Below are 57,671 nucleotides of genomic sequence, written 5' to 3' on the forward strand. Positions count from 1 at the left end.
TTAGAAAAGACCGATCTTAACGCATCTAGTGATAAAAAGGTATGAAAACTATTAAATATTTCATGTAAGAAACCCATCCGCTTGTCCTTCTCCTTTATGTCTAGTTATTTTCAAAAAAATTTGGACTTATAATCTAAATGTATGTCCACCCATTGATTATATGAACCAAAAAAATCCCCGGATCCATAAAATGGATCCGGGGATTTTTTTGAAAAAACCTCCTATTTACTTGATACAGCTTTTCTTTTCAGGGTACTATTCAACTCATTGCTATTCCAATAAGCCATTACCATTGCAACTAATAATAAAAGGCCCGTTAACATAAATACACTTTGTACAGGGAAAATGCCTCCTATTAATCCACCGATCAACGGTCCCGTCACCCCGCCAATTTGGGTAGCTGTTTGGTTTAAACCGAAGGCTCTTCCGCGGAAATCCTCTGTTGTCGACTTCACAACCAAGCCATTTAAAGCTGGGAAAACAGCACAGAAGAAGATTCCAGACACAAAGCGGATCAGCGAAAATCCCCATAAATGAGTGAATAGAACCTGGCCGATGGTGAAAATTCCGCCACCTAGCAGGCCTATGAAGAGAACTTTCTGAAATCCAACTTTATCTGCCCATTTTCCCCATAAGGGAGCAAACAGCGCACTTGCAATCCCAGGCAGGGAGAAGACAATTCCTGCCAGTATTGAAGTGTTATCGGCAGAACCGCTCAGTTTGACGATATACAAGGGCAATACCGGTTCAATCGTCAGCACTGAACATGCAGTAATGACGGTTATAATTAAAACAAGCATGAAAGGACGGTTCTCCAAGGCTGTTTTAAAATCATTTTTGACAGAGCCGCGCTTCTTGCTTGGTTTAAAATTTTCCTCAGTTACTAAAAAAATGATCAAGATTGTCGCGAAAAATACAATAATCCCTGCGCTCGCAAATGCCCAGCGGTTTCCTACTAATTCAGCCATTCCCCCGCCGAGCAATGGTCCGACAATTCCACCGGATGCCGAGGCGGAAGAAATCATCGAAAGTGCATATCCCACTTTTTCATTAGGCGTGTTGGTTCCAATCAAAGCAATCGCACCAGGAATGAACCCACTTAATAATCCCTGTAGGATGCGCAGCACCAAGATTTCATATGGATTTGTGACAAAAGCCATTAACGTATATATCACAAACAAGGCAAATCCGGCTCGAATGATCATCGGTTTTCTGCCATATTTATCTGCCACACTCCCCCAGAACGGAGAGGCAAGGGCACCGGCAAAAAAGGCCGAACCGAATAACAGACCTGACCACATTTCAGTGTGATCGTGTACTCCAATTTGAAGTAAAAAAATCGGCAAAAAAGGTATGACCATGGAAAAACTTGCTGATGTGAAAAAAACTCCGATCCAGAGCACCCACAAATTTCGTTTCCACCTTAGCATGCTGTTCCATCTCCCAAAAAGATATATTTTTCCAATGTGCAAATTTAATATTGTAATAATATCACAAAGTTCATTTATTTTCATTCTCGAAATATTTGATTTTAGAAATAAAAAACACCCCGAGTGCATGATAACACTTGGGGCTACATGGATTATTCATTATTTCTAATCATTTCATTCACTGTTGTTTTCATAGAATGGATGACTGTTTTTTTGTACTTCACTGCCAAAATGAGGACCCTTATTTGTTGAGATCGGGATAATTCATGGAAACGGGGCTCTTGCTTCAAAAAGGATCGCACAATAGACCAGCTTTTTGGCATTAAGGGAAAATCATCCAGAGGTTGTTTCTTTCGGATACGATAATACCAGGAGGCGATTCCAGGGGATGTGCTTTTATCAACTATACATGGTGCATAGATACTTTTTGTATGTTTCCGAAGATTTTCGAATCGATCATGCCCGCTCACAATGATATAACTGTCGTCTTTCCGATTTTTCCTAACAACCAAAACAAACATGCAGTCCCACATAAATCTTTGAAGCTTCTTAATGTGCTCCGTTATTTTCATTGATAAATCGGGTTTGATCTTGTTCAAGGGTATATACTGTACCGTGAACTTCATTAGCATCCCCTCCTTACAAATGGAAGCAACTTCGGTAACCTCAAATCATTATATGTAGGAACTGGGCTCATGTTTCATTAAGGGAGAATCTTTTCGGTAAATGAATGTCCCTTTAAGCTTTTTAGCCTTCATCCGGCAGTATATCCCCTGCCCGGCAAATCATACAAAAACCAATTCCGTCTGCAAGCTTTCTTGCTCTTCTGTCTCTATTGGTGTCTGGATTTCGAACCTGCACGGTCTCGATGATTTGGTCCCAAAAAGGGATTCGCCTTTGCAGTCTGTTAATGGTTTGCCTTAGGAGGTCAAGGTCAATCTCTTGCCCTAATCCCTCAAAAAATCGATCCTCGATATCCCCGCCTGTCAGGGGCCTTCCTCCAGCCTTCAAAATAAAGTATAAGATCCGAAATGCAGTCGGCTCGAGCGAGATCGGTTGATGCTTACCAAAATAAAGATGAACTCCATCATCCATGCTGCATAAAACAACCTGTTTAGCATCCCAATTATTTTCAAGAATCAATTGGACTTTTTCGTCCGAAATGTATTCTTCCTTTTCGGCAGCAATTTTTCGATAGAATCTGTTATCGAACATTTCTCCAATTGCCTCCAGCATTTCGCCGCGATATCGGCCAACCAGCTTTTCATCAAAATCTATGTACGGATTTTCGTTGCTGGCCTCTAATTCAGTTAATGCCTGCCTGGCAATAAAAATCCCGCAATTCGCCATAAACATATTCGCGATCATCTCTTGGGATTCATTTAATCCTTCCAAATCAGAACCTGCTAACGCCCGCTCAAAATGGAATAGAGCATCCGTATACATTTTCTTTCGATATAATAAGTGCGCCAGCCGGTAATTTGCTACCGGATGATCTTTCTGAAGAATGACAGCTGCCTTTAGATACCGCTCTGCCACTATAGGGTCAGGCTTGGCATTCATTTTAAAATGTTCTCCAAACCTTACATACAAAGTAACTAAAGCCTTTTGAGCGAATTCAACCGCCTCTCGATCACGCATGTCCTTCGCTTCTTTTAATTTTGCTTTCATTTTCTTTTCTTCCTCGTAAATCCATAAAAGCTTGTGCGGCATCTCTACTATCTCTCCCTATTTAACTGTGACAGGGTGTCACAATGGAATTTATATAATCAAGTTGTTCCACTAGAGTAAATAGGAATTCTCGAAAACACAACAAAATTCCTTCTTTCTAGCGTGACGGGGTGTCACACCGGAAAATATACAATCCATTTATCATAACAAAAGGAGATGGTTTTGAATGAAAAATCAAGAAATTTTATTAGCGAGACATGGACTTATGAAAAAGGATTTAGCAGAAAAAAAGGAAACTTTTGGGACCAAGCTTTTATCTGAAACTTTGAATCTAATGGTTAAATACGGTCAATCCCTAGATACCCTTCCGGAAAAAGAATTTATCACTCTTTTAAAGGAAGCGTCAAGGATTGTTGATGGCCCTGGAAGAGAAATGTTAATCAACCCTCTTTATTCAGATCTTCCGCTCACCATGATGGACCCCTATATACGTGGAATGGTCTGCTGGATGAATGAACTGGGTATCTATTCGATTTGCAGCTGTGATGGACATGGAAATGGCCGCGCAAGAATTGACCTTTTAAAGCACCTTTCGTTTTCACAGATGAAGCTGATCAAAACGGCTGCACCTGTAGGGATCCGGTTAAAAATAGAAAGAAAATCTGTTTTTCTCTACTACAAACGGATTGGAAGTTTATTAGATTTTGCTGAAAACCTATATAGAGTATTTAAATCGCCGGAGTACCTTAAAGACCTTGAAGCGTTTCACTTCAAACACCGGGTCATCGAACTGTTAAATATTCCTGGAGTCAGCCAGGATGAAAGGAAAATCAGGCTGTATCTTAAAAACAGATTATCGCAGGTCACGGATTACATGTACCTCGATCGAAAAGGAAATCTGCTAGCTTACAAATACTGTGGAGACGGACCAACCATCCTTTTATCGGCGCATATGGATACAGTGGAGGAAATCGCATTGGACCGGGAAATCATTGAGGAAGGAACGATTTTAAAAAGTTCTAAAGGCATTTTAGGAGCTGATGACCGCGCCGGAATAGCTGTTATCTTGGAACTTCTGGCTAACATTCAGCAAACGCATTTCAACGGTACCATTAAAATTGCTTTTACCGTGGAAGAGGAAATTGGCTGTATTGGGTCCCAAAATATAGACCGGGATTTCCTTGAAGATGTGGATGGAGCGATTGTCATTGACCGGAGGGGGGAACGGGATATTGTCACTTCCTTCGCCAATATTGTTCCCTTCTGCCCGGATGAATACGGACAGCTTTTTGAAAAAGCAGGACAGCTGGCAGGCATGGAGGATTGGAAAATGACACCGGGCGGATTAAGCGATGCCAAAGTATTTGCGGAATTCGGCATCCCTTCTGTTAACCTTTCAGCAGGTTATTACCATGAACACACCGATAGGGAATCCTTGAATTATAAAGCGGCATTTGAAACCTACCAATTGGTGAAGTCCGTTCTCCACAATCAATTAATCAAAAGGGTTGAAATGCCTCTTTTAAAAAATTAATGAAAAATCAACATTCTCGATTTTTCCTTTCTGATACGATATAGTTATCTAACAAGTTATTGGATTTGAAAGGAGAAATATGGGATGTCTATCGCAGTAATTTATGGGGGAACCCGCCCAAAGGGCAATTCTGAACTCTTGACGGATCATGCGGTGCAAGGAATAGCAGCCGAGAAAGTTTATCTTAAAGATTATATTATCAAGCCAATCGAAGATATGCGGCACTCCCCAGAAGGATTTCAGGACAGAAATGATGATTATAACTCCATCATCGATCGGCTTCTGCCGCATGATATCATTATTTTCTCTACACCCATTTATTGGTATAGCATGTCAGGAACGATGAAAAATTTTATTGATCGCTGGTCCCAGACACTTAGGGACGCCAACTATCCTGATTTTAAAAAGACCCTGTCATCCAAAAAAGCTTATGTGATTGCTGTTGGCGGCGATAATCCTTACATTAAGGGTCTGCCGATGATTCAACAATTTAAGTATATATTTGATTTTATGGGGATTGAGTTTGGCGGATACATTCTTGGGAAGGGATCCCAGCCTGGTGATGTATTACAAGACAAAGAGGCATTCTTCGCTGCTTCCCAATTAAATAATGGTTTGAAAAATCTATAAATTTAAAGGGCTGATTTCCAAAGGAATTCAGCCCTTTTTCCTTACATTTCAAAAAAGCTATGTCTTTCCACTTTACAAACTCGGAGAGAAAAATTTTTATACCATTCGCTTTTCCCTCTTGCCTGTGCAGCTCTGTGTTCAACATCGTCCTTCCAGCTCTTGATGGCTTCCAGCGAGTCCCAATATGAAACAGTGATGCCCAGTTCCAAATCACGTGCGCTTTCCACACCTAAAAATCCTTCATGTTGGGAGGCTAATTCGAGCATTCTGTCGGCCATTTTTCCGTAACCATTATCGCCTTCTGTCCGCTGTGAAGCAAAGATCACAGCATAGTATGGCGGCTCTGGAGTTTTTGCAATTCGGCTCATTTTCAGTCCACCACTCCTGTTAATAAATTTACTTTTTCAATATGCTTAAGTACTCTTTCCACGGCCCAACGTCAGTTCTGTATCTTTTAGCCATAACCCGTACAATTTGGGCAATGTGAGTTAAATCATGAACAACCCATGTAGAGAGCAATTCTCTTACTTTCACAAGACCAAGATCAGGGTGTGACCCTGTCAATTCAAGATGGATATCAGGATTAATTAGCCCCAGGAGTTTTTGTATATTTTGTGTTCTCAATGTTTTAAATTCAAGCAACCTTTGTTCAATGGTCCTTTCGAAGTTTTCATTTATGTGTGAAAAACGATCAAAAGGCGGGAAGGATTTATTAGATCCTTCCTGAAGAATAAATTCCAATCTTGGTACCCAATTTATCTTTTCTGCCTCAATAAGATGCTCAATTACTTCAGAAACATTCCAGGTTCCTTCGCCTTCATTGCATTGCAGCCAATCATCAGATAAACCAGATAAAAAATTCTCCAAAGTTGGAGGAGTCCGCTCCAGAACTTCAATAGCTTCTTTCATACTAAAATTCATATCACCGCTCCCTTCATAGATTTATCCAGTGAGACACTTAACAATTAATCTCTTTCGAAAACATTACCTCTAATGATCCCTGTTCACAATATAGTTCAACAAATGTTTCAAAAAAGAAGTTTTTCGCGGCACTTCCTGCAGCACTTCCATCGCCAGACAATAATGTTCCCACATCGCTTTTTTCGCACCTTCGATCCCTAGGATCGATACAAAAGTGGAATGGTTATTTTCCACGTCTTTACCAATGGGTTTTCCGAGTAAATCCAAATCCCCTTCAACATCCAGCAGGTCATCCTTAATCTGAAAGGCTATGCCGGCATGACGGGTGAATTTTTTCAATGCTTCCCTTTCATGCTCCTTAGCTTTCGCGAGTATGGCAGGCATGATAAGGGAAGCTTCGAAGGCAATCCCGGTTTTGTAAAAGCTCATCAAATCCAATTGTTCGAGCGTTAGTGGCTTCCCTCTTGAATCCAAGTCCATCGCCTGGCCCTTACACATATCGGCTGTCATTTGCGCTGAATATCGAATCAAATTAAGTACCGTTTCAGAATCAAACTGGTTAAGAGATGTTTGTTCCTCGATCGCCTTTTGCGTCAGAAAAAGACCGGTTAATTCGGCAATCGCATTGTTATATACCATGTGAAGCGTTTGACGGCCCCTGCGAATGGCGGCATTATCCTGTGCAGGAAGATCATCAAAAATAAGAGACGCCGTATGCATATATTCCAAGGATTTCAAAAGGGGCACGATGGCCGAAGGATTTAACCCATATTCGTTGACACCCATGACCCAAGTCATAATGGGTCTTAAACGCTTGCCATCACCTTCAAGACTATAATTGGCAGCATCAGTGATGGGATCTTTAGGTAAAGAAGCATTTTCGGGTTTAGTGATATATAAAATACTGTTGATCTGATTGCGAACAGTTTCGATCGTATCTAAAAAATCTTCCTGCTCTTTTCGTTCATTTTTCAACATGGTCATCATATGGTCCCGAAGCAGTTTATCAAAGAAATCGACGTCATCGGCTTTACGGACCATTTTTTGAATAACACGATTGAAATTCGGAAATCCAGATGCGAATAGCTCCATCACTTTATGGTATTCTTCGCTCCCCTTCCGTTCTTTAAATCGTTTTAGCCCATTTATCGCCCGATCTAAAATCACTTCACAGGTCTTGGGGTCTGAATGATACACGTTATGTAGTAAATGGGAAATGACCGCCCAGTATAATTCAAACGGATTGATTAGATCGGGACGCTTATCATGATATTTCATGAAGTAAGTATAAGGTGTTACCGCCCCCTCCTCCATGTCCTCAAACATATCGGCAAAATCATCAGCAAGCTGGTTGTAAATGCCGTAAAAGAATGTCCGGCTTTCAAAGCCCGCATCCTCAGGAGCACTGATCACGGAACGGACAATCAATCGGGAAGAAGACGATTTTAAGATGATCGGGACATAAAGCTCTTCATTGGTGTATCTGTCATAAGATAATTTCTTTTCACGATCTACTTCCTGGGAATGAAAAAAAACAAAGGCCTGCTCGAAAAAATGTATTCTATTATCTGGCCGCTGGTGTGCCTTTATCGCCTCAAAGGCATCGCGGAGTTCTGAATGAATAAAACGGATCAATTCTGCGTTATCTCCCGTCCATTTCCCCAATTCCGGCACATTGCCTGTGATAAGAGTGCTCCGAATCAAATTAGAATATTGCTTTTTTTCATCCGCAGACAACACTTTGGCATCGAGAAGGTCGTCAATGAAGGGATAGGTCAGGCCATAGGCATATCCAAGTCTAATCGCATGATCGAGTCTTATCGAACGTTCTTCTGGCGAAAGTTTATCGTCCATCTCTTCAAACTCGTGCATCAGCACCCCAGCAATAATTTTAATAAGCTTTCGCTGGGCATTTTCAGCATCCAACCCATCTGGAATATTGGAGGATACAATCTTAAGTTTATTGATCAGCCAGATAATGGCAGATTCAATGCCTTCTTTCTGAGCCCAGCGGTACAACCCGGCCATACTGAACATGTCGGTATTGTCTTTCTTTTTGGTCAGATGACTTTTTAAATTGTCAACGACACTACGAACTCTTTTCTTTGTTTCGGTTGAGTCCAGGGCTTTGCCGAGATCGCGCATGTAAAGATAGGAAATGCTCCGGTCCAGATAACGGTCTAGTTTGCCTGTGTAATGGAGCCATTGGATATAATTGTAGTACCCACTGGGACCCGTTTTTTTTCGTGAAAATAAGGAAAGGAAGGAATGGTGATGGATATGGTTTTGTTTCCATGATTGGATGTCATTTATTAGGATAGGGACAAAGGTCTTTTCTGAGACCAGAACATATAGCGTTTTAAAATAACGAGCAGCCTTCTCCTCTGCGCGCTGATAACATTCCTCTTCATTAATCATTAGCTCCACTTTCATACTATATGATCCCTCAACTTAATTCTAAATTCTAAATCTACAATTATATTTATTTATTCAAAATCAATTATAATTATTATACTATACGAACCCATTGTGATTCTTTAATATTTAGTAAGGAAGGAAAATTATGTTTGGAGGACGTCTAAATGATTGCTATTCAAAAAGAATTTACTATTAATAATTTAAGATATATTGTACGTTCTGCAACTGAATCCGATGCGCAAAGTTTATCTGAGGTTCGATTGCAGATTGATGGCGAAACAGAAAATTTAGACCGCGAACCAGGTGAGGCCTACATCGATGAAGCAGGTTTTAAACAGATTATTAGAAATGATACCGAGAGTTTGAATAACCTGTTTTTAGTGGCTGAGGCAAATGAAAGAATCGTAGGTTTTTCAAGGCTTGTAGGGAATAATCTAAAAAGAACCTCTCACAAGGTGGAATTTGGTATTTGTGTACTGAAAGATTTTTGGGGATACGGGCTCGGTAAAAACCTTTTAAGCGAATCGATTTATTGGGCAGACTCCAATAATATTAAGAAAATAACGCTGAATGTCCTTGAAACCAATGAAAAAGCGATCGAGCTTTATAAAAGATATGGGTTTGAAGTGGAAGGTGTATTGAAAAAGGATAAAATTCTATTTGACGGGAACTACTATAATACCATTGTGATGGGAAGGTTTAATGAATAGGAAACGAAACGCTCGGCAGCCTAATCCGAGCGTTTCGTTTCCTATTGTTCTTCTATACCAGTTCTATAAAGATCATAGTCTGTTTTGACGAAATGAAAGGCAGCCGCGTTTCCGCCTTGATCTGGATGAGTAATTTTCAATAGTTTTTTAAATCCTGCTAAAACTTCTTTCTGACCTGCCGTTTTTGAAAGTCCTAACTTTTGACGATAATCAAGTGTTTTAGGCGGTACAAGGGTTTGAGTTTTTTCAACTTCTTTTTTCCCCACTTTAGAAAGCTCTTCTCTTAATTTTAATAATTCATTCCGTAATTCCATGTTTTCTTTCAGTACTTTTCTGGTTTCTGTTTGTAGTTCATTTATTTCATTTTTTAGGCTGCTATTTTCTCTGTTTAATTTGTCCCGTTGCTGAATCAACGTTTTTATGGAAGTTTGATGAAGTTCTTCAATTCCTTTAAGTTGGTCATCCTGAACTTTTATTTTTACTTGCAAATCACGGATGGCCTTATCCTGATCTGAGGATCGAGTTACATGCGGTGAAAGGGTTTCCTTTGATATGTAATCTGTTATCTGGTCTCTATTTCCAACCCTCTGTATCTTGCCTTCATTTAGCCAGCGTTGAACAACGTGGAGACCAGCACTAGCGGAAACACCTGCATCCTTTAACAGGTTAATAGCTTGATCGGTATCATCTAGGATGTATTCGGTTTTCCGAGGTCCTATTTTTCCCTCGTATTTAATTTTTCGCTCCCGCAGCCAGCGCTTCACCGTTTGAATGCTAATATCGTCTGGAACTCCTGCGTTTTTTAACAACTCAAAAGCTTGATCAGTATTCACATTGAACCTCCTATCCCTCTTTTTCTAAAAAGACAGGCTAACATAATAGTAATAGAGTCCCTTCACAATGTGAATGGCTCATTAAGACTATTCGATGTTTGGTTCATTTGGATTAATTGTATCGAATTTAACTTGGCTCTACATGGACATGAACATCATATACACCATGGTCTTCCATCATGATTTTTTCAACATAGGTAGCTATATCATGAGCTTCTTTAATACCGAGAGTAGAATTAACAAGAATCACAACATCTATTACTTCATTATTCCCATAGTTTCTTCCTTTAATTTCTTTTACTCCTTTTACGCCATCCAATTCTTTGATGACATTGTTATATAGATGGATTTTATCTTCATCGAAACCGTCCGATAGTTCAAGTGAAGCTTCTCTAAAGATGTCCCACGCGGTTTTACATATTAATAGTCCTACAACAATAGCAGTTATGCTATCTAGCCAAGGCATATTTAATTGTGAACCCAAAATACCTATAGCCGTTCCTATACTTACCCAAGCATCGGAAATGTTATCTTTTGAAGCTGCCATTACGGCTTTGCTATTAATCTTAAGAGCTAATTTCTTGTTGTAAAGATAAACAAAATACATGACTAGCGCCGAAAAAATACCTACATACGCTGCCAAAATATCCGGTGATTCTTTTGTCCCTAGAAAAATTGAGGTACCTGCCTCAATTAACACTTCAAGACCCACCGCAGCCATAATAAAGGAAGCAACCATTGACGCAATCGTTTCACTCTTCCGATGTCCGTATCGATGGTTTTTATCAGGGGGTCTTTGAGAAATCTTGAGTCCAATGAGTACAGCAATAGATGCGATGATATCGGTTGTATTGTTCAGACCATCTGCTTCTAACGCATCGGAATTGCTTATGTATCCAATTACTAGTTTTAAGATTGATAGACATATATAGGCTATAATACTAATGATGGCTCCACGTTCACCTAATTTAAGGTCATTATACTTTTCCTGTTCCATCCTAGATCCTCCCCTTGTAGCACTAGATTAGGATAACAGCTAAAATAGAGGTGGGTCTAGAGCAATCTTTTTGCATCGTTTTATATTAATAAGGGAGATGCAAATATGTTGCACAAGAGAAAATTTCACCTGCGGAATACACTGCTATTAGGGATGCTATTTTGTGAATTTTTCCCAATCCAGATGGAATGTATGAAGGGTACTGAAGTAACTATTGGTAGGAATTTCATATATGCAAACGGACAAAAAATAAGTCTAGCCAAAAGCGCTAGACTTATCTTAAATGTTAGAAATCGTGTTAACTTATTAATTGATTTTTGCCTATTCGTTTCAAAAATTTATGGAATGTCTCCCGTTTTTTGCCCAATTCCGAATATAAAGCGATTATCTTTTCTACAACATCGTATAGTTCCTCTGGTGTTAGATTCTCCATTAACAGGAAACCCACTTCAGCATCTTGCCCTTTTGCTTTTCCTCCGACATATAAGTTATAGTGTTCTCTAATTTTCATAATACCGATGTCGCTTAACATTGGTTCTCCACAACCAATAGGGCATCCTGTATAAGCAACCTTAAAAGTAAGAGGGACAGGTTTACCAGCTATAAGACGATTTAATTCTTTCGCCACTGGCATCCCTTCTTCTAATTCCCCTTTGCAAAAATTACAGGTCATCAAACTCTTTACGAAGTTTCCGACAGGATAACATTTTAATCCAACATTTTTGAATTCTTCCATGACTTCAGATTGTTTTTCTTCAGGAATTTCAATATAAAGTTGTTGAAACGTTGTTAACTCTAGCTCCTCATTTTCATCGATATATTTTGAGATGGTTACAAGTTGTTTCGCATTAAGTTTTGCCCCAAACCCTATTCCTCCATTTATGGCGATCTTAACCTTTTTACCGTCATTCACCATATAAACTTCTCCCCTGTTCTAAATTATTTATTTAGATAGCTTAACTCTTTGAAGACGCAAAGCATTTAATACAACTGATACTGAACTAAAAGCCATAGCAGCTCCTGCAAGCCATGGAGCTAAAAGACCCACCGCTGCAATTGGGATTCCGATCACATTGTAAGCAAAAGCCCAAAATAGATTTTGCTTAATATTTCTAATGGTTTTCTTGCTTATAATAATAGCATCTGTAATTGTATTTAAATCCCCACTTATTAAGGTAATATCAGCAGCTTCCATAGCCACATCCGTACCTGTTCCTAAAGCCATTCCAATATCAGCGACAGCTAAAGCTGGGGCATCATTAATTCCATCTCCGACCATTGCCACTCGTCTTCCTTCTTTTTGAAGTTTGTTGACTTCCTCAGCTTTCCCTTCCGGAAGCACCTCTGCAATTACATGGTCAATGCCAACTTCTTTACCAATCGCCTCAGCAGTCCTTTTATTGTCACCGGTAATTATAACAACGTTAATATCTAGTTCTTTTAACCTGCGAATTGCCTCTTTTGATGTTTCTTTTATGGTATCTGCTACGGCTACAATACCGATATAAATTCCATCAATGGAAACTAACATTGCTGTTTTTCCGTTATCTTCAAGGCTTTCCATTGTTGATATTGCTTTTGAAATATCAATATTTTCCCTTGTCATAAGCCTTCTGGTTCCTATTAATATCTTTTTGCTGCCTACAACAGCAGTTACTCCATAACCAGGAATAGCTTCAAATTCCTGAACATCTTTGAGAGTAATGCCTTTCTCTTTTATCCCTTGAACAATGGCTTGAGCTAATGGATGTTCAGATTGATTTTCAGCAGAACCTATAAGGGATAAAAACTCTTTTTCCTCCATATTTTCATGTAAAATAACATCTGTTAATTGTGGAGTTCCTTTTGTAACCGTTCCTGTTTTATCTAAGATTACTGTATCAATGTGATGGGTTGTTTCAAGATGTTCTCCACCTTTAAAGAGAATACCGAATTCGGCAGCCCTCCCTGAACCAGCCATAATGGATGTAGGTGTCGCAAGACCTAGTGCACAAGGGCAGGCGATTACTAACACAGCTATTAATTTTTCTAAAGCTGCTGCAAAGTCCCCTGGACTAATCCAGATATACCAAATCAGGAATGTTATAATAGCAATCCCCACAACAATTGGGACAAAAATTCCTGAAATTTGATCCGCTAGGCGTTGTATCGGTGCTTTTGAACCTTGTGCCTCTTCAACAACTTTGATGATTTGTGCTAAAGCTGTTTCTCTACCGACTTTTGTTGCTTTAATTTTTAAGAATCCATTTCTGTTGATGGTTGCACCAATGACTGAATCGCCAACTGTTTTATCAACAGGGACACTTTCGCCTGTTAACATGGATTCGTCAAGTGCTGAACGTCCTTCAACAATTTCACCATCCACAGGTACTTTTTCACCTGGTTTAACGTAAACAATGTCACCTACTACGACTTCTTCGAGGGGTACTTCTTTCTCTATTCCATCACGGACAACAACCGCTGTTTTAGCCTGTAAACCCATTAGCTTTTTAATGGCTTCTGATGAACGACCTTTTGCTTTTGCTTCAAATAGTTTCCCTAATATGATTAAGGTAATCAAAATTGAACTTGTTTCATAATACAGTTCAACCAAATGACCATGAGAACCTATTGATTTAATGGTCTCATACAAACTATAAAAATAAGCCGCTGACGTTCCTAATGCGACAAGAACATCCATGTTCGCACTCTTATTTCCTAAAGCTTTATAGGCTCCAACATAAAACTGCTTACCGACAACAAATTGAACTGGTGTCGCAAGTGCTAATTGAACCCATGGATTCATTAAGAAATCTGGAAGGTAAATAAAAGACATAAAGGAAAAGTGACTAACCATTGCCCATAATAACGGCAAGGAAAGGATTAACGAAAAGATAAATTTACCCTGCTGATTCTTTATGGCTTTAAGGCGGTGATCCACATTTTCTTCTTTCTCTTCCTTTGGTAAAGCCCCATATCCTAATTTTTCTACTCGTTTAATAATATCTTGTGGACCAATTAAGGAAGGGTTATATTCAACTGTTGCACTTTCTAATGCTAAGTTTACGGAGGCATTATCGACACCTTCCAGTTTATTTAATCCCTTTTCAATTCTTGTCGAACAAGCTGCACAGGTCATTCCTGTAATATCAAATTCCTTTTTTTCCTTTACGACATCATATCCTAAATCCTGAATTTTCTTTTGGAAATCCTGGTCTGATACCACTTCAGGATCATATTTAATGGTTGACTTTTCAAGGGCTAAATTAACATTCGCTTCTTTTACGCCCTCCATTTTATTGAGACCTTTTTCAATTCTTGTTGCACATGCAGCACAGGTCATTCCTGTAATTTGAAAATTTGCTTCTTTTACTTCATTACTCATATAAAATCACCTCTCCTATACTGGTGGGGGGTATATTTTTTTGTTAAAGATAACGTGCTTTTCAAAGCACGTTATCTGTTTATTCTATTCAACGTCATAGCCTTGGTCATCAATTGTTTCTTTGATTGTACTCAAGGAAACTTCTGATGGATTAAATTCTACATCAACATTTCCTTCTTTTAAATGAACTTTTACGGATTTCACACCTTCTAATTCACCTACACTGCCTTCAACAGAATTGACACAGTGACCACAAGACATTCCATTTACCTTTAATGTTACTTTTTCCATTTATAAACACTCCTTTTATTTTTTCATTAATTTTTCTATGGTTAAAAGCACTTCATCTAAAACTTCTGTATCTCCCTCGTTAATTCGTTCCAATACACAAGTTTTTAAATGCCCTTCCAGAAGAATCTTAGCCACACTGTTCAATGCGGACTGTGTAGCTGCAATTTGAGTAATAACATCATCACAGTAAGTGTCTTTTTCGATTAACCCTTTTATTCCACGAATTTGACCTTCAATTCGATTTAAACGAGTAACCAAATTTTTCTTCACATTATCGGAATGATGGCTTTTTCTTTCTTCAGGAAGGTGGCAATCATGATTCATGTTTTGATCCATTATTATCGCCTCCACATTTACATTATACTATACCCCCCTATCCTATGTGAAGGAATTTAGAAAAATTTTTTTTTTGGGCTGAGTCAATGTAATATCGTAAAATTCCCACTTCTAAACGAAAGGTTTAGGAAGGAAAGGAAAAAATCATTAGGAATTTTCCTCCTCACCCTAGATAAATCCCAGTGTATTTTACCTAGCTAACCTTATCACCTCAGCATGATGCAGTTCGTGGCAGTGGAATAGCCATGTCCCTAATTCAATAGTAACGAATTGGATTTCATATGTTTCGTTTGGTTTTACATTTAAGGTATCCTTTATCACTTCAGAACCCGTGAATGATTTCTCATGTCTTGATAACACTTTTTTACCTTTAATTTATTACAATTCATTAAGAATTTTGATTTGGGAGACTTTCTTGTCGCGGGAAATGAAAATATTCAGTCCTTTATCTTTTCTTATCCAATATAAAAATCTTACATTATGGGTATACTTTCTTGTCGCAAAAAAACGACAAGAAAACTCCCAAATAGCTTTAAAATGTTGATTCAAAGGCTTTTTTTTGGGAGACTTTCATGTCACTGTACAACAGTTATATTGCTAATACTTTTTAACCGGCTCCCCCACTTATGGAATTCAACAAAGTCATTCGAATAGAAATCAAAATTTTACTGTATTATGAACAAAAAAATAGAACCTACGCAAGGTTCTAGATGAATAATAATATCAGTTTCGTTGAAAGTGGTTTTTTTATTCTTTGATAAATTCCTTTGTACTTCTCACTGTATCAATTGGGCGAACTAATTTTTCTATTGCTGCACGTTTAGGCTCTAAGAATGGAGGTAAAGATAATTTTTCCCCCAGTGTTTCATAAGGTTCGTCTCCCATAAACCCAGGACCATCTGTAGCGAATTCAAATAAAATTTGCGGTGCCACTCTTGCGTATAATGATTCAAAAAAGTGACGATTTACATAACCGGATGTATGGAAACCAAAACTACTCATTCGTTCAATCCATTCTTCTAAAACAGAGCGATCTTCTACACGGAATGCCGCATGATGAACCGTCCCAAAACCTTGTTGGGAGTCAGGAAGAACGGCATTATATTCTACAATGACCGAGGCACCATTCCCGCCTTCCCCCACTTCAAATAAATGGAATGATCCTTCTTTATTTGTCTCTTTAAATAATAGGACTTTTTCCATCATTTCTTTAAAGTAATCAAAGTTCGCAATACGGATAAAAACAGGTCCTAAACCAGTAATTGCATATTCCAGTGGAATTGGACCTTTTTGCCATGGTGTGCCAGATTCCACCCCTTGATTGAATTCATCTGAAATCAATTGATATTGTTGATCGTCAAAATCAATGAAAGAGAGGGTTTTCTTGCCGAATTGCTCTTTGATTCCAGTATGTTTTACTTCTAAACGATCAAAACGTTTTACCCAATAGTTTAATGCTTCATCACTCGGAACACGGAAAGATGTCTTTGAAATCTCGTTAGTACCATGTACTCCTTTCGGAATGCCGGGGAAATCAAAGAAAGTCATGTCTGTGCCTGCGCTGCCTTTATCATCTGAAAAGAATAGATGATAGGTTTGAATATCATCTTGATTGACCGTTTTTTTAACTAAACGCATACCTAAAACATAGGTGAAAAATTCATAGTTCTTTTCTGCACTGCTAGTAATAGCTGTTACATGGTGTATTCCTTTTAGATGGTTCATTATATATCCCTCCTGGATTTATATTAAAATTAATTTTGTTTGTAGTTAAAGTTCCCCTTTAAGGGGAACAGGTCTCGTAAAAGACCATATTTATTAGAATAAAAATGCATCTAAAGCATATTGACCGGGACCGATCAAAGCTATACCTATCGCAACTGAAAGCAAAGTTAAGTTGTATTCATATCCATTAGCTGTTGACCATAATCCATTCGGGGCATGAACCTTAATAATCGCCATTAACATAGTCCCCGCTATCAAAATTCCTGCAAGTGGAGTTAAAAGCCCTAATGCAAACAAAATTCCACCAATAAATTCTGCTAACCCTGCGAAAAGAGCCATTGTTACTCCTGGTTTCATGCCAATAGATTCAAACCATCCACCGGTTCCTTTCAATCCATAGCCACCGAACCAACCAAACAATTTTTGAGATCCGTGTCCAATGAACAAAACTCCAATTACCAAACGAATGATTAATAAACCAATATTTATCATCTTAAAATCCTCCTAATTTTTATCTCGAATTCGAGATATAACTTTAAAAAAAATGCACTTTTAAAATTTATTCTTTACTTTTTTCAATAGATTCACCAATGTCTCTGCCTCATCAGAATTTAATGATTTTTTGTCATTTCTTCTTTTATTCGATCATGTATAGCTTTAGATGTTTGCATTAATATCAGAAAGGGCAAATTTGAGCATTTCCCCTCCATTTAGTACACCCCCTTTTAAAACCTCGAATTAAAATATCTTGAATATGAGATAATAATAATACTTATAAATTTTTTTGTCAATACCCCAAGGATAAAGTTTCAAATCGCTAACAAGGCCAGAACAATTTTTTCGGACTTTTATGTTGCTTATTAACGACAAGAAAGTCCTAAATAAAACCCCAAAATGTTGATTTAAAGGGATTTTGAATTTAGGACTTTTATGTCGTTATACAGTGGCACCTAATGAGCTAAAACATTTGTGTTCTCTCGCACCATTTCAATAAAATACTTCATAATTCTAAGATCCTCTGTTAATTCCGGATGAAAGGAACATCCTAAAAATTGGCCATCTCGCGCTAAAACAATGCGCTCTTCATGTTTTGCGAGAACTTCAACATTTTCGCCTGCAGCAACGATATGTGGCGCCCGGATAAAAACAGCAGGAATATCCTTCCCCACTCCTCTTATGGACATCTCGACTTCAAAACTATCCACTTGGCGACCAAATGAATTCCGTTCGACCACGACGTCCATCACCCCCAGATGAGGCGTATCAAAGCCAACGATTTCTTTTGCCAATAATATCAGGCCTGCACATGTTCCAAACATCGGAACTCCCGCGGCGGCTAAAGCACGAATGGGTTCAAGCAACTCGTATCGGTCCAACAGTTTCCGCATTGTTGTACTTTCTCCGCCAGGCAGTACAAGACCATTCAATTCTTTTAGATCTTCAGCCGATTTAACTGAAATGGCCCTACAGCCAAGCTCTTCAATTTGTCTTATATGCTCTCTGACTGCTCCTTGTAATGCAAGTATCCCAATTTTCAGCATATTACCAACCACGTTCCTGCATACGTTCACTTGCATTTAGCGTTGCAATATCAATACCTTTCATCGGTGTCCCCAGCTCTTTTGAAATTGCAGCAATTAGTTTATAGTCCTGATAGTGTGTCGTTGCTTCTACAATGGCACGTGCGAACTTTTCTGGGTTTTCAGATTTGAAAATACCTGATCCAACAAATACACCATCTGCTCCAAGTTCCATCATTAAAGCGGCATCGGCAGGTGTTGCCACCCCGCCAGCAGCAAAATTTACAACTGGTAATCGCCCTAATTTTTTGATTTCTAATAATAATTCAAATGGTGCACCTAAAATTTTTGCTTCAGTCATTAATTCATCTGTGCTCATACCAACAACGCGTCTTACCTGTGAATTAACTTTACGAATATGACGAACTGCTTCGACAATATTTCCTGTTCCCGGTTCACCTTTTGTACGTAACATAGAAGCTCCTTCTCCAATACGACGAGCAGCTTCCCCTAAATCGCGGCATCCACATACAAAAGGTACGGTGTAGTCGCTTTTTAATAAATGGAATTCCTCATCAGCAGGTGTTAAAACTTCACTTTCATCTATGTAATCAACGCCCATTGATTCTAATACACGTGCTTCGACAATATGACCAATACGTGCTTTTGCCATGACTGGAATGGTGACAGCGTTCAATACTTCCTCTACAATTCGAGGATCTGCCATACGAGCTACGCCACCAGCTTTTCGAATATCGGATGGTACCCGCTCTAAAGCCATAACAGCAACTGCACCTGCAGCCTCTGCAATTTTTGCTTGCTCGGCATTAATGACGTCCATAATCACGCCGCCTTTTTGCATTTCTGCCATACCACGTTTTACTCTTTCAGTTCCAACTTGTTTCATAAAAAAAAACCTCCATACATTTGATGATTACTAGTATAATAGAAATTGACTTTAAGAAAAGGTTCAATTTTTTTAAAATTAATATGGTCAGTTGGGGAGATTGCAGATGGATATGCTCATGTTTAAATTGGATAAAAGTACAGCAAAACCTTTATATGAACAGCTTTATATCGGTATCAAAGACGCCATTATCCAAAAACAAATTGAAGTTGGAACCAAATTACCATCCAAAAAAAAATTAGCTGAATTTTTAAATATCAGTCAAACAACCATTGAAATTGCCTATGCCCAACTTATCGCAGAAGGCTATGTGGGATCGAAACCCCGCATTGGTTTTTTTGTAGAAGAGATTGATGAATTACCCTATATTGAAAAAGAGCTATTAAACATGCCTGTAGAAAAGGTCGAGAAAAAAATATATCAATTCGACTTTCATCCAGGAAAAATTGATTCAGACTCATTCCCATTTTCACTTTGGCGAAAATATGCAAAAAATTTATATGATCATAGTTCAAAAGAGTTGTTACAAATTGGAGACCCTCAAGGAGAATACGCATTAAGAGCTGAAATTTCTAAATATCTTTATCAATCGAGGGGGATTGTTTGTAAGCCTGAACAAATTGTCATTGGTTCGGGAACTGAACAGCTGCTTCCAATGATTCTAAGGTTACTTGGAAATGATTCAAAATTCGCTCTTGAAAATCCCGGCTATTCAGCCATCCCAAAAATACACTTGCAAAATAAGGCCATCCCCATTCCGGTAGATGAAGATGGTTTAATAGTGGATGAACTTGAAAAAACAAATGCCAATGTTGTTTACATTACACCTTCACACCAATTCCCTACGGGTGCGGTTCTATCAGCAACAAGAAGAACACAGCTATTAAACTGGGCAGCAAAAGATGAAAATCGCTACATCATTGAAGACGATTACGATAGTGAGTTTCGTTATATTGGAAAACCTATTCCCGCCTTACAAGGATTAGACCAAAACGAAAAAGTTATTTATTTGAGCACGTTTACCAAATCATTAATGCCTTCCTTACGTGTTGCTTATTGTGTCTTACCTTCAACCTTACTGCAAAAATATAAGGAGACATTCAGTTTTTACTCATCAACAGTACCGAGATTCGATCAGCATATTTTAGCTGAATTTATGAGAGATGGCTATTTTTCCAAACACTTAAACAGGATGCGGAAAATTTATCGCAAAAAACATGAAAAATTAACCCAGATATTAGAAACACATTATCCGGATGTTATGATCACAGGAGACCTAGCAGGAATGCACATTTTAATTTCCGTCCCCCTGTCAAAAGGGGAAAATCAGTTAAAACAAATGGCGGCAAAGGACCATATTGCCATCTATCCAGTAAGCGATTATCTGTTAAATCCGATTGAATATCAATATCCAACTTTTCTATTAGGCTTCGGCGGCATTCCATTGGACCAAATTGAAAAAGGCATACACCAATTAATGCAATGTTGGATACCGGGGGGACGGTTCTAATGGCTTTTTGTGCCACTAGAACCATCCCCCTCCTATTTAAAATTATGTTACCTCTGCATTAATTTTCAATTCCACGTTGGTATTTTTATCCATAAAAAAACTAATCGGAAGTGCTCCCGATTAGTTTTTCTTTTTATTGATTCGCATTTTTAACCCACTCTGCAACTTTAACCGAACGCTTGGCTTGATGTTTTACAGCTGACATCTTCAATCATTTTACCATCAATCGTTATTGGATTATCACCTTGCGATACCAGTCAGCCGCAGCCTCGACTTCTTGCATTGTTAATTGATGACCTCTATTTTCCCAATGTAGTTCTACCTTCGCATTAGCATTTTCTAATAACGATTGTAATTCAGCTGATTCCATTGGCGAACAAATCGGATCATTTGATCCGGCAGCAATAAACACATGTTTCCCCGATAAATCGGGAAGTTCAATTCCTTTTCTCGGTACCATAGGGTGATGAAGAATTGCACCCTTTAAGGCATTTTGATAGTGGAATAATAAACTTGCAGCTATATTGGCTCCATTTGAGTATCCAATTGCAATAATATTATCTCGGTCGAAACCATATTTCTCAGCTGCCCCATCAAGAAACTCATTTAATTCTTTTGTTCGGAAAATAAGGTCTTCTATATCAAATACTCCCTCAGCCAATCTTCTGAAGAATCTAGGCATTCCATTTTCTAATACATTTCCTCGAACGCTTAAGACAGAAGCCTCTTCATCAATTCTTCCCGCAAGAGGAAGCAGATCTAATTCATTACCACCAGTACCATGAAGCAATAATAATGTTGGTTTTGTTGGATCTTGGCCCTTATTGAATATATGTTTCATTATTTATCTCCCTCCAAAACACGAACCTCCACTGAAGGTAAGGTTTCTTCTAATTCTTTTCTTTATCGACTCTAACCAAGATGGCAGCATGAGTTTATTTCCTAATTCGGCGACAGGTTCATCTACTGCAAAGCCTGGAGGGTCAGTGGCTATTTCGAAGAGGATGCCCCCTCCTTCATGAAAATACACTGCATTAAAGTAGTTTCGGTCACGAATTTCTGTTGGATAAAAACCTTTATCTTGGAGTAGTGAACGCCATTTAAGAAGAACTTCTTTATCATTTGCCCGCCATGCTATATGGTGAACCGTTCCTGCACCCATCAGCCCTCGAACTGAAGGATTTAAGTAAATATCAATAGTGTTGCCAATATTTCCTTTCGATTTAAATCTTAGAAATTCATCTTCTTGACCGATGCAATCTAAACCTAAAATATTTTCTAGAACATCCGTTGTCTTATGTGGTTGCGCTGAAAACAGAACAGCACCACCAAACCCTTTAATGGCATGCTCTTGTTGGACTCCCCCGAAGCTCCAAGTATTTTCTGATCCTTCATCTCGTTCTGTTAGTTCAAGCTGAAGTCCGTCAGGATCGTTGAATTTTAAATATTTTTCTCCAAATCGAATGGATGAAGTAAACTCCACTCCAAATTTTTGCAATCGACTCTCCCAAAATTGGACTGAACCTTTTGGAATTACATAACTGGTCACACCAACCTGTCCTTTTCCAATTCGACCTTTCAGCTGTTTAGCCCATGGAAAAAACGTAATCACAGTTCCTGGTTGGCCCGTTTCATTCCCAAAATATAAATGGTAGACTTCTGGACGATCAAAATTGATGGTTTTTTTAACAAGCCTTAAACCTAATACACCTGCATAAAAGTCTATATTTCGCCCGGCATCGTTTACCATTGCAGTGATATGATGAATACCTGCTGTTTTTTGCATTCAATCCTCTCCACTTCATCATTGAGCTTTTGAAACCTCTTGAAACCAATTATTTAGGCCTTTCGATTTCAAAAATCTCACCAATTTTGGCGTAGTTATTTCCAGCCAATCGACTTACAGCACCTAATCCTCTTGGATCGATTCTTCCGTTTTCATAAATATCGTTTTCGATATGAAATTGAACAACCTTTCCTATAATAAAATCACATCCAGGAGTATCTGAGCCACCAAGTTCGAAGGAATGCTCCATCAAACATTCCATTCGAATTTTTGCTTCCTTTACTCCAGGAACTGAAATCCTCTCACTTTTGACTGGAGTTAAGTTAGCTAACTCAATCTCACTCTCGTAATGAGGAAGGTTTGCAGCTGTTTTATTAATTTTTTCAACATTATGATCATCCACGATATGAACCACAAACTCTTTTGACTCAATGATGTTCCTCGCTGTATCTTTTTGTCTCCCCGATGACCGTTGGATTGATAAAGAAATCATCGGGGGATTGGATGACACGATATTAAAATAACTGAATGGTGCCCCATTTAAAACGCCGTCTTTTGAAATGGTGGTGACGAAAGCAATCGGTCTAGGTATGATGCTACCTATTAGAAATTTATAATTTTCTCTTTCGGACAATGAAGCCGGATCAATTGAAAGCAAAGAAATCATCCCTTTTCATAAAATCAGTCTAGTTCTCTTACTTCAAACGGTAATAATACTCTTTCAATTTTTTCTCTTTGAGGCTCATATTGCGATGGCAGCATCAATTTTTCTCCCATTGTCTTTTGCAATTCATCATGAGCAAATCCTGGAGGATCAGTCGCAATTTCAAATAGAATCTCTCCATGCTCTCTGAAGTAAATTGCATTAAAGTAGTTTCTATCCTTTACAGCAGTGACGCCATATCCATTCGCAGCAACATACTTTTGCCAATCTAATTGATCTTCGTCATCAATAGCCCGCCATGCAATGTGGTGGACCGTTCCAACACCCATTTGTCCACGTCCGATTGGAGTTAATTTAACGTCGATAATATTTCCAATATCAGCAGTGGAACGATAACGTGCGAAATCTCCTTCTTTACCGACTAATTCAAGTCCCATTACTTTTTCTAATAATTCAGCCGTTTTGTTAGGCTGGGTCGATAAAAGAGTTGCTCCGCCAAAACCTTTGATAGCAACTTCAGGGGCAACCTCACCGAAAGTCCAAGTATTTATTTCTCCATCTTCTCTTTCCACAATTTCCAAGTGAAGACCGTGTGGATCATCAAATTCCAAATATTGCTCTCCAAAGCGCTCCATTCTTGTGAAAGGAACATTAAATTTTTCTAACCTTTTTTCCCAGAATTCCATGGCACCTTTCGGAACTACATAAGAAGTAACCCCTACTTGACCATCTCCAATGACTCCCTGACGTGCTCCTGCCCATGGAAAGAATGTAATAATGGTTCCTGGTTTTCCACCTTCATTACCGAAATAAAGGTGATAGGTGCCTGGATCATCAAAATTGACCGTTTGCTTAACCAAACGTAATCCCAAAACTCCTGCGTAAAAATCCACATTTTCTTGCGGATGCCCTACGATTGCTGTGATATGGTGAATACCCATTGTTTTCTTACTCATTTTTTCAACACTCCTTTATAAATTAAAATTATAAATTAAAATCCAGTATTTAACTAAACGAGATACTTTATTTTGTTCCTTATAAGGATTTAAAACTCAATTATTTGTCTTAATTTAAGAATCTTTAAATTGAGATATTTTAGAATAAAAAAGCATCTAAAGCATATTTACCAGGACCGGTTAAGGCAACACCAATTGCCACTCCCAGTAATGTTAAGTTATATTCATATCCATTTGATGTAATCCATAATCCGTTTGGCGCATGAACTTTTATGATTGCCATGGCCATAGTTCCAGCGATCAAAATTCCTGCTACTGGGGTTAAAAGCCCTAATGCAAACAATATTCCGCCAACAAATTCTGTTAACCCTGCAATAAGAGCCATGGTTACTCCTGGCTTCATGCCAATGGATTCAAACCAACCTCCAGTTCCTTTCAATCCATAGCCGCCAAACCAACCAAACAATTTTTGAGCTCCATGTCCCACGAATAATAAACCAATTACCAAACGAATTATTAATAAACCGATATTCATCATCTTAAATTCCTCCTAAATGTTTTTATCTCGAATTCGAGATATGTTTATAAAAAAAATGATATTTAAACTATATTCCTTACTTTTTTCAAAAGCTGCACCAATGTCTCGGCCTCATCATCATCTAAAGATTCAAACATCTGATTAACAAAATCATGATATTTTGGCATAATTACATTCATTAACTCATTTCCATCATCCGTTAATGTCACATGTATCACTCGGCGGTCATCTGAACAGGCATTTCGGCTTAATAAACCTCTTTGCTCCAGCTTATCTATAACATAGGTCATTGAACCACTTGAGATCAATATGCAAGTTCCAATTTGTTGAATCGTTTGTTTCCCTTTTTGATAAAGTACCTCTAAAACAGAAAATTCCGTAATACCTAACTTATTTTTTGCCATTTCTTCTTTTATTCGTTCATGAATTGCTTTAGATGTTTGCATTAATATCAGAAAGGGAAGATTATTGCATTTCCTCTCCATTAATTTCACCCCCTTAGAAAATCTTGAATTAAATTATCTTGAATATGAGATAATAATAATACTTAAATTTTTATTTGTCAATAACCAATTGATAAACTTATCGAAGAACACATATTAAGTCAAACGGTTTAACAGGAAACGAAGCTCATGTTTTGCAGAACAAGCCTCGACTCTCAATTTGCGCCTTTTTAACATATCGTTCCCCCTTAAAAAATGTACTTTAAAATTTATACGTCTACTATTCATGTTATTTTTGCCATCCGTTCTTTAATCTCACAATTGGTGAGCTTCCAATTAGATCTACAATATTATCGTAGGCCAATCGAATAGAAACACCTATCATTAACAATCCAATGATGACGGTGAAAACTCCATCTAAAAGATGTAAATTTGTAATCGAGGTTATTACTACTGCAATTAAGGCCAATAACGCACTTGTGACAGACACAAGATCTTCATAGAAGACAAATCTTGTTGGAGGAGTGGCTCTGCCTACATTTTTAAATGATTCAAGGACAATTCTGAGCCCTTTTACTGTTATCCCAGAATCATGATTTATTTCTTTCATCGCTTTAATTAAAACAGCTCCATCAATAACCAGGTTTAGAATTAAAATAAATATGTTCATCAATAGACCTGTACCTGGTTCAACAGGATGATAAATTAAATGACATCCCTCACGAATGGTTTCAACTGCCATGGTGAAGACAACCAATGCGGCAATCATGCTAAAAATATGGTTCAAACGTTCGAAACCATTCGGAAAACGTTTTGACGGTTCTTTTTGAGATAAAACACTTCCTATAAAAATGAAACATTGGTTAACTGCATCTCCTAAAGAGTGCATAGCTGCGGCAAACATGGCTCCGCTCCCACTAATGCCTCCAGCTATAAATTCAGTAACAGCAATAAGCGTATTACCCGTCATGGCAAATGCTGAAGATTTGTTCCCTTTTTTTAATGACTCAAAAAACTGCCTAATTTTCATATGCTTACCTCCCCCCACTCTTTGTTTTTTATATTGTCCCAATGAATATGGAAAATATTGATAAGATCAATTATTTTTTGTTAACTTTTTAAGAGAATTGAAAAAGTTAAAATACATGTATAAAAAAAAATCCCACTTGTATAAATGATCAAAGCTTTAATACAAGTGGGATGTTTATTTTTATATCAGTAACGTTAATATTTAACTATTGATCATTTCATATACTTTTTTCATGATTTATTTATTGTGTTGTAACATTCTTTTTGTAAACTAAGAGAGGGTTCAAATTCGACTTACTGTTTTAGATTGTAACCTACTTAAACCCATTATTTGGCGGAACAGTACAAATTTACTAGTTTAATACACTCTTGAAAAGGGAATTACCAGAGGTATATTATAAGGGGATTTTGGATTACGATAAGAACTCAGGGGGTGTTCATTAAAATGGCTTCCTCTACTAGGAGAAGTCTATACTTCGACAACGCAAAATTTATCTTAATTTTTTTAGTGGTATTCGGTCATGTGATTAGCCCATTAAAAGGTAATGATGATTTTTTATTTTCTTTATACTCGGTCATATTTCTTTTTCATATGCCAGCGTTCATCCTTATTTCTGGATACTTTTCTAAAGGATTCAATAAGAAAGGTTATTTATTAAAAACAGTAAAGAAGATCTTATTACCATATTTAATTTTCCAAGTGATTTATTCTATTTTTTATTATTTGAATGGGCATGAATCCACGCTTAATTTCGATCTCCTCAAGCCGCATTGGACATTGTGGTTTTTACTAAGTTTATTCAGTTGGAATCTACTCCTATATATTTTTGCAAGATTGAATTGGATTGGGTTTATTATAGCAGTAGCAATCGGTATAGGCATTGGTTATATTGATAATGTCGGAAGTTATCTATCGTTATCAAGAACTTTTGTGTTTTTCCCTTATTTTCTTTTAGGTTTTTTATTGGAACCGAAGCATTTAAAAATAGTTAAAAAAGTTAAATATTCAACTGTCATTGGATTTGTGATTCTTTTATGTACGATGCTATTAGTGGGAATTCTCTTTCCAAAGGATGGTATACCATGGCTGCTAGGCGATACTTCATACGCTAATATGGGCTTGAAGGAACTAAGCAGTGGTTTGTTACGTTCTTCACAATACTTAGTAACTTTAATCGTTATTTTTGGCTTTTTGGCCATTGTTCCGACTAATGGATTTAAAATGACGGTGATTGGCCAAAGGACCTTGTATGTATATCTCCTACACGGATTTATCATAAAAACTATTCAAACCATCGTCTCAGATGACGTATTAGATGATGTTTCAGATCATTACTTGATGCTCATAATTTTTTCTCTTGGGCTATGCATATTATTAGGAAATTATTTGATTCAAAAATACACACGCCCATTGATTGAATTAAGATTATAACGAAAGAGATTGTTCCTTTCATTCACAAATAACCTTTTCATGATAATCGGGCATTTAGAGGAAAATGAAATCTAAAAAGTCGGCTTCCAATTGAAGTGACCCCGAAAAGTTAGACACACTCTAACAATTCGGGTGCAGTTCAAATCTCAGAAGCCGACTTTTTATTTTATAATCTTAATATTTCCTCTATCGATCCATTTTCGAAATGAATTTTTCATAAAGAATTTAAACAGCTTTCTTGTTGGCTGAAAAAGCATTAGAAATCCGAATACATCCGTGATAAACCCTGGAGTCAAAAGTAGTGTACCGCCAATTAGAATACAAATGCCATCTAAAACAGCTTCACTGGGAATTTGTCCGTAACGCAGTTGCTCCTGTGCCCTCCGAATGGTTTGCAGCCCTTCTCTTTTCGCTAAATAGGCTCCAATTATTCCTGTTAATATAATAAAAATCAATGTCGGCCAAACACCAATCGTTTTACCAGAAAACAGCAATACGCCTATATCCATTGCAGGAACAATAATGATTAATAATAATAAATAACGCATATTTGTCCACCTTTCAAATGAATATATTCCTAATATTTTCAATATAGTCGTCCTAACTTCAAATAAACTCAGGTTCTTCACCATTATTCAAAGTACAAAGACGTTTTTGTTTAAGTTCTTTATCCTCCATAGTGCTCAATTTAATTTACTTAAAAAATGCAAGATGCTTTCATTCCATCTTGCATTTCTGAATACGTCCTTATTTATTTAAATCAATTTTGTCTACCTTCACTTCTTTTACTTCTTCCTTTATATCTTGTGTTATACCTTCTGTAGCTTCTTTAAACTCCCGAATTGTTTTTCAAAAGGCTCGACCGATTTCAGGAAGCTTGTTAGGACCAAAAATAACAAGTGCTACGATAAGGATAATATTAATCCTGGAAAACCAATATTTGATAAAATGTTTTCATCTCCTATCCTTGTCTTATTTTCGGCTTTATTACGATGATAAAAATTCATTTAGTGCAGACTTGTTTTGTTCAAGATTGATACTTAACACTGCACCAGCATTCTTGAATTGCTCATTAGTATAAGACCCATCCACGGGAATACGCATTGTTTTTAAGTCATTGGATTGATTAGTAAGCAAATCTTTCCCCAAGGAAAAAAGAGTAGGAGTATCCAAATTGGTATCAACATAAGGGCCTATAACACCCAATATTTTAGGAAGCTTTATGATACTTCCAATACTCAAAGTTTGGTCCTTCAACTTGCTAATGACTTCCTGTTGTCTTTGAACTCGGCCAAAGTCACTTAATTTGTCATGCCTAAAACGTACATATCCTAATAACTTATCCCCATGTAAGGTTTGTTTTCCAGGATTAATTGTCGTTCCTATTCCATATGTCATTTCATGAGGAACATCCACTTCTATTCCATCTGGTGCAATAATATCTGCAATCTTTGAGAAACCTTCAAAATCAACAATAGCGTAATAATTTACATCAATATCAAAGTTTTCTTTAATTGTTTGTCTAAGAAGCTCTGGACCGCCATATGCAAATGCTGCATTTATTTTTTGCTTTCCATGACCAGGAATATTAACATAGGTATCTCTCATTATAGAAATCAACTTAGATTGATGAGTATCCTGATCATAATGGGCGATCATGATGGAATCCGTTCTTGAATGTTCTTCACCACGTGAATCACTTCCCAATAGGAGCACATTAATTCTACCAAACTTCACATCTTCTCCCTGGAATGCTTTCGCTACTTTCTCATCATCATTAAATTTTCCATCCTTACCAAGCGAAACTCCTTGTTTATATTGATAAGTTGCATAAGCACTTACACTACCAATCATTAAAATAAAAATAAGCAACATTACCCTTTTCCATCTAACACGCTTTTTTCTACGATGCATTCTTTCCATAGTACACCTTCCCAATTGTCCATAGTTTTGTTGAATTATTGCCTGTAGCTCTAATGTAGCTCTTAAACGGCTATTTCGAAGAATTAAGGCAATTGCTACTCGGCTTTTAGTAAATTTGCTACAATTTGAATTGCCATAGCATCGTCGATAAAACCAACTGGAAAAATGTAATCTGGAATAACATCCACTGAGACAATAAAATAGATTAGTGCACTTCCAACTATGGCAAGCTCCCGAGGTGTTCCCTTATTTAAGCGGAATTTCTCATACATTTCCTTAAGCTGACTGATAAACGGACCAATACTTCCTAATTTCTTAACCTTTTCCCCAAATCTTTTGAGAATAGTTTCTTTTCCCTCTTCTGTTTGTACATATTGTTCATAATTAGATAATTCATGTTCTAAACTAGCAATACTAAACTTTCTATCTATTAGATTGGAGAATTCAAGTAAATTTTGAATACTTTCAACAGACATAATAATGTCAGATTGCTGTCTTGTATTTTTCTCTTCAATTGAAAAGCCTGCAGCTATAAATAACTCTGAAATGGGGACTTGTAAATAATGAGCAAATTTTTGTAAATGAGCAGGGTTTGCTTTACGTTTATCATTAATAATCCTAGAGATCGTGGCTGTGTCAATATCAGTAAGCTCACTAAGCTTCCTCATGGATAAAGAACGTTCCTTTAATAATTTTTTCAATAATAACCCCAGATTATTATCTATCTTTTCACCAGACATCTTAGCTTCCCTTTCCGTTTTTCATTACTTATCAATTTCATCACTATTAAAAATCAGTAGAAATAAACACACTTTATCCTAATTGAAAAAAAGAATTTCTATTAAAATATACAAATTCGTTGACTTTTTGTCAACAATCGACTTTCCGTTGTCAATATAATGTCAACACAATTATTATTAATACAGATTAAAAATGAAAAAAACCCCACTAATTTAGAGGGATTCATCTATTAAGCAAAAGATTCTTGTATTTTTACTATTTCTAAAGACTTGATATGATACCCATCAACTTCAAGGACTTTAATGTCAAATTCACCATGATTAATAATATCGCCTTCGACTACATCCATCTTTTTGGATAAAATCCATCCACCAATGGTATCAATATCCTCGTCATCTAAATCTAATCCAAATAAATCATTTATTTCTTCAATAAGCACTTTTCCGTCTACAATTGTTTTATTGTCATTAATTTTATTTATCTCAGGAACTTCATCAGCATCAAATTCATCTCGAATTTCACCAACAATTTCCTCTAGAATATCCTCGACCGTTACTAAACCTGCCGTACCACCATATTCATCCACTAAGATTGCCATATGAATGCGATCTTTTTGCATTTTTAATAACAAATCATGGATCGGAATCGATTCAATAACCTGGATCACAGGCCGTACATATTGGTCGATTGGAGTATCTAAATTATTGTTAATGATATAGTCCGTTAAAACTTCCTTCATATTTAGCATACCTACGATGTTATCTTTTTCCCCATCGATGACTGGGTACCTTGTATAGTTTTCGCTTTTAACGATTTCTAGGCATTCTGCTAAAGTTTGTGATTTATCCAGGGCCACAATTTCTGTACGTGGTACCATAATTTCTTTTGCAATTCGATCATCAAATTCAAAAATGTTGTTCACATATTTATACTCAGACTGATTAATTTCTCCGCTTTTATAGCTTTCGGAAATAATCAATTGAAGTTCTTCCTCAGAGTGAGCAGCTTCGAGTTCTGAAGCTGGTTTCATTCCAAAGATGCCTAAAATCAAACGAGCAGATCCATTTAATGCTTTAATAAATGGATACATGATTTTATAAAACAGAATCATTGGTCGTGCAAAAATTAATGTAACTGCTTCCGCTTTTTGAATTGCTGCCGTTTTGGGAGCAAGTTCCCCTACTACGACGTGAATAAATGTTACAGATGCAAAGGCGATAACAAATGATGCAATGGTTGAAACGGATTCAGGCAAGTTAAGGCTGACCAACAATGGGTGAAGGATATGCTCTACCGTTGGTTCACCTAACCACCCTAAACCTAATGCTGTAACCGTAATACCTAATTGACATGCAGATAAATATTCGTCTAGGTTAGTAATAATTTTTTTAGCTGCAATGGCGTTTTTATTTCCTTCTGCAACCAGTTGATCAATTCGTGTACCTCGTATTTTAACAATGGCAAATTCATATGATACGAAAAATGCCGTAAAAGCAATTAAAATTGCTATGGTAATCAAATTAATTATTATCAATAATCTCCTCACTTAATAGTAAGTAAGGAATACACCTCCTATTTTAGTAAAACAAAGTTAGTCTAAGATATTGCAAAGATATTAATCTTCCTGTTCTTCATTGTTTCCTTGAAAGAAAATTATGACAAATTTTAATAATTCAAGAACAGAAATCAATGCTGCAGCCACATACGTTAATGCTGCCGCACCAAGAACCTTATTAACTCCCTTTTCTTCATGATTTCGAATAATACCTTCTGCAAGCATAAAGTTCTTTGCACGAGCACTTGCATTAAACTCTACTGGCAGAGTAATCACTTGGAATGCAACTGCTGCCGAGAAAAGAATAATTCCTAGTCCAATAAGTGATGATTGATGAAGGAATATACCTCCCATTAACAAGAATGGAGCTATACCAGAAGTAAGATTCACCATTGGAAACATTCGATGTCTTAATACGAGTGCCCTATAAGACTCTTTATCTTGTACTGCATGGCCTACCTCATGGGCAGCAACCGAAATTGACGCAATGGAACGGCCATAGTATACGTCCTCTGATAAACGAATTGCTTTTGCTATAGGATCGTAATGATCCGATAACCTTCCTGGAACCTCTTGAACAGGGATATGATATAATCCATTTGAATCTAAAATTCTCCTAGCTACCTCTGCACCTGATAGCCCAGAAGAAGCCCCGACCTCAGCCCATTTATTAAAATTACCCTTTACTTTAAACTGTGCCCAGATTGATAGTCCAAAAGCAATGAAGATTAATATATCCATTGGATGGAACAACATCTAAACATTCACCTCTTTAACCAAATATTAATAACAATGTTTGAGCCAATGTAACTCCCTGTAAGGAAAGTTTATTAACGAGCATTTCTTTTTCATCATTGTTTAATTTTTGAAGAATAGGCTCCATTACCTTTATTTCCTCTTTAAGATGCTCCATGAGAACAGCAATCTGCTTACAATGTTTTTCCATTTTTTCTTTATCTATGACATTATCTGAATTAATCATTTTAATAGAAGATTTAATTTCCTCAAGCGGCATATTAAGAGTTTTATAATGTTCAACCAATTCCAATATCTGAATAGACTCTTCTCCATACATTCGATAATTAGAATCCGACCTTACAGGGTTCAGTAAGCCTATTTGGGTGTAATAATCAATCGTTCTTTTTGAAATGCTCATTAAACTGGCTATTTCACCAATCCGATACAACTTCCCAACTTACTCACCCCTTTCTCTAGATATGTTAACTATATCACAATCCAAACCGTACAGTCAACGTTATGGTTTTTGTAGTAAAAGATGCTCGATTATTCCTCTTTTTCTAATCGATTAAGGATAAGCCAAAATTATGATCTCCCATATAGTAGTCATTAAATGATAGCCAACAATTCTAAATGGTGGTAAAATATATGAAATTCATCTAGAAGGAGCAACATGTATGCATCAAAAAATATCATTCTCAACATACGCAGTCATCGGTACGATGCTGTTTGGTATGTTCTTTGGGGCTGGAAATTTGATTTTCCCTATTCAGATGGGACAAGTCGCCGGTACTAACTTTTGGCCAGCTTTAATTGGTTTTCTAGTAACAGCAATTGGTTTACCATTTATGGGAATCTTAGCATTCGGACTATCTTCAAGTAATGGACTTCGTGAATTAGCAGGACGGGTCCATCCGAAATTTGGAGTCGTCTTCGCTATGGCCCTTTACTTAACCATTGGCCCGTTTTTCGCGATTCCACGTACAGCAACAGTACCTTTCGTAGTCGGTTTTGAACCATTTATTAATCCAGAGCACGTCAGTTTATATCTTGGGCTCTTTAGCTTCGTATTTTTCGCCATCGTCTATTATTTCTCATTAAATCCTGCGAAAATTATTGACTATATCGGAAAATATCTAACACCTGCATTTTTAGTATTTTTATTCTTTTTAATTATTATCGCGATTGTCAAACCTATGGGACCGTTCGGAACACCAACGGGTGATTACAGCCAATTGGCATTTATAACTGGTTTTAAAGAGGGTTATAACACGATGGATGCCCTCGCTTCATTAGCATTTGGGATTGTTGTCATCAATGCTATTAAGGGACAAGGGATTACCGATAAGAAGACCATTGCAAAAGCAACATGGAGATCAGGCATTTTCGCGATGGCACTAATGATGTTGATCTATGGCCTCATTACTTATATGGGGGCATCAAGCGTATCTATCATCGGTACATTCGATAATGGCGGATTAATCTTTGCTAAGGTAGCTCAACATTACTTTGGAGAATTTGGTGCGATCCTTCTTGCAATTATAATTGTACTGGCATGTTTAAAAACGAGCATTGGACTCATTACCTCCTGTAGTGAATTTTTCAATAGTATTTTTCCAAAAGTAAGCTATAAAATGTTCGTGCTTATCCTAAGCCTTATGTCATTTATCATCGCTAATTTTGGCTTAAACAATATTATTCAATACGCTGTTCCAGTACTAATGTTATTATATCCTTTGGCGATTGTTTTGATTTTGTTGACGCTCTGTTCATCATTTTTTAATCATAAGCAAAGTGTATATGCAGCGTCTATGCTCCTTACTTTTTGTGTAAGTTTCTTTGATGGTTACAGCACGTTAATTGGAAGCTTGCCGGGGGCGACCATTCCTTTATTCGAATCCATTAAAGCTGCGTATATTGAATATTTACCGCTTTACAGTATTGGTCTTGGATGGATATTACCAGCAGTGGTTGGTGCAATTATCGGCAACTTCTGGCCAACAGGGTCCAAAAAGCCTGCTATTCAATAATAAATTAGAACCATCCAATTAAATATCATTTTTTTGTATTTATAAAAGGAAGAGAAGTGTCCTGATAGGCACTTCTCTTCTTTGGCTTCCTTTTGTTTTACAAATCTTTTTTTTATCTAACTTTAAAGAGGCATTTCAAATTCCTTATCTCCACTTTACTTCAAGGAGTACCTCCCACTTTTCCCAATTGCTTTTTTCTTCTCCAAATAAGGTATACCATTAAAGAAAGGACAAGGAAAAACAAAATAAGATATATACTGTATTTTGACACATAGAAATCAACTATACCTCAATTTTCCCCTAGTTTTCTTCCTAAAGTGATAAAAGACAAACTCCATAAGAAGGCTCCAATATAAGCATAAGCAGCGAATTTTCTAAACGGAAAACTATTTAATGCAGCAACAAAGGCAGAGAGATGGCGAATTCCAGGAATAAAATAGCCAACCAATATAAGAACAGGTCCAATTTTGAGGAATAATTTTTGAGTACGATTGATTTTTTTTTCCGTTATATGAAATTTTGGACCAAACTTTTTTATTAAAGGTAATCCGAATTTATATCCAATAAAGTAGCTGAGAGAAATTCCTACCATTGCCCCCACAAATGCACTTAGTAAAGAGGGTATGTACGATAATGTGCCTTGAAACACTTTATAACCAACATAGGTTAGAAGAACCTCGTCAGGTACTGGAAGGCCAACTATTCCCCCAATTAGAACAATGATGATTCCGAAATAACCAAAATGTGAAATAAGATAATCTATATGCTGTTCCATCTCTTTATCCCACCTATGAAGGAAATATTTATGAATGTGAGTTATATTTATAACTTGAACTATTAGTGGATCACAGCTGCCGATTTAATTTGAATTGAGGTCTGTTTATGAATTTAAAAAAGGAACTTTTCATTGCATTTCTAATAAGTTTTGTTTCTTTTTTGGGCTTTACCATTTTGGGCTTCTTGTAAGTAAACATACAATTATTACTTTCGACAAAATAATCATTTAATATGTGCAAGGTTTTGAAGCTCCATGGTTAACAAATATCATGTACGGCATATTTCTACCCGATTAGGGCGGACAATATTAATTAAGTCCCAATTTGAGGATTATTCTTTTTTTTAAACTAGTTATATCCGAAGAATAAACATAAGCAATACAGATATTATTTCGAGTAGACTACTTACACCAAAAGCTGTAAAAGCACCAAAGGATTGCCACAAAAACCCTGCCAATACGCTTGCAGGGAACGCAGCAATTTTGATACCTAAAACAAAGTAGCGTTAAATTCTAAAGAGAATTTCACCACAGATCACGGCTATTAAGATTAAAGTATCTAATATAATTAGTCCAATTACTAGATGTCTCATATACTAAACATCCTCTCGTCTTTTTTGCAATTTATATATTAAGAACTGTGTTGTTCAAATAAATTTATTAAATATGACATATCAATGCCTCCATAGTTCATGAAAAGAAAAAAACTAAAGTAGAACAATTATTGTTACCTTTATCAATAATGTACCACCGTTTTAGATTGATTTTTCCATTTTAATGGATTCTTAATGTTTTATTAAGAGAACAAAAAGGATAGTGGATAAAATAAAAAAGCTATTTCCTTTAGAATAGGGTTGCTCCTATTGGTGATGCAATTAAACTGGCAACAACCATGATAATTGAAGGTAATATTGGCACTTGTCCTGTTGCGATTTTACCTGAAACAGCCCCAATCGATGAAATAAGTGTAATGGCTAAGGAAGAGGCAATGGTCATCCTTGTTGGAATCTTTAACACAACAAGCATGATTGGGACTAACAAGAATGCTCCTCCGGCTCCTACAATACCAGCCCCAATCCCCACTATGAATGATAACAGCGCTGCAAGCCATTTGTTAAACTTGACTTGTTCCAGCGGAATATGGTCAATTCCTCTCTTTGGGACAAACATCATGATAACAGCTATTAATGCTAATATACCATATACAATGTTGATTCCTCTTTCCGGCATGTTAGTGGATCCAAATCCCCCAATAAAACTTCCAATTAAAATACTTATACCCATGTATGCAATAAGTGATTTATTTAAATAACCTCCTCTACGATAAGCCAAAACATCACCAAATGTTGCAAAAAACACTTGGATGTAATACCTGAAACCTCATGAGCAGAAAAATGACCTACACCAAGCATAAATGGAATATATACCAACATCGGATAGTTGATGATAGCTCCACCTATCCCTAACATTCCAGAAATAAAAGAGCCTACAACCCCCATTAGGAAGATCGTAATCATTAAGCTAATACCCATGATGTCCTCCTCTTTAGAAAAGGGAACCCTGATTGGTTCCCCTTTATTATTAACCTATATTAATCCAGAATTTTAAAACGTCATTTCTTTTATATTGCCTCCTATTTCTTGATTAACGGACCGCACAACGGTTTGGACCGATTTCCATTTCTCGTTGCTGATCAATGTCAGGATTGATTTTTCCCATATTCGTTTTACGAATTTCTTGATACGCATTTGGTTGTGGAGGTAAGTTTTCAGTCACCAATTTTCTAAATTCATTTTCATCTTCAATATTTAAACCATGATTATTGGAAAATAGAGTTCCTAATTTTTCAGCTACACTGCCATCATCATTTAATTCATCTATAATCATAAAATGAGCGGGTAAGACGATTAAATCCTCAGCTAAACCTCGATAACGTTTGTATAGACTCTCTCTTAAATCCCCAACCCAATCCTGTGCAAAGCCGGCTAAATCTGGCCTTCCAATAGAGTCAATTAACAAAATATCACCTGAAAGTAAGAACTTTTCATCGACAATGAAGGAAGTAGAACCAATAGTATGACCTGGTGTATATAAAGCATGGATATTGATTCTCACGGTTCCAATTTCGACGGTATTACCGTCTTCTAATGGTTGGTAATCAAAGGTAACTTCTGTTGCATCCTTTGGTGGAAGCCAATAGGTTTCTCCAGTTTTCTCTGCAATTGTACGCCCGCCAGAAATATGGTCCGCATGAAGGTGTGTATCAAATACATGAGTAATTTTTGTGCCGATACTTTCAGCAAAATCAAGGTACATTTCCGTCATACGCGTTGCATCAATCAGTGCTGCTTCACCGTTTGAAACCACCATATAAGATAAACATCCTTTACCGATTCGAACAAACTGATAAATTTCACCACCATCAGTTAGGTCCCCCACTTTAACTGGTTCTAAATGTTCACTCCATGTCTTCATTCCACCCTTAAGGTATGACACTGTTAACCCTGTATCAGAAAGCATTTCTGCTACCATTACCGATGAGCCTTCCTTAGCACAAACCACTAATACCTCTTTTTCAGTAGGAATTTTATCAATGATTTCTTCTATACCATCAAGTAATTCAAAATAAGGAATATTTAAATACTCAAAGTTTTCGCCTTCAATTTTCCAATCATTGAAATCAGTTTCATTACGTACATCAAGAATAAATAACTCTTCTCTATTAAAAACCTTCCTCGTTACCTCTTTTGAAGTCATTACATTGACAGCCATTTCTAAATTACCCCCTATGGTATTAAAATAGTTAAAAAAATTTGTCTTAACGATTAATACCTGTAGTTTCACCAGTCCATTGATACATTCCTGGAACAACATTGACTACATTAGTAAAACCATTTTCCGTTAATTTTTGTGCCGCAAGATCGCTGCGATTTCCTGTCCGGCAAACTACAAAGATAGGATCTTGTTTGTTTAATTCATTTAATCTGTCTTCCAGTTCACCTAATGGAATAGAGATCGAGCTAGGAATATGGTTAAAAGCATATTCTGCATATTCTCTTACATCGACTACTACGATATTTTCATTTGCATTAAGCATTTTCTCTAGTTCTTCATTATTGATAACATTTGGGTGATTTTTTTCATTGAATTCATCATTAGAAGATTTCCGAAGGTAATGCTTCAATACTTCGCCTTCCTCGATAGTTCCCAAATATTGATGCCCCGAACTTTCACTCCATGCTTTCATGTCCGCTCTGGACCCTTTATCTGTAGCTTGAACTTCTAATACTTGTCCTGCCACTAAGTTATTCATTGCTTTTTTTGTTCTTACAATCGGCATTGGACAAGCTAATCCTTTTGCATCTAAAGTTACGTTTACTTTTATGTTATTCATGATTGACCTCCTGTTTTTATACCTATAAGGGTATTATTCTTGTTAAAAAAATTTATTCAACTTTACCTTCCCAAGCAAGCATCCCGCCAGTTACACTCATACCGCCTTTGACATTCGTTAAATAAACAGGTTTACATTACCTTCCTCTGCATCTGCTAAGTAAGCAGCGACTCCTGCATATTCAATATCATCTAACAGCTCTTCCTCTTTAAGACCTAACAAATCCATTGTCATGGTACATGCTACAAGTTTTACATCCTGCTCTTGTGCCATTTCGATTAATTGAGGTAAAGACATCGCATTGTGCTTTTTCATAATATCTTTAATCATTTTGGGACCAAACCCAGCAAAGTTCATTTTGGAAAGACCCATTTTATCAGCGCCTCTTGGCATCATTTTCCCAAACATTTTTTCCATGAATCCCTTTTTTACCGGAATATTTTCATCTTTACGTAAGGTATTTAATCCCCAAAACGTATGAAAAATGGTTACTTTGTGATCATAAGCAGCTGCACCATTTACAATAATATAAGCAGCCATTGCTTTGTCATAATCTCCGCTAAATAAAACGATTGTTGTCTTTTTCTTTTCTGTCATTTTGTGACCCCCTGATAGTTAATGTATAAACATCATATACTGGTATGGGTATATCATGATTTAAAAAAATTATTCTTTTTTAATCCAAAATTTTAATACCTTGTTTTCTTCTTCATATTTCAATAATTCATGACCACCAGATTTAGCCCAAGCGGTAAGATCATTCTTAGCGCCTTTATCCGTAGTATGGATTTCCAATACTTGGCCGGTTTCAAGTTCATTTATCGCCTTCTTTGTTTTAACAATTGGCATTGGACAAGCTAAACCTTTAGCATCAACTACTTTTGTAACATTCATTATTTATTCCTCCTTATAATTATTTACCATTACCCCTAAGGGTATTTGTTAGTGAAAATAAAAGAGGGTGTCAACCCTTTTTTAATTGATACCTGTTAAAATTACTGATGTCAACTATGCTTCTTTCAATGAAACAATGTCATTAACAAGCTTTATATTATACCCCTATAGGTATAATGTCAATAGATAAATTTTAAAATAAGACTATTACGTTATTACGAAATAGTCTTTTTAACCAAATTAGGTAACCTCCGCCTATTTCTGCCAAACCTGCTAGAACAAATAAAACGATTGCATTAATAATTTAAACCACTCCTATTGTTTGAGATTATATATTAAATCATAAGGTATCTTTGCCCTAATGTCCTTCTTGTTTTACTTTATAACAGAAAAGCCATCAAAAAAACGAAGTTTTCCTCTTTCATGCGTAGTTTCCTTTTAACTGCCCATACTTATATCATAGGGTATTTCGGCTTACTTGTTTGTAAGGTTAGAATAAGTTTGCACATCATTTTTCATTTCTTGTATCAAAGCAAGATAATTAGGAGGCGATTTTATGAAAACTGTTTTGATTACCCTGGCCATCCTTGTGATAGGAATTGGCGGATTTTTTATACTAAGTAATGTGCAAGACCAAAGAGAAGTGGCAAAAGAAACGCCTGGTCAGAATGAGGCCAAAGAACCACCTGCTCAAAATGAAGGTCAACAAGAAGGAGGAGCAGTATCCAAAGTGGACGGAGAATCCATCTATAAAAGCACTTGTGTAGGCTGTCACGGAGATCAATACCAAGGCGGAGTCGGGCCTTCTTTAAAAGGTGTCGGTTCCCGTTTATCGGAAAAGGAACTCGAGAACATCGTACAACACGGACGAGGCAATATGCCGTCTGGCTTGGTGTCCAAAGAGGATGCGCCAGGAATGGCCGCATGGCTGAAAACATTAAAATAATCTCCGCTGAATACAATAAAAGAGGGAACTTGAATGAAATTAAGTTCCCTCTCGTCTGTTATTGCATGTATTCACTAATCTCAAGCACGTTAGCAAATGCCCCTCAAAATGAAAGAAACTCCAACAGAATGCTGGAAGATTCTTAAGCTCCTTAAGCAAAGCCGTAAGTTTGTTCCCAGCTTTCTCTCCATATACTGGCTTTACAGCATTCCCAATCTCCTCCTGATTTTTCAAAAGCCTTTTCAGTACCTGTTTTTGATCCTCCGCTCCAGCTGTTGTTGCACTTGTAATATAATTACTTGTCCACAATACATGATCAATCCAAAGTCTCCTGAATTTATTTTCGAACTTTACCTCAGATTGGCTAATGGATTTTACCTGCGGTTTAGCGTATGCACTGGTGGTTCCAGCTATCATGTTTTTTTAGAGGAAATAACAAAATCAATCCCATCAACAATATTTTTCTCATAAAACCTTTTCCCTCCAATGTTAAAATGTACCTTTTTATTATTCGTATATACGGGATTTTTATATTCATTCTGCAAAAAACCTTACCATTAATGTCGGTAAGGTAATGCTGTATTACAAAATTATTCTTTTGCTGCTTCGTTTACTCTTTCCTTGAAATCATCATAGGTATTCCCTTCAAATTTTACACCATTAATAAAAATGGTGGGGGTACTAGTAATACTTAAATTATTAGCAGCGTTCATATCTTTTTCCCATGCCTCTTTTGTTTGCCCATTATTATAAGAGCTGACCACTTTTTTCACTTCTGCATCAGAGGCAATTTCACCCAATATTTCCTTTAGGAAAGATTCTGTATAAATATCCATTTGCTCTGCTTTAGAATCATCTGGTTGTTTTTTATATAATAGCTCATGGAGCTGCCAAAACTTTTCGTTTCCTAACTCTTTAAATACTGCTTCCGCAAATTTTGCAGACCGAGTAGAATCAACATTGATAAACGAATAATTCATAAAATAAAACGAAGCCTTCCCAGTATCGATAAAATCCTTTTGGATATTCGGAAGAAGCGAATCATTAAAATTTTTACAATAGGGACATTTGTAATCACCAAATTCAACTATCTTAACAGGAGCAGACGTTTCCCCTAAAACTGGCTGTCCTTCGTAGTCCATTGCTTCTTGTTTTGCTGTATTTGATAAAAATATTAAACCGAAGAGACATACAGCTATTAAACCAATCACTCTGAAAATAAATTTTGATTGTTTTTTCGATTGTATTGTTTTTTTGTTACTGAAGCCATCTATTTTCCCTCTTTCTTAGTTTTGTAATCACTCAAAGAATTCAACATTTTATTGTTGATTTTTAGCAAACAATTTTGAATCTAGAGAAAGAGTAGAATTAGAATTCAGGAATAAAAAGACTGCCATAACTGCAAAAGCAAGATCTAATTCATAACCGGCACCTTGTCCATTTCCCATAAAACCTGCTGCTAATTTTACTTTTAGAATAGCCCCCATCATGATAAATAAAAAGAGCGCTGCTATGTATCGAGTACCAAATCCGATTATTAACAACAGTCCGCCAATTAATTCAATAATCGCTACTGCGTATGCCACAAAGCCTGGTATTCCAATACTGTCAAACCAGCCGACCGTATTGCTTATACCACTTTGAAACTTTGAAACACCATGAATAAAGAATGACAATCCTAAAAATACTCTCAAAATAAATACCCCAACATCTGTTTTTTTCAATTTTGCTGCTCCTTTCTTTTACATCTTTTTTTAGAAAGCTCACTAAACACTACAATTTGTAGTGTAAGTTAAAAGAGTATTTCCTTTTAAAAGAAAATAACTTCCTCGACACACTACTCATTGTAGTGCAAATAGTGATTATTGGTCAAGAATTATTAATCATTAAAAGTTAGTTTGTAACCCATTTAAATTAAGAAAGGATTGGATTTGGCTCCAACCCTTTCTTATGCAATAACTAAGATAAATAAGATTAATATAAAAACATTTAACGAAATAATAATCGAACCAGTGTCAACTTTAACAGGGATGGTTTGTTGAGGATCAATCAGTTGTTTAAGCCTGTAATCGACTGTTTCATCGGCAAACTGGACAAGAGATGTAGTTGGATTTGAATTAAAGTTCAATTTCTTCTTGATTAACTTTAATAGCGCACTTCCCAAACCAAGTTCAGAACCCATTCGATTAATCGCAAATTCATCTGCAGCCAGTTCAATTAAAATCCTATAATTCTGATACGACCATTTTGTAAGAGGGATATACCACATCACTTCAGAAATGATTTGTAAAATAAATATTTTTATACCATCAAAATATTTCTGGTGTGAAGTTTCGTGATATATTACTGCTTCTAATTCCTTCGAGTCTAACATTTCGATTAATGTATTGGAAAGCACTATTATTGGTTTACAAAAACCAAAAGTAAATGCCAATAACTCATTATTTTCAATAACGACAATGTCTTCATTTATTCTATTAAACATTTTATTCAAATGTTTAGATTTATCATTATTAATATGTTGTAGCAATTTTTTACGAAATGACCTTAAAATAATGATCTGATTAACAACCTTTTTACCAATAATGATTACGGAATAAAAAATGTAGAAGTTTACTATAAGCACAATTGCATAATAGGCAAAGGTTCCTCTTTCAAATAAACTTACGCAAAAATTAAAAATATTAAACAGCTCGATAGGCCCAAATAGGATATTTATCAAGTACATAACCATTTGGACATTCAAAATGATGGCAAAGAAAAGGGCTAATCCTAATACCGCAATTGATTTATGTTTCCAGGCCATTTCATTTTCTGTCCTTTTTTAATTGTTCCAGTTTATACTCGAGTTTTTGCAATAAAAGATCATCAACATCTTTTAAGGAATCCAGCATATGATTGACGACTAGTCCCCCAAATTCATCCAAAAGATTTTCCGTTAACTTCTTTGATTGGTGGTTAATAAAATCTTCTTTGGATTTTAAAGGTTTAAAGAGAGACGTTCTTCTCTCTAATCTTTTCGTAAGGATGTTTTTATCAACAAGACGATTCATTACCGTCATAACTGTATTAAAATTTATAGGCTTCTCGTTTTCTAATTGATGCTGGACTTCTTTTATACTCATCTCATTGCCGTTCCAAAGAATGTTCATGATCTTGGCCTCGAGTGGACCGAAAAAGCGATTTAGTCCTTCTTGGTCAAAACGAAAATTATTAATTGTCATAAAAAAACCACCCTTCCATTACAAATTGTAGTGTAATAGTTATTATTTTTCAATCCGATTTTATGTCTACTAAAGTTCAATACACCCAATATTGCAACTGCAACGCAAAAAAGCCAACAGTTAACTGTTGACTCTCGTAAAAAAATAATCTCTAAAAATAATATGTTGGTATAATAATCAAATGAAATTTTATTAACTCATTTACTCAAAATTTTTTAAAAAAAGATTTTTGTCCTCAGTCACTAGTCCATTCTTGTCCAAAATCCCTGCATAAACTGTTAAGTGAGATTGGTTGGACAAGGAGGTGATAAATTGGAAAGAAATAATTTCAATAATGAAATGGGAGCAAGTTCAGTATGGCGTCCGGCACAAAGAAATAGTAACCGTAATTCTGTTGCAGGCATCAGTACTTCAACATGCCAACGATTAGCCGATATTATTGGAGGTATAGTCATCGCGTCAACGCCAGCATGTGTGGTTCAGCGCCTTCGTAATATAAATGCTACGATTTTAGGGCGCCGCACTCAATCCCCATTAGCCCTGCCATTTGCTCTATCCTTTGAAAACAATGTAAGAGGAAGAACCCTTAACCTTGGGGAAACTGTACTCCTTCAAAGAGAAGCTAATGCTTTGATGGATGCATTACAAAGAAGAGGCCTTATCGTTACTGCTTTCCATAACCACTGGCTTTTTGAAGAACCGCGGTTAATGTATATGCATTGGGAGAACGTTGGAGATCCGTTTGAGTTCGCCATAAATAGTTTTGAAGCTGCAAAAGAGGCAGGTTTTTTTCGAAAATAATGGCTCATTAGACTAGGACAAGGAGGTGATTTTAATGGAAAGAAGAGACGTTTTTGAAAATTGGTTCAGATCTTTTAATAGTGATACTGATATAAGCTCTTTTGATAGAAATCAGATGGAATCAGAAATGGAATTAGAAATGGAATCAAGCCCCAGAATGACTGGGCATCATTCAAATAGAAGCGTTAGCAATCAGATGGATATGGAAATTGAATCTAGTTCAAACCTTACAGGGCATCACTCAAGCAAAAGAATGACAAGTACTTCTCGTGGTGATGTTAGGAATATAAGTGCTTCAACCTGCCAACGATTGGCCAATATTATCGGCGGAGAGGTTATTTCAGCAGCACCTGTGTGTACTGTAATGCGCCTGCGAAATATTAAAGCAACGATTTTAGGTCGCCGCACGCGTTCCCCACTTGCACTTCCGTTTATGTTATCCTTTGAAAATAATGGTCTAAATCTTGGTGAATCGGTTATTCTCCAAAGAGAACTTAATCGATTTATTGCAGCATTACGGAAAAGAGGCCTTATCGTAACAGCCTTTCATAACCATTGGCTGTTTGAAAATCCACGTTTAATGTATATTCATTGGGAGAATGTTGGCATGTCTGCGGAAGATTTTGCTAGAAATAGCATTGCTGCTGCAAGAGAAGCAGGTCTGTTCTAAGAGAAAGCCATTTGTGAAAATTTAAAAATCACAAATGGCTTTTATTGTTTTTTTCCTATGCAGCTTTTCTTATTTCATTTGAATCCTTTTTAGAAAATAATTGATCGATTGATAATAACTTACTGCCGCTGATTACTAGAAAAACTGCCATTGCCAAAAACCCTAAATCTAATTCATATCCTGCCATTTGACCATTTCCTAATAATCCAACAGAAAGTTTTACTTTTAGTATTGCCCCAATCATTAATAAAGAAAATAAAGCAGAAACAATTCTTGTTCCCAATCCAATAATTAAAGCGATGCCCCCATTCATTAATATGAAATAAAGTTCCCTATTAGAAAACCATATAAGAAGATGAAATTCAATTAAAATGTCCAAATTATTTTTAAGCTTCACTATTAAATAGACTCGTAATATATATATAAATATTTTGACTAAAATGGTTATCTTCACCTACTTCTTCCCCATCAATTATTCATAAGATAAATAAACGAAATAAGGGAGAATAACATATGGCTTCGAATCAATCAAAATTAACTTTTGATTATGTTGTTGTCGGGACAGGGCCTGCTGGTGCAGTGATTGCTAAGACACTTACGGATGATAAAAAAACTTCTGTTTTAGTAATAGAAGCAGGAGAAAATAATGATCGCGATAAACCTATTAGAGATTCCAGGTTTGCTCCGGAACTAGAAGAGGAATTTTTTCCGCAGTATTTTTGGCAAGGAGAAGGAGTACCGCAAGAAAATGTGGATGATCTAACTTTTGAATGGACAACCGGCCGACTTTCTGGCGGAGGGTCTTCCATTAATGGGGAACAGTATGTCAGACCTACTCCTTCTGTTTTAAGAAAATGGGAAAAGCTTTTAGGTTCATTGTGGTCACCTGAAGAAGCAATTCATAGCTTTAACCAGCTGGAAGATTATCATGGAAAAACGAAAAATCCTGAAATTCATGGCTATAATGGCCGTTTAAATATCAGGCAAGCCCCTTCTAAACCGCCAAGCGTTACAAAAAAATTGGTTTCAGCAATCGAAAATGCCACTGGTTTTCCTAAAATACTTGATTATAATGACCCCAGGACTCCTCTTGGTCCATTTTACCGCTGGCAACTATATCAAAAAACAAATGGAGAGCGTGAAAGTGCATCAACGGCATTTTTATCTTCAGACATTATGACTCCTGATGGAATCGGAGTAAACGGACGAAAATTAAGGGTTTTTTATAAATCAACGGCCCTTCGTATTCTTTTCGAAGGAAAAAAGGCAGTTGGAATTGAATTTCTCAAAGAGGGGCAAAAGGTACAAGCATTTGCCCGCAAACAAGTGATTATCTCTGCAGGAATCAACAGTGCCCAGCTACTGATGCTATCCGGAATCGGCCCTTCCAGAGATTTAAAACAGGCCGGCATACCAATTGTTTTTGAAAATCCCAATGTAGGTCAATTTTTAACGAATCATACGTTAAACACAGCTACGTTTTCCATGAATCAAGAGGATCTTCCTGAGTTTCAAAATGATCCGTTTGCCCTCTATACAGGCGGAGCCTTTTTACCTTCCCCACTTTCAAGGAACAAACGCCTCAGGGGTGTCCAACTAATTGGAATTGTGGCAGAAGGGCAATTAAATATTGCGATTCTATTTCTGATGCCGAAAAGCCGCGGTTCCATTAAAATACAGAATAATGATCCTTTGAAAATTGTCCTTGCTGATGAAGGATTCCTTGAAAACAAAGATGATCTAAATGCTATCAAAGCGATTTATAGGACTTATATAAAAAATATTGCAGAAAAGCTTTCGAAAATTGATTCAACATACCAACTAATAAATCCAACACTGGAAACCATTAACGATGATGAACAACTTGAAAACTTCATTAAAGAAAATTTCGGTCATAATCACCATCAACAAAGCTCACTAAGAATGGCACCAATTAATATGGGCGGTGTAGTAGATCGTTTTGGCCGAGTACATGGAGTCAATAATTTAATTGTTGCGGATGCCCAAACTATACCCTTTACTGTGGATGGCAACACATCTGCTTCAGCCTTCCTAATTGGATATACCATTGCTAAAGAAATATTAAAAGGAAATCTTGATTGAATAAACGATTCAACCACAAAAAAATGAGTGTCAAATTTATAAACAATTTTGACACTCATTTTTTGAATGGATAATCGTTACTAATTAAACCCGAAGCACTTTAAATTGCCCGCCTCCGAATACGGAGGTAATATAGTCAATTTTAGCATTATCAAAATAGACCTTGTCCCTTTCATTGACTAAAAAATGAATTCCATCTTGTTCTGTGATTTCATCATTACCTAAAGCTGACTCCTCCAGAGTCAGACGAAGCTGTGGCCCCCCTCAGCCAATTCCCATGGCTAAGCGGATAAGCGGCTTTTTTCCTTCGTCAATAACATCTTGAACTTCATTTGTAATTTTTACGATCGCAGCATGTGTAATTTTAACCATGATTGTTCCTCCCTATTTCTTATAAAACATCGGTTAATTCTATTGGCACCGACTATCCGTAACATTTCCTATATAAAGAATTGATTATCGACTTTTAACTAAAAGGTTTACGGCTTCTTTCACTAAATCTTCAGCACTCTTTCCATCAGACTCTTCAGCTTTTCGAACACATTCGACTAAATTTGAACTAACGATTACACCAATTGTTCGGTCAATCGCTGTTCTAGCTGCAGATAATTGAGTAATAACCTCTTTACAGTCCTTATCTTCTTCCATTAATCGTAAAATTCCTCTTAATTGCCCTTCAATCCGTTTTACTCTATTTTTAACCTTATCATTGTAATACATAGTAATTGCCTCCAGCTCCTGTTCCTTAATATTTTAAAATAAGGAACAACATTGACATACTTTATAATATACCCTAAAGGGTATATTGTCAAACAACCCTAAAAATGTTCTCATCCTAAAAGACTTTTGCAGTATTATGTATAAACTTTCTTGCCTGTAACACATTATGTATAGAATTGAATCAAATTTGAAAGGAGTCTTACTATGCAGAATAATCAAGTACCTATTCCCAATCCACCGCCTGCAATCACCACAAAAGATCTATCTTATATAAAGGATGCTTTATCCTGGGAGCTTTTAGCTTTTAAGAAATTTCATTTTTTAGCACAGAATGCAACCAATCCACAATTTAAGCAAGCGCTGGATAAAGCCGGACAAATGCATCAAAATCATTATCAACGTTTACTAACTCATCTACAGGTCGATAACAATTCGATATTAGCCAGCCTGCCTAAAACGCAGCAACAGTAATGGTATCCGAATTAATAACTATGGAGGTTCAGTGAATGCAAAATCAACAAATGCCAAATCAACAAATGCAAAGTCAGCAGTCGCAAAACCCAAATCAAATTGCCAACCCGCAAACCGGACAATTACCGAAAGTAAAAGGCCCTGAGATGAACGACCGTGACTTCGTTAATGATGGACTCAGCACTTGCAAGTATTTAACGGACAGCTTAAACACTGCTGTACGTGAAGCTAGCCACGAGAAGCTGCATGCTGATTTACTTCAAATTCTGAACGAAACGCACCAAAGCTGTCGGGAGCTGTATTTATTAATGTTTCAAAATGGCTGGTATAAGCTTGAAGCAGAAGAGCAGCAAAAAGTTGATCAAGCTTATCAGCAATTCAGCAGTTACTCTTCACAATTTCCATATTAAGTCGCAAAGCCTGGCCAGTTAAACCAGGCTTTTCCGATTCTTTTAAGTTGTTATTCGGGGTACCTTATTCAAATGCGGCAAGAGCGCCAAAAAACGTTCAAATGGCATTTCGCATGCCTCATACTTTTCAAGTAGGTCAAGCATCGTAACTTGATTCTCGACAATATGTTTTTGGTAAACCCCTTCGTGCACCAAAGCTTCTAATTCAGATTTATGAGGAGGACAAACTGTATACGCAGCTAGTTCCAGGATTTGTTCGCGGCTCACGGCTGCCTCTAAATTTACATATTGGCTTAGAAGCTCATGTAAACTTACAGGATAATTTAACGGCAAATGTGAAACTCCCATTCCATCTGTTGAGATAACCACTTGTTCATCCCCATTGAATTGAAAACGTCGGAGAATGCGATTGATATTAATTTGTACGACATCGTACTTCATAGATGAAAAAGAATCCTTTGAATTATGAATAACCTGAACCTTCAATTCCTTTCCCTCCGCTTCTCTAAGTTTATTGAGAGTTAAACCAAAAACCTTGCAAGCATCCTTCAATAATTGCGTTTTCCAAACTTCCACTTGTTTTTCAAATTCACCGCTTGCATTTGCTTCTCCTCGAATCGAAAATCTTTCAGCCCCTTTACTCGCAAGCTTTTCATCTATTAATCTCGGTATATCCTGATAGGTACTAGCCCAGTTACGGTCGCCGCATCCAAGCACCGCAAAACGAACTCCAGTTAATTCCCTTTCATCTGTCTGATCCAGCCATCGGACAAATTTCCGTGCATTCCTTGGCGGTTTACCGTTATAAGAGGAAGTGACGATAATTACGGCCCCTTCTTTTGGTAAACCTCCTACGTGCTCGTCAAGGGGTACTGCCTTGCTCTCAATTCCATGCAAGCGGGCATCTTCTGCCAGTTCGCGGGCAATCCGTTCTGCGGTCCCCATATTAGAACCGTACAATACCAGTAATAGTCTATTATTAATCCCTGAGATGGAATAACTTTTTCTTTCACTCTGTTTTTCGCGCGTAGTCATTTGTGGATTTTTAGCTTCATTTTCACGTAAACGAACCTGTAATGTAAAGTCATCCGGTTTCAACGTTAACGTCTGCTTGACTTTCAACTGATAGTTTCGATAATTAATCAGTTCAAAATGTTGCAAAATCATACCAAGAACCAACGTTGCTTCATGAAGGGCAAACTGCATGCCAATACAGGCTCGCTGTCCATTTCCGAAGGGTTTAAAGGCATCGTGTGGAATTTTATCATGATCTTCAAACCGTTCTGGCCGGAATAGTTCTGCATCTTCTCCCCAAGCTTCTTTATCCCGATGCAGCTGCGGCAGTAATATCGCAACCGTTTCATTTTTCTTAATTGGATATTTCCCACCAATGACCACATCCTCTTTTGCATAAAGGGCAAATTGCGGGGCTGTCGGATATAGCCGTAATGACTCATTTAAAATCATCCGAATATATTTAAGATTCAACACTTGCTCATAGGTTGGAACAGGGTTTGTCAGGACACGGTCCACTTCCTCATAGGCATTCTTAAGAACTTCAGGATTTTCTAACAACAAATTTAAGGCAAAGGATAATAATCCGCTCGTTGTTTCATGACCAGCAATTAAGAACGTAATAATCTGAAAGCGAATATTCTCATCGTCTAGCTGCTCCCCTGTATCTGGATCTTTCGCATTCAGCATCCTTGCGAGCAAATCGGTTTCTCCTTGGTCTCCCTTTGCTTTTCTATCCACAATAATCTGGTCCACTAAAGAAAACATTGTCCGGATATCCCGCTCAAACTGTTTTTTTGTTCGAAACATGAGTTTGTGCTGAATCGGAAGACGCGTACTCTGATGCATTGCCTCATTGAGGGCCCGGACCATACTGATGATAAAGGGATTATGGTTTTCACGATAAAAGCTGTTGAAACGATAGTTAAATCCGCATAGACCAATCGTGTCAAGTGTCAGCCTTGTCATATCATCCGGGACATCAATACTCTCATTTGGATTAAGACGTGCCCATTTTTGAACCAGCTGCATCGCAATGTCTGCCATCATTGAATGGTAGCCTTTCATGGCTTGCTGACTAAATGAAGGAAGCAGTATATTATGAGCCTTTTTCCAATTAGTCTCCTTAGTCCTGCTGGTAAATAACCCATCATTTCCTAAGGAACGCAGATTATATAAAGCACCTGCAATACTCTTGTCAAAACGAGGGTCCTTACAAACCTCGTCAACCAATTCATGACCTGATAGGAAGATAAGAGAAAAACCAAATGCCTCAAACCGAAAGATCGGTCCGTATTCATCAGCGAGTTTACAAAAAGACAGCGTCGGTGTATCTTTATCGATTAATGGTAAGTTACCAAGGGGACCAAAGGTTTTTGGCTGTGGAATTGCATTAAGATTTCCCATATAAAACTCCTTTCCATCCTCACCTAGGATTCTTTTTTCCTAATATTCCGTATAAAACAAAATCAGCCATTTCATCCGCCATGTTTTCCACAGGTATTTTCTCTTCAATTAAGTCTGCCTGCATTTTTTCAAAATTAAGAATGGACCAAATGGCGCTCGTTATCCCAAGTTCATATAGAAGGGATTGTATTGGTGATAAATCTTTGTTTGATATTTTTTCTAAAAGCTGTTTCAAATTTTGGTCATGACTATAAACCTGCTCCATAAACATTCTTGCCAGCTCCGGATGATTGGGAGACTCTCGGTAAAGAATATTGAAACTTTCGAGGTTGAGTCGAATCAAATCAATTCTTTCCTTGATTACGTTTTTAACCTCCTCTGGGGTTGGATTGGTTTTAACATGTGTGATATTCCAGATTGAAGGAGTGATGCAGGCAAGAAAAATTTCCTTTTTGCTTTTAAAATGTTTGTAAAGAGCAGCTTCTGAAACACCAACGCGGCGGGCGATTTCTGCAGTTGTTGCTGCGTTATATCCGCGTTCAGAAAATAATTCGCGAGCCTTAACAATTATTTTTTCTTTTGTATCCATCATGGTTGACACGTATATCACATCTTTCAGGTTAGTGAACACTTACTAACTAAATTTATATATTATTCAGAAAATTTAATCTAGGGATTAATGACCTATTTTATTAAAAAAACTGCCATTAAAAAGGCAGTTCAAGTACAGCATCTATTCAAAATTATCTAATATATTTTCATTATGAGAACCTTCTTTAAAGGTCAGAACCTCTTCGACAGGCTGATATGACTCACCATAAAAGTATTGATCCTTATAGGTGTGAATCAAGTCATATGTTTTTTTCATCGCTTCAAAAATCATCTCTTCAGATTCATTGTTTGGCGCCCAATAGAGTATTTCCATTGCATTGATTTCATTGGTCGCCAGCGACCGCCTTCTGTACCCGATGGAATGGGCATGTTCGAAACCTTCCCGTTTATAATAACGCAGCCGCTTTTCCGTATCACTGTCTTCGTAGTTAACTGGCTCCACTTCAAGAATAATCGGCTTTCCCTTTTGTTTCATTTTTTCCATTAGTTTATGACCAAGTCCCTGGCCGCGGGCATTTTTTGATACAAAGAGGTAATCGATAAAAACAAAATTGTCAAGTTCAACGTACATTAAAACATGATTGGGTCCCTCATCCTTATGATAAATATCCGAACGCTCTTTTAGCAGGGTTTCCATATGTTCTTTTGATTTCATTTCCTCAACTGGAAAGTATTGATTCAATTTTTCATACCAATGCATAGGTATACTCCTTTATGGAAAAATTTCATAAAGGAAGTATGTGTTAAATTTCAAACTCCCATTCATCTCTTAAGTTTAAATATAGGAGCAATAGAATGTTTTCTAATTCCCCGTCATCCATCTCTTCCACACCTAAGCCTATTTTCTGCAGCAAAATACCGGAAATCTGCTTTGTTAATGGATTCCTTTCCGATTCAGGTAATTGCTGAAACCGGCTGACGTATGTACTTATTAGCTTCCAATCCTTCATACTGAATGATTTTAACGCCCATTCGTCAATAGATAGCTCATTTTTGGATAAGCCTCTGCTTTCAATTTCTTTTTCTATGGGTGAAAGCTTCTTTTTCCGTTTCGCCTTGCGCTCGTGGACGACAATTGTGCCTGCAACGAGATCGCCTAGTCTTTTATGCTTTGAATGGAAAAATACCATGATCATGCCCAGTAAATAAGCTGTAGGCAAGGAATCAATGATCCGCAATAAATTACGGATAAAGCTTGAGAGCAAGGTGATGCTATGGCCATTTTCCTGAATGACTCTAATTCCCAATATCCTTTTCCCTATCGTCCTTCCGCCTGAAAAAAACTCAAAGGCAAAGAAATAGCCCCAATTAATGATAAACAAAGCAACGATCGTAATGGCAATAGGGATTGTATTCTCTGCAAAAAATATCGGAAGAAAAGTTTCATTGTTCATGATAATTACTAAGATAATAATAATTACGGCGTTAACTGCCCATAAAATTAATTGATCAATTAAAAAAGCGGCTGCCCGGCTCCCTAGACCTGAAAGCTGAAACTGCAGTGATACATATTCTGGTGTTTTGATATCCATTTTGTCCTGATTCAAAAGAAGTCCCCCTAAAACAAGGATGATTTTTTCTATTTCTGTTCCTATTTTTCTACAAAATTAACTATAATTAGGAATAGTAATCCAAGCCTGACTAAACAAGAAGGTGTCGAAATGAATCTAAAGCAATTTATTAAAATGCATCGAGAAGATTGGAAACAGCTTGAACAGCTGATTTCAACTTTAAGTAAAAGCAGAAAGTCCATTACCGGTGATAATATTACGCAATTTAATCGGCTTTACCAAAAAGCTGCCCAGAATTTATCGTACAGCCAGACCTACTTCCCGAATGATGAAGTAACGCAATATTTAAACGGACTTGTAGCTAAATCCCATAATCTTCTATACAAGGATCAAGTTTCAAGCTTTAAACAAATTCGTTATTTTTTCGGAACCAAATTTATCGGCCTGTTTTTAGAACAATGGAAATTCGTTGTTGTTGCTATGTTTCTATTTACCATCGGTGCTTTGGGGAGCTTTATTTCGGTCTATAATGATCCCCTCCATATTTATTCTCTAATTCCTGCTAATATCGCTCAAGGAGTTGACCCTGAACAAATAGGCAGTGATCGCGGTGCAGTCAATTCCTCCCTGATGTCGGCAAGTATCATGACGAATAACATCAAAGTCGCGATCTTAGCTTTTGCAGGGGGTATTACATTTGGGCTACTAACTGTTTATTTACTTGTTTACAATGGCATCCTTATTGGAGCACTTGCTGCCCTATTCTGGCACCATGACAAATCCTATGATTTTTGGGCCTTTATTGTACCCCATGGCATGATCGAGCTTACTGCTATTTTTATTGCCGGGGGCGCAGGGTTATTAATGGGGTACAAGCTCTTTGTCCCAGGGCAGCTTTCAAGAGGTTACCAATTAAAGAATCAAGCCAAGCGTTCGGTTCAGCTTCTGTTAGGAACAATTCCGCTATTTGTTATTGCAGGAGTGATTGAAGGTTTTATCACACCCGCCGCAATTTCACTAGAAGCAAAATACCTGGTCGCGTTCTTAACTGTTGTTGGCTTAATCCTTTATGTCGTCATTGGTAAGCTAAGACTTACGAAAACTAAAACTATAAAAGGTTTTGATTCATAATGTCAATATAATGGGAAACGGCCGTTACTGCTAATTTTTCTTCTTTGGCCTCGATCATTTGGAGGCCTTGTTTTTCCCATTTATTTTTCTCTTTTTTCTTAATCAGATTTTGCTGCTGAGCAATACTTTTTAGCATCGCTGTCTGTACATCGATTGGCTCCTCATTTATTCTTTGTTGTAATGACCGATCCTCAATTCCGATCATTAAAAACAGATGTCGTTGTCTCAGCTTCTTTAAATAGATAAGGGCACTTTCTTCATGGAGAAAAGTGCGAACATCACTAAATAACAGGAGCAAACTTCGTTTCTTTTGGACCATTTCTAAATATTGAAGGACTGCAGCAAAATTGGATTCTGCAGCATCTACTTTCAAGTTGTAAATGGCTTGCAGGATTGTCTGAAGATGAGCCATCCCTTTTGCAGGCGGGACATAAACTTTTATTTCTTTTGAAAATGCCAGCACAGACACATAATCACCCTTTTGAAGGGCGGCCGCTGTACAGGTCATTGCCGCCTCAAGAGTTCTTTCTAAGCGGTTTCCCTTCTTCAATTCTGCCCCCATCATTCTTCCGCAATCAATTAAGATCGTGATGTACTTGCCATGCTCCGGTTCATACTCATTTGTCATGACTTCATGCAGTTTCGCCGTTTGGCGCCAGTTAATTTTTCGCGGATCATCCCCGACCACATAGCTTCTTATTTTTGAAAAATCCCCAGCACCGCTTCGCATTCTGCGAATCTTTAACCCTTGATGAAGCAAAAATTGCTGGGCATTTTCTAAATATTGCTTTGTCTCAGTTAAATCAGGAATAACCTTTATCGAATCGGCTAAATCCACAGTTACTTGCTTTTCCCATAATCCTAATAGACTGCGATAACGAAAATAAAGCTTTTGAATCTCATATTTACCTCTTTCCTTTGCCATCGTTTCATAGAGAATCGTTGAGGCAGATTCCTTAGGGATTGAACCAGCAAGCGGAAATCCCTGTTCAAATGACTGTGGGAGTCCATCTATCAGGCGATAGGAAAAAGGATGTACTGATTCATTTCTTACATTAATTTTGAAAGAATAGTTAATCCCTCTTTCCACTTCTTGTGAAAGGGAACGACTAAAGAAAAGCTGATTTTTTCTAGGTGAAAATAAAAGATCGGCTAGACTTACCAAAAAAATAAATCCATTTACGTAAAAAACATATCCCCATGAAACACCCCAAACAGATCCAATCGTTAAGAAAAGAGAAAGTATCAAAAATAGGAGCAATAATCGTTTGGTCGGCAATATCCCTCTATCTTGGAACAGGAACCGATCCCACAAGCTCTTCAATGATTTGGTCAACGGTTGCTCCCTCCAATTCCACATGCGGGGATAATTGAATCCGGTGTCTTAGGGCCGGTTTGGCCGTCATTTTCACATCATCTGGTGTTACGAAATTTCTCCCATTAAGGAAGGCCCAGGCTTGAGCCGCTTTTCCAATCGATATACCTGCTCTTGTACTTGCCCCAAAGCGAATCGATTCTGATTCTCTGGTTCTCCGGACAATTTGCATGATATAATCGATCACATTTTCACTTACCGTTACTTTCTCAATCTCTCTTCTAATTGAAACAAAAGTATCCATATCCAGAACGTTAGTGATTAAAGTTTCATCAAAGCTTTTTTCAATGACTTGTTTTAGTACATCCTTCTCTTCTTCAAACGAAGGGAAGTCGATATGTAGTTTAAACAGAAAGCGATCCTGCTGTGCTTCTGGGAGCGGATACGTTCCTTCAAATTCAATTGGATTTTGTGTGGCTACGACAAAAAATACTTCCGGCAGTTGATAGGTTTCACCTTGGATTGTTACTTGCTTTTCCTCCATCGCCTCCAATAGAGCTGCCTGGGTTTTTGCAGGAGTCCGGTTAATTTCATCCGCCAATAGAATATTTGTAAAAATAGGACCCTTTATGGTTTGAAACGTACTATCCTTCATATTGTATATCGTGCTTCCTGTGATATCACTAGGAAGTAAATCAGGGGTGAATTGGATTCGGGTAAAGCTGCCTCCAAGCAAACCTGCCAAAGTCCGAACCATTTGTGTTTTGCCAGTTCCAGGGACACCCTCAAGCAATACATGTCCTCCTGCTAATATCGCAGATAAAAGGAGCTTTAGATTTAAACTTTGTCCCAATATCCGCTCCTCATATTTATTTAAAAAGGATGTTAATTCCGTTTTCATCCTGCCTCAACCTCTTTCCTCAATTGATCTAGCTTCTTTGACCAAAGCAAGTATTCCTGCTTACTGATTCTTTCTTTTTCTAAAACTTGGGCCAATCCATTGATAAATGGCAGAATTTCACTAGTCGGTATTCGCTGCCACTTTCGCTCCAAATAATTAGGCAGATCCTGCCATTGACGGCTGTAAGGAATCCCCCATCGTTCTTGGAGAAGGAGTTTTACATAGTCTGCTTGAATGAATATAGAATCATGATAGCGCCTGCCCTTAAGATACCAGGCTGATAAAGCACGAATTCCTTCATCACTAAAGCGGACTGTTTCCTCCCTTGGCATGAAAATCGGGCCAAACCGCTTTCCATTCAACCATATCCAAAGAATGATTACTATCGCTCCCTGAAGGAAAATAAGCAACAACCATTTAGGAAAGGCTGACAAAAACCCTGTGTCATTCCATTGGCCATGAATGTACTCATCTAACAAAATCGCGTTTGAATTTCCTTCCTTTATTAATAGAAGGATTTGAGACAAATTATCTAACTTTAAGATATTTTGGTTTGTCATCCACTCAGGTGTTACCGCAACAATTAATTGTCCCTTGCCAAGGGTCCGTTTTAACGCAATTGGACCTAAATGATCATGAAGAAGAATTTTGTCTTGATCACTGGTTTTCAGGCGATGACTACTATTCACTAATGATTTTACAACTCTATTTTCACTATCAAATATAGTGTTAGGAGCAGC

61 protein-coding genes and 5 pseudogenes (2 of these 66 cut by a window edge) are annotated in these 57,671 nt (G+C 37.0%); 13 read left to right on the forward strand and 53 right to left on the reverse strand.

What is annotated here, in order from left to right; all coding sequences use genetic code 11:
• The 4 genes from LC455_RS09500 to LC455_RS09515 all read right to left on the reverse strand — a co-directional run.
• A protein-coding gene (locus LC455_RS09500; protein ID WP_223590190.1) for a DUF475 domain-containing protein crosses the window boundary here: on the reverse strand, positions 1-77 show its beginning. Its footprint begins 649 nt before the window's first position; only the first 77 of its 726 coding nucleotides appear in the window; it begins with the start codon at positions 75-77; the stop codon falls past the left edge of the window.
• Between the two features lie 144 nt (positions 78-221).
• Positions 222-1,430 (reverse strand): MFS transporter, encoded by a 1,209-nt coding sequence (locus tag LC455_RS09505; protein ID WP_223590192.1) that lies wholly within the window; start codon positions 1,428-1,430, stop codon positions 222-224.
• A 152-nt stretch (positions 1,431-1,582) separates the two neighbouring features.
• Positions 1,583-2,056 (reverse strand): hypothetical protein, encoded by a 474-nt coding sequence (locus LC455_RS09510; protein WP_223590194.1) that lies wholly within the window; start codon positions 2,054-2,056, stop codon positions 1,583-1,585.
• Between the two features lie 121 nt (positions 2,057-2,177).
• Positions 2,178-3,143 carry a helix-turn-helix domain-containing protein gene (locus LC455_RS09515; RefSeq protein WP_223590196.1) on the reverse strand — a complete coding sequence of 322 codons (966 nt, stop codon included), beginning with the start codon at positions 3,141-3,143 and terminating at the stop codon, positions 2,178-2,180.
• Between the two features lie 184 nt (positions 3,144-3,327).
• Here LC455_RS09515 and LC455_RS09520 point away from each other — a divergent pair, with 184 nt between their 5' ends.
• Both LC455_RS09520 and LC455_RS09525 read left to right on the forward strand, forming a co-directional pair.
• Positions 3,328-4,635, forward strand: a complete 1,308-nt coding sequence (locus LC455_RS09520; protein ID WP_223590198.1) for a M20/M25/M40 family metallo-hydrolase — start codon at positions 3,328-3,330, stop codon at positions 4,633-4,635.
• A gap of 84 nt (positions 4,636-4,719) precedes the next feature.
• Positions 4,720-5,265 carry a flavodoxin family protein gene (locus tag LC455_RS09525; RefSeq protein ID WP_223590199.1) on the forward strand — a complete coding sequence of 182 codons (546 nt, stop codon included), beginning with the start codon at positions 4,720-4,722 and terminating at the stop codon, positions 5,263-5,265.
• 41 nt (positions 5,266-5,306) lie between these two features.
• Here LC455_RS09525 and LC455_RS09530 read toward each other — a convergent pair whose 3' ends face one another.
• The 3 genes from LC455_RS09530 to LC455_RS09540 form a co-directional block, all read right to left on the reverse strand.
• Complete coding sequence (locus LC455_RS09530) at positions 5,307-5,633, reverse strand: antibiotic biosynthesis monooxygenase family protein (protein ID WP_223590200.1); 327 nt, start codon at positions 5,631-5,633, stop codon at positions 5,307-5,309.
• Positions 5,634-5,661: 28 nt separating this feature from the next.
• Complete coding sequence (locus LC455_RS09535) at positions 5,662-6,186, reverse strand: DinB family protein (RefSeq protein ID WP_223590202.1); 525 nt, start codon at positions 6,184-6,186, stop codon at positions 5,662-5,664.
• 69 nt (positions 6,187-6,255) lie between these two features.
• A complete protein-coding gene (locus LC455_RS09540; protein ID WP_223590203.1) occupies positions 6,256-8,619 on the reverse strand; it encodes a polyprenyl synthetase family protein in 2,364 nt (787 codons plus the stop codon).
• Positions 8,620-8,768: 149 nt separating this feature from the next.
• On the opposite strand from LC455_RS09540, the gene LC455_RS09545 reads away from it, so the two are divergent.
• Positions 8,769-9,314, forward strand: a complete 546-nt coding sequence (locus tag LC455_RS09545) for a GNAT family N-acetyltransferase (protein ID WP_223590204.1) — start codon at positions 8,769-8,771, stop codon at positions 9,312-9,314.
• Positions 9,315-9,355: 41 nt separating this feature from the next.
• Here the strand turns inward: LC455_RS09545 and LC455_RS09550 are convergent, their stop codons facing one another.
• The 11 genes from LC455_RS09550 to pdxS all read right to left on the reverse strand — a co-directional run bounded on the left by LC455_RS09550 (position 9,356) and on the right by pdxS (position 19,287).
• Positions 9,356-10,147, reverse strand: coding sequence for a J domain-containing protein (locus tag LC455_RS09550; RefSeq protein WP_223590206.1), 792 nt, complete (start codon positions 10,145-10,147; stop codon positions 9,356-9,358).
• A gap of 127 nt (positions 10,148-10,274) precedes the next feature.
• Complete coding sequence (locus tag LC455_RS09555) at positions 10,275-11,144, reverse strand: cation diffusion facilitator family transporter (RefSeq protein WP_223590208.1); 870 nt, start codon at positions 11,142-11,144, stop codon at positions 10,275-10,277.
• 298 nt (positions 11,145-11,442) lie between these two features.
• Complete coding sequence (locus LC455_RS09560; RefSeq protein ID WP_223590209.1) at positions 11,443-12,060, reverse strand: nitrite reductase; 618 nt, start codon at positions 12,058-12,060, stop codon at positions 11,443-11,445.
• A 27-nt stretch (positions 12,061-12,087) separates the two neighbouring features.
• Complete coding sequence (locus tag LC455_RS09565) at positions 12,088-14,508, reverse strand: heavy metal translocating P-type ATPase (RefSeq protein WP_223590211.1); 2,421 nt, start codon at positions 14,506-14,508, stop codon at positions 12,088-12,090.
• Positions 14,509-14,592: 84 nt separating this feature from the next.
• Positions 14,593-14,799: a copper chaperone CopZ gene (copZ, locus tag LC455_RS09570; RefSeq protein ID WP_223590212.1), complete on the reverse strand. Its 207-nt coding sequence runs from the start codon at positions 14,797-14,799 to the stop codon at positions 14,593-14,595.
• Positions 14,800-14,814: 15 nt separating this feature from the next.
• Positions 14,815-15,135: a metal-sensitive transcriptional regulator gene (locus tag LC455_RS09575; RefSeq protein WP_223590213.1), complete on the reverse strand. Its 321-nt coding sequence runs from the start codon at positions 15,133-15,135 to the stop codon at positions 14,815-14,817.
• Between the two features lie 189 nt (positions 15,136-15,324).
• Complete coding sequence (locus tag LC455_RS09580; RefSeq protein ID WP_223590215.1) at positions 15,325-15,495, reverse strand: multicopper oxidase domain-containing protein; 171 nt, start codon at positions 15,493-15,495, stop codon at positions 15,325-15,327.
• A 387-nt stretch (positions 15,496-15,882) separates the two neighbouring features.
• A complete protein-coding gene (locus LC455_RS09585; protein WP_223590217.1) occupies positions 15,883-16,860 on the reverse strand; it encodes a ring-cleaving dioxygenase in 978 nt (325 codons plus the stop codon).
• A gap of 93 nt (positions 16,861-16,953) precedes the next feature.
• Positions 16,954-17,352 (reverse strand): DoxX family protein, encoded by a 399-nt coding sequence (locus tag LC455_RS09590; protein WP_223590218.1) that lies wholly within the window; start codon positions 17,350-17,352, stop codon positions 16,954-16,956.
• Positions 17,353-17,810: 458 nt separating this feature from the next.
• Positions 17,811-18,401, reverse strand: a complete 591-nt coding sequence (gene pdxT / locus LC455_RS09595; RefSeq protein ID WP_223590220.1) for a pyridoxal 5'-phosphate synthase glutaminase subunit PdxT — start codon at positions 18,399-18,401, stop codon at positions 17,811-17,813.
• 1 nt (position 18,402) lies between these two features.
• Positions 18,403-19,287: a pyridoxal 5'-phosphate synthase lyase subunit PdxS gene (gene pdxS, locus LC455_RS09600; protein ID WP_223590221.1), complete on the reverse strand. Its 885-nt coding sequence runs from the start codon at positions 19,285-19,287 to the stop codon at positions 18,403-18,405.
• A 106-nt stretch (positions 19,288-19,393) separates the two neighbouring features.
• Here pdxS and pdxR point away from each other — a divergent pair, with 106 nt between their 5' ends.
• The gene (gene pdxR / locus LC455_RS09605; RefSeq protein WP_223590223.1) at positions 19,394-20,797 is read left to right on the forward strand and encodes a MocR-like pyridoxine biosynthesis transcription factor PdxR; all 1,404 of its coding nucleotides are present in this window, start codon (positions 19,394-19,396) and stop codon (positions 20,795-20,797) included.
• 133 nt (positions 20,798-20,930) lie between these two features.
• Here pdxR and LC455_RS09610 read toward each other — a convergent pair.
• The 8 genes and pseudogenes from LC455_RS09610 to LC455_RS09645 all read right to left on the reverse strand — a co-directional run.
• Positions 20,931-21,054: pseudogene (locus LC455_RS09610) on the reverse strand (NAD(P)H:quinone oxidoreductase, type IV); the annotation flags it as partial.
• A complete protein-coding gene (locus LC455_RS09615) occupies positions 21,027-21,638 on the reverse strand; it encodes an alpha/beta hydrolase (RefSeq protein WP_223590224.1) in 612 nt (203 codons plus the stop codon). The gene LC455_RS09615 and the pseudogene LC455_RS09610, both read right to left, overlap by 28 nt.
• Positions 21,638-22,583, reverse strand: a pseudogene (locus LC455_RS09620) (ring-cleaving dioxygenase). The gene LC455_RS09615 and the pseudogene LC455_RS09620 overlap by 1 nt, the downstream one beginning before the upstream one ends.
• 49 nt (positions 22,584-22,632) lie before the next feature.
• Positions 22,633-23,241, reverse strand: a complete 609-nt coding sequence (locus LC455_RS09625) for a flavin reductase family protein (protein ID WP_223590225.1) — start codon at positions 23,239-23,241, stop codon at positions 22,633-22,635.
• 23 nt (positions 23,242-23,264) lie between these two features.
• Entirely contained in the window at positions 23,265-24,203 is a 939-nt protein-coding gene (locus LC455_RS09630; protein ID WP_223590227.1) for a ring-cleaving dioxygenase, read from the reverse strand.
• 139 nt (positions 24,204-24,342) lie between these two features.
• Positions 24,343-24,741, reverse strand: a complete 399-nt coding sequence (locus LC455_RS09635; protein ID WP_223590229.1) for a DoxX family protein — start codon at positions 24,739-24,741, stop codon at positions 24,343-24,345.
• A gap of 62 nt (positions 24,742-24,803) precedes the next feature.
• Positions 24,804-25,226: a MarR family winged helix-turn-helix transcriptional regulator gene (locus LC455_RS09640; protein WP_223590231.1), complete on the reverse strand. Its 423-nt coding sequence runs from the start codon at positions 25,224-25,226 to the stop codon at positions 24,804-24,806.
• 247 nt (positions 25,227-25,473) lie between these two features.
• Complete coding sequence (locus tag LC455_RS09645; RefSeq protein WP_223590233.1) at positions 25,474-26,214, reverse strand: cation diffusion facilitator family transporter; 741 nt, start codon at positions 26,212-26,214, stop codon at positions 25,474-25,476.
• A gap of 444 nt (positions 26,215-26,658) precedes the next feature.
• Between LC455_RS09645 and LC455_RS09650 the strand changes: the two genes are divergently transcribed.
• The gene (locus tag LC455_RS09650; RefSeq protein ID WP_223590235.1) at positions 26,659-27,645 is read left to right on the forward strand and encodes an acyltransferase family protein; all 987 of its coding nucleotides are present in this window, start codon (positions 26,659-26,661) and stop codon (positions 27,643-27,645) included.
• 161 nt (positions 27,646-27,806) lie between these two features.
• Here the strand turns inward: LC455_RS09650 and LC455_RS09655 are convergent, their stop codons facing one another.
• The 7 genes and pseudogenes from LC455_RS09655 to LC455_RS09685 all read right to left on the reverse strand — a co-directional run bounded on the left by LC455_RS09655 (position 27,807) and on the right by LC455_RS09685 (position 33,050).
• The gene (locus LC455_RS09655; RefSeq protein ID WP_223590236.1) at positions 27,807-28,193 is read right to left on the reverse strand and encodes an FxsA family protein; all 387 of its coding nucleotides are present in this window, start codon (positions 28,191-28,193) and stop codon (positions 27,807-27,809) included.
• Positions 28,194-28,392: 199 nt separating this feature from the next.
• A pseudogene (locus tag LC455_RS09660) lies at positions 28,393-28,595 on the reverse strand (twin-arginine translocase TatA/TatE family subunit).
• Positions 28,596-28,632: 37 nt separating this feature from the next.
• Positions 28,633-29,568, reverse strand: coding sequence for an LCP family protein (locus tag LC455_RS09665; RefSeq protein ID WP_223590238.1), 936 nt, complete (start codon positions 29,566-29,568; stop codon positions 28,633-28,635).
• Positions 29,569-29,663: 95 nt separating this feature from the next.
• A complete protein-coding gene (locus tag LC455_RS09670; protein WP_223590239.1) occupies positions 29,664-30,308 on the reverse strand; it encodes a helix-turn-helix domain-containing protein in 645 nt (214 codons plus the stop codon).
• Positions 30,309-30,538: 230 nt separating this feature from the next.
• A complete protein-coding gene (locus LC455_RS09675) occupies positions 30,539-31,843 on the reverse strand; it encodes a hemolysin family protein (RefSeq protein WP_223590242.1) in 1,305 nt (434 codons plus the stop codon).
• An 81-nt stretch (positions 31,844-31,924) separates the two neighbouring features.
• Positions 31,925-32,620, reverse strand: a complete 696-nt coding sequence (locus LC455_RS09680) for a zinc metallopeptidase (RefSeq protein ID WP_223590245.1) — start codon at positions 32,618-32,620, stop codon at positions 31,925-31,927.
• Between the two features lie 16 nt (positions 32,621-32,636).
• Entirely contained in the window at positions 32,637-33,050 is a 414-nt protein-coding gene (locus tag LC455_RS09685; RefSeq protein WP_223590248.1) for a MerR family transcriptional regulator, read from the reverse strand.
• 229 nt (positions 33,051-33,279) lie between these two features.
• On the opposite strand from LC455_RS09685, the gene brnQ reads away from it, so the two are divergent.
• Positions 33,280-34,632: a branched-chain amino acid transport system II carrier protein gene (gene brnQ, locus LC455_RS09690; RefSeq protein WP_223590250.1), complete on the forward strand. Its 1,353-nt coding sequence runs from the start codon at positions 33,280-33,282 to the stop codon at positions 34,630-34,632.
• 289 nt (positions 34,633-34,921) lie between these two features.
• On the opposite strand, the gene LC455_RS09695 is transcribed toward brnQ, so the two are convergent.
• From LC455_RS09695 to LC455_RS31900, 7 genes and pseudogenes are all read right to left on the reverse strand, one after another.
• On the reverse strand, positions 34,922-35,407 hold the full coding sequence (locus LC455_RS09695; protein WP_317851424.1) for a DedA family protein: 486 nt from the start codon (positions 35,405-35,407) through the stop codon (positions 34,922-34,924).
• 855 nt (positions 35,408-36,262) lie between these two features.
• Positions 36,263-36,939: pseudogene (locus LC455_RS09700) on the reverse strand (sulfite exporter TauE/SafE family protein); the annotation flags it as partial.
• Between the two features lie 112 nt (positions 36,940-37,051).
• Positions 37,052-38,179 carry an MBL fold metallo-hydrolase gene (locus LC455_RS09705; RefSeq protein ID WP_223590253.1) on the reverse strand — a complete coding sequence of 376 codons (1,128 nt, stop codon included), beginning with the start codon at positions 38,177-38,179 and terminating at the stop codon, positions 37,052-37,054.
• 46 nt (positions 38,180-38,225) lie between these two features.
• The gene (locus tag LC455_RS09710) at positions 38,226-38,801 is read right to left on the reverse strand and encodes a sulfurtransferase TusA family protein (protein ID WP_223590256.1); all 576 of its coding nucleotides are present in this window, start codon (positions 38,799-38,801) and stop codon (positions 38,226-38,228) included.
• A gap of 117 nt (positions 38,802-38,918) precedes the next feature.
• Complete coding sequence (locus tag LC455_RS09715) at positions 38,919-39,398, reverse strand: DsrE/DsrF/DrsH-like family protein (protein ID WP_223590259.1); 480 nt, start codon at positions 39,396-39,398, stop codon at positions 38,919-38,921.
• A gap of 69 nt (positions 39,399-39,467) precedes the next feature.
• Positions 39,468-39,695, reverse strand: a complete 228-nt coding sequence (locus LC455_RS09720; protein ID WP_223590261.1) for a sulfurtransferase TusA family protein — start codon at positions 39,693-39,695, stop codon at positions 39,468-39,470.
• Positions 39,696-39,888: 193 nt separating this feature from the next.
• Positions 39,889-39,999: a hypothetical protein gene (locus LC455_RS31900; protein ID WP_369075757.1), complete on the reverse strand. Its 111-nt coding sequence runs from the start codon at positions 39,997-39,999 to the stop codon at positions 39,889-39,891.
• Between the two features lie 252 nt (positions 40,000-40,251).
• Between LC455_RS31900 and LC455_RS09730 the strand changes: the two genes are divergently transcribed.
• Positions 40,252-40,641 (forward strand): c-type cytochrome, encoded by a 390-nt coding sequence (locus LC455_RS09730; RefSeq protein ID WP_223590264.1) that lies wholly within the window; start codon positions 40,252-40,254, stop codon positions 40,639-40,641.
• A 590-nt stretch (positions 40,642-41,231) separates the two neighbouring features.
• Here the strand turns inward: LC455_RS09730 and LC455_RS09740 are convergent.
• The 4 genes from LC455_RS09740 to LC455_RS09755 form a co-directional block, all read right to left on the reverse strand.
• Positions 41,232-41,783, reverse strand: a complete 552-nt coding sequence (locus tag LC455_RS09740; protein WP_223590266.1) for a DsbA family protein — start codon at positions 41,781-41,783, stop codon at positions 41,232-41,234.
• 177 nt (positions 41,784-41,960) lie between these two features.
• A complete protein-coding gene (locus tag LC455_RS09745) occupies positions 41,961-42,365 on the reverse strand; it encodes a DoxX family protein (RefSeq protein ID WP_223590267.1) in 405 nt (134 codons plus the stop codon).
• Positions 42,366-42,589: 224 nt separating this feature from the next.
• A complete protein-coding gene (locus LC455_RS09750) occupies positions 42,590-43,447 on the reverse strand; it encodes a M56 family metallopeptidase (protein WP_223590269.1) in 858 nt (285 codons plus the stop codon).
• 1 nt (position 43,448) lies between these two features.
• Positions 43,449-43,865 (reverse strand): BlaI/MecI/CopY family transcriptional regulator, encoded by a 417-nt coding sequence (locus LC455_RS09755; protein WP_223590273.1) that lies wholly within the window; start codon positions 43,863-43,865, stop codon positions 43,449-43,451.
• A gap of 312 nt (positions 43,866-44,177) precedes the next feature.
• Between LC455_RS09755 and LC455_RS09760 the strand changes: the two genes are divergently transcribed.
• On the forward strand, positions 44,178-44,666 hold the full coding sequence (locus LC455_RS09760; RefSeq protein ID WP_223590275.1) for a DUF1259 domain-containing protein: 489 nt from the start codon (positions 44,178-44,180) through the stop codon (positions 44,664-44,666).
• 34 nt (positions 44,667-44,700) lie between these two features.
• Positions 44,701-45,336, forward strand: a complete 636-nt coding sequence (locus LC455_RS09765) for a DUF1259 domain-containing protein (RefSeq protein ID WP_223590278.1) — start codon at positions 44,701-44,703, stop codon at positions 45,334-45,336.
• Positions 45,337-45,391: 55 nt separating this feature from the next.
• Here the strand turns inward: LC455_RS09765 and LC455_RS31675 are convergent, their stop codons facing one another.
• A complete protein-coding gene (locus LC455_RS31675) occupies positions 45,392-45,790 on the reverse strand; it encodes a DoxX family protein (protein WP_223590281.1) in 399 nt (132 codons plus the stop codon).
• Between the two features lie 59 nt (positions 45,791-45,849).
• On the opposite strand from LC455_RS31675, the gene LC455_RS09775 reads away from it, so the two are divergent.
• Entirely contained in the window at positions 45,850-47,439 is a 1,590-nt protein-coding gene (locus LC455_RS09775; RefSeq protein ID WP_223590283.1) for a GMC family oxidoreductase, read from the forward strand.
• 456 nt (positions 47,440-47,895) lie between these two features.
• Here the strand turns inward: LC455_RS09775 and LC455_RS09780 are convergent, their stop codons facing one another.
• Entirely contained in the window at positions 47,896-48,159 is a 264-nt protein-coding gene (locus LC455_RS09780; RefSeq protein ID WP_223590285.1) for a metal-sensitive transcriptional regulator, read from the reverse strand.
• A gap of 204 nt (positions 48,160-48,363) precedes the next feature.
• On the opposite strand from LC455_RS09780, the gene LC455_RS09785 reads away from it, so the two are divergent.
• Both LC455_RS09785 and LC455_RS09790 read left to right on the forward strand, forming a co-directional pair.
• A complete protein-coding gene (locus LC455_RS09785; RefSeq protein ID WP_223590288.1) occupies positions 48,364-48,630 on the forward strand; it encodes a ferritin-like domain-containing protein in 267 nt (88 codons plus the stop codon).
• Positions 48,631-48,665: 35 nt separating this feature from the next.
• A complete protein-coding gene (locus LC455_RS09790; RefSeq protein ID WP_440446387.1) occupies positions 48,666-49,040 on the forward strand; it encodes a spore coat protein in 375 nt (124 codons plus the stop codon).
• 78 nt (positions 49,041-49,118) lie between these two features.
• Here the strand turns inward: LC455_RS09790 and LC455_RS09795 are convergent.
• From LC455_RS09795 to LC455_RS09810, 4 genes and pseudogenes are all read right to left on the reverse strand, one after another.
• Positions 49,119-51,461, reverse strand: a pseudogene (locus tag LC455_RS09795) (cytochrome P450); the annotation flags it as partial.
• A 19-nt stretch (positions 51,462-51,480) separates the two neighbouring features.
• Positions 51,481-52,053 carry a TetR/AcrR family transcriptional regulator gene (locus tag LC455_RS09800; protein WP_223590915.1) on the reverse strand — a complete coding sequence of 191 codons (573 nt, stop codon included), beginning with the start codon at positions 52,051-52,053 and terminating at the stop codon, positions 51,481-51,483.
• Between the two features lie 141 nt (positions 52,054-52,194).
• Positions 52,195-52,773: a GNAT family N-acetyltransferase gene (locus LC455_RS09805; RefSeq protein ID WP_223590290.1), complete on the reverse strand. Its 579-nt coding sequence runs from the start codon at positions 52,771-52,773 to the stop codon at positions 52,195-52,197.
• A 43-nt stretch (positions 52,774-52,816) separates the two neighbouring features.
• Positions 52,817-53,620 carry an RDD family protein gene (locus LC455_RS09810; RefSeq protein WP_223590293.1) on the reverse strand — a complete coding sequence of 268 codons (804 nt, stop codon included), beginning with the start codon at positions 53,618-53,620 and terminating at the stop codon, positions 52,817-52,819.
• A gap of 114 nt (positions 53,621-53,734) precedes the next feature.
• On the opposite strand from LC455_RS09810, the gene LC455_RS09815 reads away from it, so the two are divergent.
• Entirely contained in the window at positions 53,735-54,715 is a 981-nt protein-coding gene (locus LC455_RS09815) for a stage II sporulation protein M (protein WP_223590295.1), read from the forward strand.
• Here LC455_RS09815 and LC455_RS09820 read toward each other — a convergent pair.
• The 3 genes in view from LC455_RS09820 to LC455_RS09830 are tightly spaced (each overlapping or abutting the next) and all read right to left on the reverse strand, a layout consistent with a single transcriptional unit that may run on beyond the window.
• On the reverse strand, positions 54,693-56,051 hold the full coding sequence (locus LC455_RS09820) for a DUF58 domain-containing protein (protein ID WP_223590297.1): 1,359 nt from the start codon (positions 56,049-56,051) through the stop codon (positions 54,693-54,695). The two genes, LC455_RS09815 and LC455_RS09820, sit on opposite strands and share 23 nt — an antisense overlap.
• Positions 56,002-56,931, reverse strand: coding sequence for an AAA family ATPase (locus tag LC455_RS09825; protein ID WP_223590299.1), 930 nt, complete (start codon positions 56,929-56,931; stop codon positions 56,002-56,004). Before LC455_RS09825 ends, LC455_RS09820 begins: the two co-directional genes overlap by 50 nt.
• Positions 56,928-57,671 carry the 3' portion of a DUF4350 domain-containing protein gene (locus LC455_RS09830; RefSeq protein ID WP_223590301.1) on the reverse strand. It continues 384 nt past the right edge of the window, so the window shows 744 of its 1,128 coding nt (coding positions 385-1,128); its start codon lies off the right edge, out of view — the gene reads right to left on this strand; the stop codon is at positions 56,928-56,930. The genes LC455_RS09825 and LC455_RS09830 overlap by 4 nt, the downstream gene beginning before the upstream one ends.

It is taken from the genome of Neobacillus bataviensis (genome assembly GCF_019969725.1).

What these genes read in the sequence shown, in the direction of transcription:
- LC455_RS09505 (WP_223590192.1), bottom strand. Translation starts at nt 1,430, where the DNA reads ATGCTAAGGTGGAAACGAAATTTGTGGGTGCTCTGGATCGGAGTTTTT.
- LC455_RS09510 (WP_223590194.1), bottom strand. Translation starts at nt 2,056, where the DNA reads ATGAAGTTCACGGTACAGTATATACCCTTGAACAAGATCAAACCCGAT.
- LC455_RS09515 (WP_223590196.1), bottom strand. Translation starts at nt 3,143, where the DNA reads ATGCCGCACAAGCTTTTATGGATTTACGAGGAAGAAAAGAAAATGAAA.
- LC455_RS09520 (WP_223590198.1), top strand. Translation starts at nt 3,328, where the DNA reads ATGAAAAATCAAGAAATTTTATTAGCGAGACATGGACTTATGAAAAAG.
- LC455_RS09525 (WP_223590199.1), top strand. Translation starts at nt 4,720, where the DNA reads ATGTCTATCGCAGTAATTTATGGGGGAACCCGCCCAAAGGGCAATTCT.
- LC455_RS09530 (WP_223590200.1), bottom strand. Translation starts at nt 5,633, where the DNA reads ATGAGCCGAATTGCAAAAACTCCAGAGCCGCCATACTATGCTGTGATC.
- LC455_RS09535 (WP_223590202.1), bottom strand. Translation starts at nt 6,186, where the DNA reads ATGAATTTTAGTATGAAAGAAGCTATTGAAGTTCTGGAGCGGACTCCT.
- LC455_RS09540 (WP_223590203.1), bottom strand. Translation starts at nt 8,619, where the DNA reads ATGAAAGTGGAGCTAATGATTAATGAAGAGGAATGTTATCAGCGCGCA.
- LC455_RS09545 (WP_223590204.1), top strand. Translation starts at nt 8,769, where the DNA reads ATGATTGCTATTCAAAAAGAATTTACTATTAATAATTTAAGATATATT.
- LC455_RS09555 (WP_223590208.1), bottom strand. Translation starts at nt 11,144, where the DNA reads ATGGAACAGGAAAAGTATAATGACCTTAAATTAGGTGAACGTGGAGCC.
- LC455_RS09560 (WP_223590209.1), bottom strand. Translation starts at nt 12,060, where the DNA reads ATGGTGAATGACGGTAAAAAGGTTAAGATCGCCATAAATGGAGGAATA.
- LC455_RS09565 (WP_223590211.1), bottom strand. Translation starts at nt 14,508, where the DNA reads ATGAGTAATGAAGTAAAAGAAGCAAATTTTCAAATTACAGGAATGACC.
- copZ (WP_223590212.1), bottom strand. Translation starts at nt 14,799, where the DNA reads ATGGAAAAAGTAACATTAAAGGTAAATGGAATGTCTTGTGGTCACTGT.
- LC455_RS09575 (WP_223590213.1), bottom strand. Translation starts at nt 15,135, where the DNA reads ATGGATCAAAACATGAATCATGATTGCCACCTTCCTGAAGAAAGAAAA.
- LC455_RS09585 (WP_223590217.1), bottom strand. Translation starts at nt 16,860, where the DNA reads ATGAACCATCTAAAAGGAATACACCATGTAACAGCTATTACTAGCAGT.
- LC455_RS09590 (WP_223590218.1), bottom strand. Translation starts at nt 17,352, where the DNA reads ATGATAAATATTGGTTTATTAATCATTCGTTTGGTAATTGGAGTTTTG.
- pdxT (WP_223590220.1), bottom strand. Translation starts at nt 18,401, where the DNA reads ATGCTGAAAATTGGGATACTTGCATTACAAGGAGCAGTCAGAGAGCAT.
- pdxS (WP_223590221.1), bottom strand. Translation starts at nt 19,287, where the DNA reads ATGAAACAAGTTGGAACTGAAAGAGTAAAACGTGGTATGGCAGAAATG.
- pdxR (WP_223590223.1), top strand. Translation starts at nt 19,394, where the DNA reads ATGGATATGCTCATGTTTAAATTGGATAAAAGTACAGCAAAACCTTTA.
- LC455_RS09615 (WP_223590224.1), bottom strand. Translation starts at nt 21,638, where the DNA reads ATGAAACATATATTCAATAAGGGCCAAGATCCAACAAAACCAACATTA.
- LC455_RS09630 (WP_223590227.1), bottom strand. Translation starts at nt 24,203, where the DNA reads ATGAGTAAGAAAACAATGGGTATTCACCATATCACAGCAATCGTAGGG.
- LC455_RS09635 (WP_223590229.1), bottom strand. Translation starts at nt 24,741, where the DNA reads ATGATGAATATCGGTTTATTAATAATTCGTTTGGTAATTGGTTTATTA.
- LC455_RS09640 (WP_223590231.1), bottom strand. Translation starts at nt 25,226, where the DNA reads ATGGAGAGGAAATGCAATAATCTTCCCTTTCTGATATTAATGCAAACA.
- LC455_RS09645 (WP_223590233.1), bottom strand. Translation starts at nt 26,214, where the DNA reads ATGAAAATTAGGCAGTTTTTTGAGTCATTAAAAAAAGGGAACAAATCT.
- LC455_RS09650 (WP_223590235.1), top strand. Translation starts at nt 26,659, where the DNA reads ATGGCTTCCTCTACTAGGAGAAGTCTATACTTCGACAACGCAAAATTT.
- LC455_RS09655 (WP_223590236.1), bottom strand. Translation starts at nt 28,193, where the DNA reads ATGCGTTATTTATTATTATTAATCATTATTGTTCCTGCAATGGATATA.
- LC455_RS09665 (WP_223590238.1), bottom strand. Translation starts at nt 29,568, where the DNA reads ATGGAAAGAATGCATCGTAGAAAAAAGCGTGTTAGATGGAAAAGGGTA.
- LC455_RS09670 (WP_223590239.1), bottom strand. Translation starts at nt 30,308, where the DNA reads ATGTCTGGTGAAAAGATAGATAATAATCTGGGGTTATTATTGAAAAAA.
- LC455_RS09680 (WP_223590245.1), bottom strand. Translation starts at nt 32,620, where the DNA reads ATGTTGTTCCATCCAATGGATATATTAATCTTCATTGCTTTTGGACTA.
- brnQ (WP_223590250.1), top strand. Translation starts at nt 33,280, where the DNA reads ATGCATCAAAAAATATCATTCTCAACATACGCAGTCATCGGTACGATG.
- LC455_RS09695 (WP_317851424.1), bottom strand. Translation starts at nt 35,407, where the DNA reads ATGGAACAGCATATAGATTATCTTATTTCACATTTTGGTTATTTCGGA.
- LC455_RS09705 (WP_223590253.1), bottom strand. Translation starts at nt 38,179, where the DNA reads ATGGCTGTCAATGTAATGACTTCAAAAGAGGTAACGAGGAAGGTTTTT.
- LC455_RS09710 (WP_223590256.1), bottom strand. Translation starts at nt 38,801, where the DNA reads ATGAATAACATAAAAGTAAACGTAACTTTAGATGCAAAAGGATTAGCT.
- LC455_RS09715 (WP_223590259.1), bottom strand. Translation starts at nt 39,398, where the DNA reads ATGACAGAAAAGAAAAAGACAACAATCGTTTTATTTAGCGGAGATTAT.
- LC455_RS09720 (WP_223590261.1), bottom strand. Translation starts at nt 39,695, where the DNA reads ATGAATGTTACAAAAGTAGTTGATGCTAAAGGTTTAGCTTGTCCAATG.
- LC455_RS09730 (WP_223590264.1), top strand. Translation starts at nt 40,252, where the DNA reads ATGAAAACTGTTTTGATTACCCTGGCCATCCTTGTGATAGGAATTGGC.
- LC455_RS09740 (WP_223590266.1), bottom strand. Translation starts at nt 41,783, where the DNA reads ATGGACTACGAAGGACAGCCAGTTTTAGGGGAAACGTCTGCTCCTGTT.
- LC455_RS09750 (WP_223590269.1), bottom strand. Translation starts at nt 43,447, where the DNA reads ATGGCCTGGAAACATAAATCAATTGCGGTATTAGGATTAGCCCTTTTC.
- LC455_RS09755 (WP_223590273.1), bottom strand. Translation starts at nt 43,865, where the DNA reads ATGACAATTAATAATTTTCGTTTTGACCAAGAAGGACTAAATCGCTTT.
- LC455_RS09765 (WP_223590278.1), top strand. Translation starts at nt 44,701, where the DNA reads ATGGAAAGAAGAGACGTTTTTGAAAATTGGTTCAGATCTTTTAATAGT.
- LC455_RS09775 (WP_223590283.1), top strand. Translation starts at nt 45,850, where the DNA reads ATGGCTTCGAATCAATCAAAATTAACTTTTGATTATGTTGTTGTCGGG.
- LC455_RS09780 (WP_223590285.1), bottom strand. Translation starts at nt 48,159, where the DNA reads ATGTATTACAATGATAAGGTTAAAAATAGAGTAAAACGGATTGAAGGG.
- LC455_RS09785 (WP_223590288.1), top strand. Translation starts at nt 48,364, where the DNA reads ATGCAGAATAATCAAGTACCTATTCCCAATCCACCGCCTGCAATCACC.
- LC455_RS09790 (WP_440446387.1), top strand. Translation starts at nt 48,666, where the DNA reads ATGCAAAATCAACAAATGCCAAATCAACAAATGCAAAGTCAGCAGTCG.
- LC455_RS09800 (WP_223590915.1), bottom strand. Translation starts at nt 52,053, where the DNA reads ATGATGGATACAAAAGAAAAAATAATTGTTAAGGCTCGCGAATTATTT.
- LC455_RS09805 (WP_223590290.1), bottom strand. Translation starts at nt 52,773, where the DNA reads ATGCATTGGTATGAAAAATTGAATCAATACTTTCCAGTTGAGGAAATG.
- LC455_RS09815 (WP_223590295.1), top strand. Translation starts at nt 53,735, where the DNA reads ATGAATCTAAAGCAATTTATTAAAATGCATCGAGAAGATTGGAAACAG.
- LC455_RS09825 (WP_223590299.1), bottom strand. Translation starts at nt 56,931, where the DNA reads ATGAAAACGGAATTAACATCCTTTTTAAATAAATATGAGGAGCGGATA.